This window comes from Corynebacterium sp. HMSC077G07 (assembly GCF_001809225.1).
GTDB lineage: Bacteria > Actinomycetota > Actinomycetes > Mycobacteriales > Mycobacteriaceae > Corynebacterium > Corynebacterium jeikeium_D.
Genome location: NZ_KV796539.1, coordinates 1 through 44,532 on the forward strand (window position 1 = coordinate 1; position 44,532 = coordinate 44,532).

Sequence of the window (44,532 nt, forward strand, 5' to 3'; positions counted from 1 at the left end):
TTGTGTGGGGTTGGGTGCTGCGGCCCACTTTTTGTTACCCACGAGTAAACGGGATTAAATAGGGGTTGGTCTGCTCGGTAGCGGAAGGCGGGCTTACCGGTGTCTTGAGGCTTAAGGGGGCAAAGGGTGTCCGGGTTAATGGACACAGGCGTGTCCGCTTAGAGGATCGCCCGGTTGGCACCTTTCGCTGCTTACCTCAATGTGAGTTACTGACTGCCTTTATGGCTGTCATTGGCGGGTGAATGCGGGGTTAGTTCCTGGGTCTATGGCAGCGGCTGTGGGCTAATTAAAGTTACTGACTGCGTTTATGGCAGAAATAGCGCGAAAGATCGCTTGAAAGTGTCATAAACTCATACAGTTTCACGTTTGCAGCCCGTATTTATGCCTGCAGCCTGTACTCACACGTATAGCCTCCAATCGCGTGTACAGCCCGTATTCAAGCGCAGCCCATTCTCGCAAGCAAAGCTCGCAAGCTCATTGTCAACTAGGCCCAACTAGGCCCAACTAGGCCCAACTACGCCCAGCGAGACCCAAACATACGTCGATAGTGCACATGTTACCTTCCGTAGGGCACAAGTTACCCCCGTTAGCGAACGCTGCAATTGTGCCTTTACCAGCACAAATTAGCCAACGCTAAGCCAAGTTCGAAATATGCCCTAAATATTGCGTAATTTCATAACGTATTTACTTGTTAAATAGGGAACCCTAAGCTAATGTTTCACAGGTAATGATTACCTAAGTAAGTGATTGGGTAACGGCGTCTAAGTGGCGTTTGTTTAACAATCCTACTGTGACCGAAGGGATGCCTTTAAGTGGCGCGTTCTAACTCCGGCCGTATTCGCAATATCGTAGTTGCATCTGTTGCGAGCCTTGGACTTGTTCTTGGTGCTTGTTCTACTGATGCCGGTAACGAGGATAAGTCTGCAGCTGCAGGCAACGAGTCTACTATTACCGTTACTGATAATCATGGTGAGCAGACCGTACCTGCCGAGATTGACTCTGTTGTGGCCACGGATAACCGTTCCTTCGAGATGCTCGATCAGTGGGGTATTAAGCTGGCTGCAGCTCCTAAACCGATTATCCCGTTCACGGTTTCCGACTACAAGGACAATCCTGACGTTCAGGACATCGGCAATCACCGCGAGCCGAATCTCGAAATTGTTGCTGCTGCTGACCCGGACCTGATTGTGAACGGTCAGCGTTTCGGCAAGTACTACGATGACCTGAAGAAGCTCGCTCCGAACTCCGCGATTGTGGAGTTTGAGCCGCGCGAGGGCAAGCCGCTGGACGAGGAGCTCAAGCGGCACGCTAAGGGCCTGGGCGCCATCTTCGGTAAGGAGAAGGAAGCCGATCAGCTCATCGCAGACTTTGACAAGGCTCTGGAGCGCGCTCGCAAGGCTTACAACCCGGACGTGAAGGTCATGGCGCTGAACTCGTCGGGCGGCACCCTCGGTTACATTGCTCCGACTGTTGGTCGTACCTTCGGCCCGCTGTTCGACCTGATTGGCATGAAGCCGGCGCTGGAGGTCGACAAGGCCAGCGATGACCACCAGGGTGATGAGATTTCCGCCGAGTCCATCGCTGAGGCAAACCCGGACTTCATCATGGTGCTTGACCGCGATGCTGGCACCTCTGTCCGCGGTACCGATGAGTACCGTTCGGCACAGTCTGTGGTCGAGGAGGCTGCTCCGCTGAAGAACGTGAAGGCAGTCAAGGAGGGCAAGATCTACTACGCCCCAGAGGACACCTACACCAACGAGTCCATTATCACGTACACGGAGATTCTGAACGGGCTTGCCGACGCCTTCGAGCAGGCCTAATAGTTCTCTGACCAGTCACAGGAGTACCTCACCAACTCTATGCAGAAGTTACTGGATTCCCGACTAGCCATCGGGATTGCCTTTGTGGCAGTCCTGGTGGCTATGTCGCTGTTTGTAGGCCAATACGACATCCTGGGCGCCGACGACGGCTGGGAGATGTTCGCCACTACGCGTATACCGCGCACCATTGCACTAGTGCTCTCGGGTGCCGCGATGGCGATGTGTGGCTTGGTCATGCAGCTACTTACGCGCAACAAGTTCGTCGAACCCACCACCACGGGAACCACGGAGTGGGCTGGTCTCGGCCTGATTTTCGTGATGTATTTCTTTCCTTCGGCCTCGATGCTTGGTCGGATGGGCGGGGCAATCATCTTCGCTTTCATCGGCACGGCAGTGTTCTTCCTGTTCTTGCGCCGTGTCGCTTTGAAGTCAAGTCTGGTTGTGCCCATCGTGGGCATCATGTTGGGTGCGGTAGTCAGTTCGATTTCGACTTTCTTTGCGTTGCAGACGGACATGCTGCAGTCGCTAGGCGTGTGGTTCGCAGGCTCCTTTACTGCCATTTATAAAGGGCAGTACGAATTCCTGTGGCTGGTCGTCATCGTGGTTGCAATCGTCTTCGTATTCAGCGATCGGTTAACGGTTGCGGGGCTTGGTGAGGACATTGCCACCAACGTCGGTCTGAACTACAAGCGAATCGTGTTCCTGGGAACGGGGCTGATTGCAATCGCAACAGGTTTGGTCACCGTCGTGGTGGGCAACCTCCCATTCCTGGGGCTCATCGTCCCGAATATCGTCTCCATGTTCCGTGGAGATGATCTGCGCTCCAACCTGCCGTGGGTGTGCCTGGTGGGAATTGGCACCGTGACGATTGCGGACCTGATTGGCCGCGTCATTATCGCCCCGTTCGAGATCCCGGTATCGGTGATTCTCGGCATCCTGGGAGCTGCCATCTTCGTCTATCTGATTGTGGAGCGGCGTCGTGCTTAATCTCAGTTCAACTCACACGGTGGCCGACCAGGCCGGGCCGCAAACGACGTCGTTTAGCACGGCCGCCGCGGCGCGCAGGTACTGGATTATCATTGCTGCGCTGGTGGGCCTGGCGGTGTTGTTTACGGCGGGCCTGCTCGCGTGGGATAACCCGTTGCCGTTCGGTACGGATGGTTTTTGGCTGATTGCGCGCCGGCGTCTTGATGCCGTAATTGCCATGATCGTGGTTGCCTGCTGCCATGCCGTCGCGACGGTGGCGTTCCAGTCGATTGCGAATAACCGAATTATTACGCCGTCGATTATGGGTTTTGAGGCGCTGTACGTGGCTATCAGTACCACTGCGGTGTACTTCTTCGGTGCGACCGGCCTGATGAAAGCTGGCTCGGTTGGCGCGTTTGTGCTGCAGCTCGCGCTGATGGTGGGGCTGTCGCTGGTGCTGTATGCGTGGCTGCTGACCGGGCAGGGCGCGGATATGCACAGCATGCTGCTGGTGGGCATTGTCATCGGTGGCGGACTGGCTTCGCTGTCGACGTTCATGCAGCGCATGCTGACGCCTTCGGATTTTGACCTGCTGACGGCGCGGCTGTTCGGCTCTGTCAACAACGCGGACCCGGAGTTTTTCCCGGTGGCGATCCCGCTGGTGATCGCGGCAATCGTGGTGATTGCGCTGCATTCGCGGGCCCTCAATGTCATGTCGTTGGGGCGTGAAGTCGCGACGAATCTGGGCGTGAATTACCAGGTTCGGTCCATCACCGTGCTGGTTGCGGTGTCCGTGCTGATGGCAGTATCGACGGCTATGGTCGGCCCGATGACATTCCTCGGCTTCCTGGTCGCGACCATTGCGTACCAGGCTGCGGATACCTATGACCACCGCTTTGTGCTGCCGATGGCGGCGCTGATTGGCTACGTCACGCTGGCCAGTGCGTATTTCATCCTCAATCACGTTTTCTATGCCCAGGGCGTGGTGTCCATCATTATCGAGCTGGTTGGCGGTTCGATCTTCCTCTACGTCGTTTTGAAGAAGGGACGGCTATGATTCTCCTCGACAGTGTAAGCAAGAGCTATACCAGCGAGGTGTCAATTGGCCCCGTTGACCTGGAAATTCCAACCAACGCAATCACGGCTCTGATCGGCCCGAACGGCGCGGGCAAGTCCACGCTCTTGACTATGATTGGCCGCCTCCTTGCCGTCGATTCCGGTGACATCAACGTCGGTCCATACAACGTGGGGAAGACCAAGTCGAAGGATCTGGCGAAGGTGCTGTCGATTCTGCGCCAGGACAACCACTTCGTCACGCGTCTCACCGTGCGCCAGCTGGTCAGTTTCGGCCGCTTCCCGCACAGCCAGGGGCGCCTGACCGCTGAGGACGAGCGCATCATCTCCCAGTACATCGAGTTCCTCAATCTTGAGGAACTCCAGGGCCGCTACCTCGACGAGCTCTCCGGTGGGCAGCGTCAGCGCGCGTATGTCGCAATGGTGCTCTGCCAGGAGACGGATTACGTGCTTCTCGACGAGCCGTTGAACAACCTGGATATTTCTCATTCGGTCGACATCATGTCGTACCTGCGCACTGCAGTGCGCGATTTGGGTCGAACCATGGTGGTGGTGTTGCATGACATCAATTTCGCGGCTCGCTACGCCGACTACATCTGTGCGGTCAAGGATGGCCAGATTGTAGAGCACGGCCTTACCGCAGAGCTGATGCGTTCGGAGGTTCTGAGCCCAATCTTCAACACTCAGATTGACATCGTCCAGGGCCCGCACGGCCCGGTCGCCTGCTACGGCTCTTAAGGCAATTCCTGGCCGGACCCACGCAGCCGATACAATCTAGCCTCATGACTATTACTGCTGCCGTTGACGGTTCCGCCCTGCACAACCCCGGACCTGCCGGGTGGTGCTGGTATATCGACGACAGCTGCTGGGCCGCCGGCGGATGGAAAGAGGGAACCAACAACCGCGGGGAGCTCACCGCTCTTGCCGAGCTGCTCCGCGCCACCGCTCACATCCCCGATGAGCCACTGTTCGTCCTGTGCGATTCGCAGTACGTGATTAACTCCGTTACCAAGTGGATGCCGGGATGGAAGCGCAAGGGCTGGAAGAAGCGCGACGGCAAACCCGTCCTCAACGTGGACATCTTGCAGGACATCGACAAGCTGCTCATTGGTCGCAACATTCATCTCGAATGGGTCAAGGGCCACTCTGGCCACGACATGAACGAAGCTGCAGATCAGCGCGCCCGAGCCGCCGCCACCGCGTATCAGAAGGGCACCGCAGTGCCCGAGGGGCCAGGTTTCGCTGGTGCGGGGAGTCGCGGGCAGACGAATGCAGCACAGACGAATGCAGCGCCGACAAAAACCACGCCCGCCACGCCTTCTTCCGACTCCAAGGCACCCAAGACCGCAACCTTCGAGCAAGAAGGCCTCTTTGACCTCGCTGCCGACACCACCGTGACACCCGAGGACGCAGCCAAGGAAGCGCTCACTGTTTTCCGCCGGGCCGCACATCGCGCTGAGCAGGGTAATGCCCGCGCCCTCAAGGCATTGCTTAACGACGCCCTGGGCGCCAACCTCGCCGTGCCAGACGGGCTTTCGGATGCCGAGCATGAGCTCCGCGTCGAGGGAACCACCGCTACTGCGCAGTTCACTACAGACGACTGGGTTGGCCTGGCTGTCTGGGATTTGTCCCAGGCAGTGGGGAAAGCCACAGGTTCTGCGCGTTTGTTGGGCTGGAATGTAGGCAGGTCTTAGCAGTAGTATGAAAGTTTGGTCTTTTAGGTAGACCACCAGGCAATCCGGGGTTACTGGTAGCCTAAAAACACATAAATTCTTTTACTCATTACATATAAGGAGCTCCGACTTCATGGCTGAGCACGAAGGTCCTCGTTCCGGCGAAGGCCGAGGAAATCGCGGAAACCGCGGGTCTAACCGTTCCCATGGTCGTGGCGAGGGCGGCTTTAACGGGCGCAACCGCAACGATCGTCGTGGACAGGGCGGTGGCCCAGGTGGTCGTGGCCGTGGTGGTCACGGTGGTCATGGCGGTAACCGCGATTCCCGTGGTTCGCGGGGCTTCCGTCGTGATGATCGCGACGATCGTGACTTTAACCGCGGTGACCGCAATGAGCGCGGTGGTCGTGGCGGTCGTGGTTACAACCGCAACAATCGCGATGATCGTAATGAGCGTTTTAACCGCGATGACCGTGGTGGTCGCGGTGGCCGCGGTTACGACCGCAATGATCGTAACGAGCGCAACGACCGGGGCGAGCGCAATGATCGTCGCGGCCCGGGCGGACGTGGCGGCCAGGGAGGTCGCAACTTCGACCGTCGTGGTGGCAAGCCACGTCGCTCTAACCGTGGTGGCCGCTTCCAGGATGAGAAGCGTACGCACCGCACCGGCCCGCAGCGCCCAGGTTTCCGCGAGGAGCGCATTGAGGCCCGCAAGAACGAGCCGAAGCTGCCAGATGACATTCGCGCAGACGAGCTCGACCCGAGCGTCCGCCAGGATCTGAAGAGCCTGGCTAAGGACAACGCCGACAAGGTTGCTCGTCACATGATTATGGCCGCAATCCTGATGGCTGAAGACCCGCAGCGTGCCCTGGAGCACGCCCGCGCAGCGAAGGACCGCGCAGGCCGCGTCGGTGTCGTTCGTGAGACAGCTGGTGTCGCCGCTTACCACGCAGGTGAGTGGAAGGAAGCCCTGGCTGAGTTGCGTGCTGCTCGTCGCATCTCCGGTGGTCCGGGCATGCTCGCAGTGATGGCGGACTGTGAGCGCGGCCTCGGCCGTCCGGAGAAGGCCATCGAGCTGGCTCGATCCGAGGAAGCCAAGCAGCTGGATAACGAGTCCAAGACTGAGCTGGCTATCGTCGCCGCAGGTGCTCGCCGCGATATGGGCCAGATTGATGAGGCTCTGGTTGAGCTGGAGACCCAGGATCTGAACCCGGACCGTGAGGATTTCGAAGCAGCTCGTCTGTTCTACGCCTACGCCGATGCGCTGGTGGAGGCCGGCCGTAAAGACGATGCCAAGGTGTGGTTTACCCGCTGCGCCAAGATCGATGTCGACCAGATGCTCGATGCTCGCGAGCGCATCGAAGAGCTGAGCAAGTAAACAGCCCAGCTGCCCGACTCGCAAAACCATCCACCGCTGGCGCGATGCGGCTGCGCATCTACAATTCGTCGTAAAGCGTTCCTATTTTCGTAAAAGGAGAAATGCACCTCATGGCTTCTGTCGCTTCTTCCTATGATGCCGCTCTGTTGGATCTGGATGGCACGATTTACGAAGGTGGCGCGGCGATTCCGAACGCGCTGGAGGGGCTGACCGAGGCGGCGCTGCCGATGGTGTTTATTACGAACAACGCCTCGCGTGCGCCGCAGACGGTGGCGGATCAGCTCAATGAGCTGGGCTATGACGTTCACGCGGACGATGTGATGACGTCGGCGCAGGCGGCCATCGAGATGGCGGCGGAGGTCATTGAGCCGGGCTCGAACGTCTTCGTATTGGGTGCGGAGTCGTTTAAGCAGTTGGCTCGTGAGGCGGGGTACAACCTCGTGGATTCCGCTGATGACTACCCCGCGGCGGTGTTCCAGGGGCTCAACCGTGAGATGACATGGAAGCAGATGTCGGAGGCGTCGCTGGCGGTGTCGCGAGGTGCGCGCTACCTGGTGTCGAATTTGGATACGACGCTGCCGTCGGAGCGCGGTTTTCTGGTCGGCAATGGCTCGGTTGCTGCGGCGATTTCGACGACGACGGGCGTGGCGCCGCTGTCGGCGGGCAAGCCGAAGCCGCCGATGTTCATTAAGGCGGCGGAGCGCCTGGGCGCGAAGAGTCCGCTGGCGATTGGTGACCGCCTGGATACCGACATCGCGGGTGGAAAAGCTGCGAAGATGGACACGTTTATGGTGGTCACGGGTGTTTCCACGCATATGGATGTCGTCGCGGCGCCACCTGAGCACCGCCCGACGCTTATCGGCGCTGATATGACCGCGCTGAACCGTGAGCTGGATCAGGCACGCCCGACGCCGCAGGCTGGTTTCACCGCGCGTTACGACGACGCGGAGGCCGGTGTCATCGTTCTTTCTGGCGGTGACACGGAAGATCCTCGGTTGGCGAACTCGGCGGAGGCTGCGGTGGCGGCGCTGCTGACGGTCGTGGATGTGGTGTGGAACTCTGAGGCTGGTCGTGCTGGCGCAGTGGAGGTCGCGCAGGTCCGCGCGGATGGCCCGGCTGCTGCGGCGGCGCTTGCTGCCTGGCGGATGTGATAGCCGATGAGTGAGGTCGCACCGAAGCCGGGGCAGGGGAAGGGGGCTGGTCCTGTGCCGGGACCAAAACCGGGTCTTGCACCTGCAACTAAGCCTGGCCCCTCTGCCGTACCCAGCCCGGCGGCAATGCCCGGTGCGCGCGAGGTAACCCCGGAGGATGTCCGGGAGCAGGTTGCGGCCGCGCTGTCCGCGCCAGCCCCGACTCCGCAGGAGAGAGTCGCGCAGTTCGAGCAGGCGCATGAGATTTTGTATGAGGCCCTGGGCTCGTCACGCAGGGAAGGAAAGTGAACGCGGTGGCAAAGAAAGCTCCTAAGCGCAGGCTCGATGCGGAGCTGGTGCGAAGGAAGATTGCTCGCTCCCGTGAAGCAGCAGTGGACATGATTAAAGCCGGTCGAGTCGAGGTCGGTGGTTTTGTCGCCTCTAAGCCCGCGACTGCGGTGACAGGGGATGTGTCCATTCGCGTCAGTGGCCTGGAAGAGGACGAGAACTGGGCGTCGCGCGGGGCGCACAAGCTGCTCGGGGCGCTGGAAGCTTTCGAGCCGCAGGGCTTGGATCTGAAGGGCCGGAAAGTACTGGATGCCGGTGCCTCCACGGGAGGTTTTACCGATGTGTGTCTGCGCCGCGATGTCGACACCGTATACGCCGTCGATGTCGGTTATGGTCAGCTGATTTGGCGCTTGCAGGATGACCCGCGGGTGGTTGTGCTCGACCGAACTAATGTCCGCACGCTGACCCCGGAGATTCTCGGCGGCACAGCGGATGTCATGGTCGGCGACCTGTCCTTTATTTCTTTGAAGCTGGTTCTGCCAGCGATTGTTTCCTGCCTCGACGATGGTGCTGACATGTTGCCGATGGTCAAGCCTCAGTTCGAGGTGGGCAAGGAGCGCCTTGGTTCCGGTGGCGTTGTGCGTAGCGATGCGCTGCGCCAGGAAGTTGTCCAAGAAGTCGCCGAATACGCCCGCACGCTGGGACTATCCTTCCGTGCGGCCGTGGCCAGCCCGCTGCCGGGCCCGAGCGGCAATGTGGAGTTTTTCCTGTGGCTGGTGAAAGACGGCGGTGCCAGCGATATTGGTGATGAGGCTATGGCTGCGGCCATCGCTAAGGCCGTTGAGGAGGGGCCGCACAATGACTAGCGCGAAGACTAGCTCACCGACTAGCGCGAAGACTAGCTCACGGACTGATAGCTCCAAGACCAGCGCCGGCAAGCGCGAAATCCTGCTGGTCCCGCACACCGGCCGTAGCGCCAACCTGGAAATGGCCGCCGAGGCCGCCGAGCTGCTTGAGGCCGCGGGTATCGATATCCGCGTGCTGGCCGGTAAAAACCCGGAGGCACTGGCCGCGCACCCAACGCTCGGTAAGTACCCGCGCTACTGGCACTCCCCGCAGGCGGCGTCGGGATGCGAACTCGTCCTCGTCCTCGGCGGCGACGGCACCTTCCTGCGCGCTGCAGATATCGCGCATTCGGCTGACCTGCCGGTGCTCGGCATCAACATGGGACACGTGGGCTTCCTCGCCGAGTGGGAGCAGGAGTCCATGACGGAGGCGATTAGCCGCGTCATCAAGCGTTCCTGGCGTATCGAAGACCGCATGACCATCCGCGCCACCGTCCGTGACACCACCGGCCGCGTAATTGGCTCCGGTTGGGCGCTGAACGAAGTAAGCATCGAAAACGTCAACCGCCGTGGCGTGCTGGACGTCATCCTAGAGGTCGATCGCCGCCCGGTGAGTTCCTACGGCTGCGATGGCGTGCTGATTTCCACCCCGACCGGCTCCACCGCCTACGCCTTTTCCGCAGGTGGGCCTGTGCTGTGGCCGGAGCTCGACGCCATGCTGGTCGTTCCTAACAACGCCCATGCGCTGTTCTCCCGCCCGCTGGTGATCTCCCCGTACTCGACCATCGCCATTGAGACCAACCACGACACCGCCGAGGCGGTCGCGGTGCTCGATGGCTTCCGCAACATCACCATGCCGCCGGGCAGCCGCATCGAAATCGAGCGCGGCGCGCAGCCGGTGCGCTGGGTGCGTCTGGACGATCAGCCGTTCGCCGATCGTCTGGTGCACAAGTTCCGCTTGCCGACGTCCGGGTGGCGCGGCCCCGCCGAGGCGCAATAGCCCCTAAACACGGCAGACGAGACCCCATACTTCAAGGGAAGGACTGATTGCAGGCGCCATGCTGACTGAGATTTCCATCCGCGACCTCGGCGTTATCCCCGACGCGACGCTTGAATTCAGCCCAGGCCTGACCGTGCTCACAGGTGAAACCGGTGCGGGTAAGACGATGGTGGTCACCAGCCTCAAGTTGCTCTGTGGCGCGCGGGCCGACGCCGGCCGCGTGCGCACCGGCGCTGACAAGGCCTTGGTGGAAGGCCGCGTTTGCACCGAGCACCTCTCGGAGGAAGAGTCAGCCACCATCGATGCTGTGGTTTCTGAGCTCGGTGGCGAGCGCGATGAAAATGATGAGTATCTGCTTGCTCGACAGGTCTCCGCGAAGGGGCGCTCCCGGGCGTGGGTTGGTGGCCGCAGTGCCTCGGCTGCGGCATTGGCGGATGTCTCCACGCGCCTGATTGCAATTCATGGCCAGAATGATCAGCTGCGCCTGCAAAGCGCTGATGAGCAGCGTGTGGCCATCGACCGTATGGATGCCGACACAATCGCGCCAACCCTAGAAACTTATCGCCAGCAGCGCGCACACTGGCGCACCCTGGTCAAAGAACTGGAAGAGAAGACTTCGAAGCGCCGTGAGCTGGCCATGCGTGCTGATCAGCTCAGCTTCGCTATCGAAGAAATCGACGCAGTCTCGCCCGAACCAGATGAGGACCAGGACCTGGCCTCGCAGATCCGCCGCATGCAGGATCTGGACGGCCTGCGCGACGCTGCTGCCGTGGCACTTGCCGCCATCGATGGTGCCGCCGCGATGGGCGCGAACAGCCTGGATGCCGCCGCTGAAGACTCCGGTGCCGCCGAACTCCTCGGCGCTGCCGCAAACGAGCTTGCCGCCGCAGACGACGAGGAACTCACCGAGTTTTCCAACCAGCTCAATGAACTGACCAGCCAGCTCTCCGAGATTTCCGCTGGTCTCGGCGCGTTTCTCTCTGGCTTGCCGGAGGAAACCGAGTCCCTGGACAAGCTCATGCAGCGCCAGGTGGAGATTAAGAATCTCACCCGCAAGTACGCCCCGGACATCGCGGGCGTGTTAGCCTGGCGAGATAAGGCGGAGCGCAAGCTCGCCACGCTGGATGTTTCCGGCGAAGCTCTGGACAAGCTCACCGCGGAAATCAACACCGCGGAGAAGAAGCTCGGCACCACCGCACGGAAGCTCTCCAAGGCCCGTGCAAAGTCCGCGAAGCACCTGGAACAGGCCGTGACCAAGGAGCTCAAGGGCTTGGCCATGCCGCACACTTCGCTGGTGGTGGAGATCGTCAAGGCAGACACCTTTGGCCCCGCAGGCGTGGACAACATTGAGTTCAAGCTCCGGGCCCACAAAGGTGCCGAGCCGCGCCCACTGGCCTCATCCGCATCCGGCGGTGAGCTTTCCCGCATCATGCTGGCATTGGAAGTTGTCCTCGCCGAAGGACAGGCCGGGCACACGATGGTTTTCGATGAGGTCGATGCCGGCGTTGGTGGGCGCGCGGCTGTGGAGATTGGCAAGCGCCTGAAGCAGTTGGCGGTGAATAACCAGGTGATCGTCGTCACGCACTTGCCTCAGGTGGCGGCGTTTGCGGATACCCACTTGGTGGTCAGTAAGGATGCCCGTTCGGGCGCGGTGTCGTCGAAGGTGACGAGCCTGGGCGACGAGGAGCGTATTGACGAGCTCGCGCGGATGATGGCGGGCCTGGACGATTCGGACTCCGGACGCGCGCACGCGCAAGATCTTCTGGATCAAGCTCGGCGCGCCTTCTCAGCCAAGTAGCTGCACTTATGTTTCACTAAGTGCCATGAGTCTGTTCTCTCGGAACGAAAAAGATCTTCCTGGCATTTCGGGGACCGTGCGGGACGGTTCCCGCCTGGAGCGTGCGCTCAAGCGCATGGGCGAAGGCGACATCGTGGTGATTGATGCGCCGGATATCTCGCGTCCACTGGCACAGCAGTTGATTGATGCCAAGGTCGCCGCAGTGGTGAACACCGGCGCGTTTACCACGGGTTTTGTGCCGAATTACGGCCCGCAGATGATGCGCGACGCCGACATTGCGATGGTGCAGAACGTCGGCGACGAGGTCTTTGAGAAGCTCAAGGACGGCAAGAACGGCAGGCTTGACGACGGCAAGCTCTACCACGGTGACCGCCTGATTGGGCAGGGCGACGAGGTCGACCAGGACGAGCTGGAGCGCGCCTTCGACGAGGGCCGCACCAGCATGGTCGACCGCCTGGAGGCACTCTCCGGCAACTTGGTGGAATTCGCCAAGACCGAGTCCCCGCTCTACATCGATGGCCTGGGCATTCCGGACGAGACGGAGCCGCTGCGTGGCCGCAAGGTCGTTGTGGTCAGCCCTGGTGAGGGACACCGCAAGACGCTGGAAGACTTAAAGAACTTCATCCGCGAGTACGAGCCGCTGCTCATCGGTGTCGACACCGGTGCCGACACGCTCTTCGATCTGAAGTACGAGCCGGACTACATCATCGGTGATCCGGAGAACATCAACTCTGAGGCACTGCGGTCTGCCGGTTGCGTGATTCTGCCCGCCGACCCGGACGGTCACGCGGTAGGCCTTGAGCGCATTCAGGACCTCGGTATTGGCGCCATGACGTTCCCGGCGCTGTCCGATTCCGCCACTGACCTGGCGCTGGTCTTCGCCGCGCATCACGACGCCGACATGGTCGTCTCCGTCGGTGCTCCACAGAACATCGACAGCATCTACCACGCTGAGGATCAAAGCGGTGTGCCGTCGGCGTTGCTGTCGCGTTTGAAGGTCGGGGAAAAGCTTGTCGACGGTCGCATGGTCGCCGACCTCTACCAGGTCAATAGCCGTGGTTTTGGTGTGGCCTGGGCAATCCTGGCTATCTTCGTGGCCGTTGCGGTGATCTTCGCTATCGCTGGTACCTCCGGCGATGGTTCTGTCAGCGAGAATTTGATTGATACTTGGAACTCCATTGCACTGTGGTTCCAGGGGCTGTTTAAGTAGTTATAGCGGTATCTTGAGCATTGTGAGCGCCTGAGTTTTCAGCTGTCAGTGCTGATTGAGGCGTCGGCGAAAGGAATGAGGGACAGGCGATGGCGAAGAAGCGCAGGAGCGGGAAGTTTACAGCCGGTGTGACAGGTGCTGCCCTCGGTGTTGCGGCAGGTGCTGCGCTGGGTGCTTATGTGTTGAACCCTGCCGGTGCTGGCATTGATTTCGGCACTGGCGCCGCCTCTGAGCGCGATGCCGCTGTTGCACGCGCTGATGCGCAGCAAGCGCGTGCCGATGAAGCCAACCGCATCATCGAACCCATCGTCGGGGAGATCGTCAAGGACTCTTTGAAGGATGTGCCCGTTCTGGTTATCGCCACGCCTGATGCCACCGATGAGCAGCTTGCAGGGGTTTCCGAGACCCTGCGCGCTGCTGGTGCCCCAGATGCGGGTGTGCTGAAACTTACCGATAAGTTTCTTTCCTCCGCTGGCGCGGATGAGTTGAAGGATACGGTTTCTACCTCGCTGCCGGCTGATGTGCAGCTGGATCCGGAGCGCCGCGAGCCGGGTCGACAGGCCGGCCAGGCGCTGGCTCCTGTGTTGGAGTTGGATAAGGATGGGGGAGAGCGGGCTTCCGCTGCGGACCGAAAGCTGCTGCTGGAGGCCCTGAAGGGCGGCGGTTTTGTTGAGTATGAGGAGGGGACGCTGCGACCGGCTGCTGGCATTGTGATTGTTGGTAATCACGGCACTGTGTCAAAGGCTGCGATTGATAAGGGCGAGGACCCGGAGTTCGGTGCTGGCTTGGTTGCGGATTTAGCTGTGGCACTGGCTGAGGGGTTTGGTGCTGGTGAGGATGCTGCTGGTCACGTTGTGGTGGGGACTGATGGCTTCGGCCGCGAAGGTGTCAGCGCCCTGCCAGACGAGCGCTGGGGTGTCGACCCTGCAGTGAAGCGTGTGGACGCTGTGTCAGATTCGGCGGGCCGGGTTGGGGTTGTTGGGGATTTGAAGAAGTAAGGAACGAACAGTGCCAAGCAAGCGGGAACAATCAATTAAGCGTTTCGAGCGTCGCATGGAACGACAGGCTACGAGAACGTCATGGCGAGACGACTACGCCATTATCGGTGAAGATTCCTGGGGTAATGACTACCTAGGTAACGAAGGTGGAGAGCGTTCCGTCCGCGCGAGCCGTGGTGGCCGGGCGGACGGGAACCGTCGGCGGTAGCGGGGCATTCCTACATAGGAAGCCAGATGGCCAGATGAGGAAAAGTCCAATCCATGACTGGTGGAACATAAGATTTTCGTGTTGGGTTTTCTATGCTGATTCCTGGCAGGATTAATTCAAAACCTCGGAAAGAGGGAATACTCCAGCATATTTTCGATTGGATTGGCGATACGACCAGCACCTCCAGGTAGTGATGTGCTCTATTGGGTAACTACGTCAGTATCCGAGTATGGCGAGTCTTTTCAATCGCGTCTGGCCGTTGTAGCGGATTGGTAAGTCCAGTACCTGGTTACGGTGCCTCCGCTTTTTAACTGTCGCCGAGTGCCCTGTTGCTGGGTGTAACCCCCGGATTATTGAAATAGCAAAGTGGTTAGACAATATATGTGGGTAAAGACATCTTCAAGTTAGTCAGGATATTTTGAAATGGTTGGCACTTCCGAGATTCTTGATTCAATCACTCCAAAGCAGACCGCAAAGGTCAGCAGTCTCAACGCGGCCATCTGGCAAACCGCTGACGATTACTTACGTTTGATTGTCCCGGCTGAAAACTACGGTGACTACATCATCCCGTTTACTGTTCTGCGCCGATTAGAAGCGCGCTTGGCTCCCACCAAGAAGCAGGTACTCGAACTCATTCGTCGTGAAAATAAGCGCGGTACCGATCCTTCGATAATTGGACTCATGATCGAGAATCAGTTCCAACTCCGTTTCTGGAACTCCCATGAGCTTTCACTAGAACGCCTGGCAATTTCCGATGACGCGCTTAAACCAGGACTCAAGCAATACCTCAACGCGTTTTCCCCAAACATCCTAAAGATCTGGGATGCGTTCGAGTTCGACAAACTCATTGACTTTTTGGACCGCAACAACCAACTGTGGAACGTGGTCAACCACTTCGCATCCATCGACATGTCTGATAAAGCGCTCCAAGATCAGACGATGGGCGATATTTTTGAAAACCTGATGTATCGCTCATTTGCGCGCAAAGCGAAAGATGCCGGTGAATTCTATACCCCGCGCGACGCTATTCGCCTGATGACTTCCATCCTGTTTACCTCCGATGACACCGAGTTAGAAGAGGACGGCATTATCCGTTCGGTGTATGACCCAACGGCTGGTACCTGTGGCATGTTGATTGCTGCCCGTGATGCATTGCGTGCAATCAATCCAGGCATTGAGGTTGTTGTAGCTGGGCAGGAGTTGAAGGAATCGTCCTTCGCGATGGGCAAGTCCGATTTGCTCATGCAGGGTTTCAAGGACCCGGAAGTACTCAAGTTTGGTAACTCGCTAATCAACGATCAATACGCTAATGACACCTTCGACTACATCATGGCCAATCCACCGTATGGCTCTTCCTGGAAGGCGTTTCAAGAGAAGGTGAATAATCTCCGTGACCAGGGGGACCCGCGTTTCTCTGAGGGACTTCCAGCTGTAAGCGATGGGCAGATGCTCTTTCTGATGCACATTGCTCATAAGCTTGCACCGGCCAGTGGTGCCACTAAGGGCGGAAGAGCGGCCGTGGTCACGAACGGGTCTCCGCTTTTTACTGGCGACGCTGAAAGCGGCCCGGACAGCATCCGCAAATACCTCATTGGTGCGCAGGGCGGCACCGAAGTCTTGGATGCGATTATCGCGCTGCCGAATGACATGTTCTACAACACTGGCATCGCCACCTACATTTGGATTCTTGATCGCAACAAGGAACCACGCAGGCGAGGCAAGATTCAGTTCATCGACGCGACCGATATTTGCACCCCGATGCGCAAGAACATGGGCCAAAAGCGCGTCGAATTCACGGATGATAATATCCGCGAAATCACGAAGATTTACAAGGATTTCGAGGAGAACGACCGCTCCATCATCGTTACCGCTGACGATCTGACTTACCGCGATGTGCCAATGTTCAAATTGGCGCACTACGCCGTGAGCGTCACCGATGAAACTGTGGCAAAAGCGATGAAGCACAAGTCTGCTTTCCCGGAGCACGAAGCAGTCATCTGCGAGATGGAGGGACGCGCCTACAACGATCTTCCTAAGGCATTGAAGGCATTAGCTAAAGCCCACGGCGTGAAGATGGGCGCTCCGCTTCTCCGACACATCATGAAGTCGCTTGCTGTTGAGGATGAAAATGCTCCGGCTTCTCTGGATGAGAAGGGCAACCCTGTTGTGGACGCTTCGACCAAGGTAATCGAGCGCGTGCCGTACCTGGAGGATGTGGCCGAGCACATGGAGCGTGAAGTGCTCCCATTTGTCCCTGACATGCAGTGGGATGAGTCGCTGGCGAAGGTTGGAACGGAACTTCCATTGACCCGCCTGTTCTATAAGCCAGAAGAGTCCCGCTCTTTGGAGGAACTAGACGCAGATATTGCGGCTTCACTCGATCGCATTTATTCCATGTTCCGGGAGGTGCGTTCTGATGACTGATCTAAAAGATAGTGGAGTCTACTGGCTAGGAGAAGTCGCTTCTGACTTCGATATTGTGCCTTCTACCATAATATTTAGGGAACGCAGCGAGAAGAATCTGAAAGATGACATTCATTTAACGCCATCCCAAAAATACGGTGTTCTTCCCCAAGATAAGTATCAGGAAATCACGGGCGGGAAAGTCATGCAGAAACTGTCCGATTCTGACATGAAGCACGTCGAACCCAATGATTTTGTGATTCATCTCCGTAGTTTCCAGGGTGGGATTGAACGGAGCCAAATCAGAGGAAAAGTCAGTACCGCCTACACGGTTCTAGAACCTCGTGACGGTGTATTTACTGGCTACTGGCGATATTTTCTGAAGTCAGCGCCATTTATCGAAGGAATGGCATCGTCTACTGACCAACTTCGCGACGGACAAACGATCAATTACGCACGTTTCTCTCGGCTAAAACTTTTGCGTCCTCCACTCGAAACCCAGCGTCGTATCGCTGATTATCTCGATAAGGAAATCAGCGAGATGGACACGCTAATCGAAGAGTTTGATGGACTGGCAACAAACTTAACAAACCGTAGAAGCCTGCTGATTACTAAGAAACTTTATGACCATCTTAACGGCTGTGAACGTAGCGTTGTGGGTTTGTGGAACTACGCAAGCACAAACCCACTCACTCCCGAGTTCAGAGATCTCCCTGAAGGCGAAAAGATTGATTTTCTGCCACTTGAGAACGTTTGGTCCCACGGGAAGGCTGACTATTCCGAAAAGATCGCTTGGGATGGAGGAAAGAGTTCATACACGCAGTTCAGACGTGGCGACATCCTTGTGCCTAAGGTGACTCCCACCGTTTTTCACGGTCGCACGATGGTAGCGGAAACAGAGTCGCCCATTGGGCTGGCTACTTCTGAGGTGCATACTCTTCGAGCACATCTGAATGCTGATCCACGGTGGATCGTCTACAACATGCTATCAAGCAAGTTCCTGGACGAAGCGCGAGGACAGATATATGGTGTTGCGGGACTACAGCGAATCTCCACTCAGTACCTCTCAACTTTCAAAGTCCCCCTCACACCACTCGAAAAGCAGGTTGAAATCGCTGACGAACTAGACCGCGAGTTTGAGCGCATGGACACTCTCATTGAAGAATCCACGCGACTCATCGAAAACCTGAAAGCGCGAAAGACAGCGCTGATTACCGAAGTCGTAACCGGGCGGAAAGAGGTCTAGTCATGGTCAACCCAATTCTCGAAGAAGCAATGGAACTGACCATCTGTCGGTCTCTTAACTCCCAAGGCTGGATCTGGAACGAGGGGGACAACGACAAAGGATTTGACCCCGAACTCGGGTTGTTTCCCGAGGACGTACTCCACTGGCTCAAAACCCAACACCCGAAAGAATACGAGCGCGCGATTCCGCCGACCGCAAATGACACCGACCGCAGGTCCCGCGAGCGCCGCCTGCTTAATCGCCTGACGAAAGAACTTGACTACACGCCGATTCTCGACGGCATCACCAAGAAGGTCAATGGCGGGCTATTAGGTACGCTGCGCGATGGCTTCTCGTTCACCCAGGCAGATCTTGGCACCGTGAACTTCCCGGATATGGCGGGATTCTTCCCGTATGACCCGGCGAAAACCGAAGTAACCAAAAAGGCAAAAGAAAACCGCCTACGCGTGCTGCAACAAGTCCACTTTGAAAAAGGTGATGGAAGCCGGATCGACCTCGTGCTGCTTGTCAACGGTATTCCCGTTGTCACGATGGAGCTGAAAACAGATAACACGCAGTCGATTGATGATGCAGTTGCCCAGTACAAGCACGACCGCAAGCCCAATCGTTCGAAGCGCCCACTGCTGAATCCTGGGCGATGCTTAGTCCACTTCGCTGTGTCTTCCCGCGAAGTCATGATGACTACGGAACTCAACGGAGCCGATACTGTCTTCCTGCCGTTTAACCAGGGAACTGATGAAGGGCGCGCCGGCAATCCAGATAACCCCAACGGTTATAGGGTTTCCTACCTGTGGGAATGGGTATGTTCGCCGGACCTGCTCCTGCGCATTCTGAAAGACTATGCCCTGTGGGAACCGTCCACCAAGGGCAACGAGGGGCGTCTCATTTTCCCTCGTTTCCACCAATTGCGTTCCGTCGAACGAGTCACCAACGACGTGGCGGTCAACGGCACCGGCAGACGTTATCTCATTCAGCATTCAGCGGGCTCGGGAAAGACCAAGACCATTGCGTGGATGGCGCACCGAGCCAACAAGATGATTCATGAAGACGGCACGAAACTGTTTGATTGCGTCATTGTCGTAACCGACCGCACCGTGCTGGACAAGAATGTGGCGGATGGGCTGTCGTTGCTTCAGGCCTCTGAAGGCATGGTCATCAATATCACTAATGATGACACCTCCAAGTCAGAGAAACTGAATCACTATCTGACCCAGGGAAAACGCATCCTGTCCTGTACGCTGCAGACTTTCCCTGCATTGGCGCAGACAATTGATCGGTCGCCGAAACTGCGGAATCGTCGCTGGCTCGTCATTATTGATGAGGCGCACTCGTCTCAGCACGGCAAGGCTTCGCGCACTCTGTTGGAGACGCTGTCGGACACGCCCAATGAAATCTCTGAAGCGGCCTCTCGCGCTGCAGCTGAGGTGGAAGAGGCGGCTGAGGGCGACACATCGCAGGATGTCTCGGTTACCCCAGTCGTACCCACCACACTCACCCGTAAGGAAAAGGACCGTCTCCAGCAGCAACGAGACTCAGCGGTCGCGCGCTCGTCGAACGTCACTATCGTGGCGTTGACCGCTACGCCGAAGGCCAAGACCCTCGCTGTTTTTGGTGAGCCCGCGCCGGACGAGCCGGAAAAGCGCGTGGCGTTTGATCTCTACTCGATGGCCCAGGCAATCGACGAGAACTTCATTCTGGACGTGTTGCAGAACTACTTTTCTCTTTCTCTCTACGCCAAGATCGTAGATCGCCTAGGACGCGAGGACGAAGTGGTGCTCGGTGAAGCGAAATCCGCATTAAAGAAGTTTGTGCGCTCGCACGAACAGACCATTCACTCCAAGGCGGAAGTGGCGGTAGAGCACTTCAATAACAACGTGCGCCATTTGCTTGGCTCTACGGCGAAAGCGATGGTGGTCTGTGATGACCGCATGAGTGCTTATACCTGGTTTAGGGCAGTCCAAGACGTCATCAAAGCCACCCCGAAATATCAGGGACTTGAAGCACTCGTTGCATTCTCCGGCTCCCTCGATGTGTCCAAGGATGAGGATGCCGAGGAAATCGTTACAGAATCCTCGTTGAATAACGAGAATTCTCCTGAAGGCAAACGCCGGATGGAAACGACAAAGATGTTCGACGGTGCGGCCTACAAGTTCCTCATCGTGGCGAATAAATACCAAACGGGATTCGACGAGCCACGGCTATCATCTATGTACGTCGATAAGCCTCTCGCAGGCGTGATGGCAGTGCAGACCCTCTCGCGGCTGAACAGGACGATGCCGTCGAAGAACAAATCCAAGACATTCGTGGTGGACTTCGTCAATGACCCCGAAGCAATCCTTAAAGCCTTCCAGCCGTACTACTCGCAGGCCTCCATTGACACCGAGGTCGACCCAAACGTGCTGACAGACCTCGCGCGTGTGCTCGACACATCCCAGTTCTATGGGACCGAAGAGATGGAAACGCTCGCCAACGTGGTCATGGATCCGGACTTGGATGCGAAGAAGAAAGACAGGCTGATTCGCGCGGGCATCGACCCGATTGTTACCCGGTGGACAGACTTCTACGTCGATGCCGTTGTTGCAGGAGCTAAGGACAAGGAAACCGTGGCAACGGATTTCCGCGCCAACCTGGTGAAGTACGTCCACGCCTGGGATTTTATGAGCCAGTTCATTGATTTCCAGGACGTGAGACTGCATAAGCGGGCAATCTTTGCTGACTTGCTTGTGCGTAATCTGAAGCTGGGGAAGAAGGAACGAAATGAGGATTACGTCACCGGTGTGGATGTGGTGAAAACTGCTGTTACAGGTGACGTGGACAAAGGCAGAAATCTTGAGCTGCGCATTGACGATGCTCGCGCTCCACTTGCTGTTCCCGGTTTTGATGGTCGTGTGTCTACCGGTGGGGCTGCGGATCCGCTGCAAGGTGCTTTCCGTGAGGCAGTGGAGCAGGTCAATGAGTTGTTCTCTGCCGCTGGAATCGACATGTCGAAGTCGGCAAATGCCCGCATGGTTCATGCAGTGTGGGAAGCCCTGGCTAGCGATAAGGATGTGGAGGTTCTTGCCACGAAGAATCCGCAAGATGTGCTTGCTAAGTCGTCGGTTCTGCGTGGCAAGGTCCTCGCCGCAATCCTGGCTGCGGCTACTGAACACAAGCAGTTCACTGACCTGGTGCTCGGTGGTGAAGATGCGCTCGATATGTTTACCGCTGCAATGTCGCGTCTTGCTGTGGCTGCGATAGAAGATAAGGTGCGCGGGATAGATCTTCCTGCCGATGCGCTTGTTGGCAAACCCCAGACTGATTCAGTTGAATCGGAGGCTGAGCGTCGCGTGCAGGAGCTCTACGATGTGATGCTCATGCATGCAGGTGAGAATCCAGTTGAAGAGGACCTAGCGCGGGCACTGGACCAGGCGCTTGTCAACCGTGAAGATACTAACGTGTTCGAAGTGGTGCGCAAACAGTTTATTCAGCGTTCGCTTCCTGTCGCTGGCCAATTCTTTGAAGGGGTGGCTATGTACGCCGTCCAACAGTATTAGGCGGTGATGTTTCGCGTGAAGTGTGCAGGTTCAGAGTGCGGATAAACTGACTGGATTTGAAACCTCCTGCCCGGTCACTCCTGCTGGTTACAGTGCCCGAGCGGGGGCGGTGTTTTTAGAAGCAAAGGGTCGAATAGTTTTAGCCCACTCGTCCGTCCCCGTGCGAAGCCGAGGGGTTTCTTCAGCTAAAACGGTTAAAGACGTGTGGCTTTTTCCTATTCATTTGAGTTAAGAAGTCACTTGATCAGCAACGTTGTAGGAGGTGCCGGTTCGGTTTAGCTCCCTGATCGGTTTAGTGGCAGATAACCACGCGTTACTGAACATCAAAGGTTTTCGACTGTTCCTCGTCATCTTCGACCCAGTGAACGGTTAGTTTTGTGCCAGAAGTTCCCATTGAATAGATGACTGGAATTTCCCAGCTGACACCAGGTTCAAGCGTAATCGGGTGCTGCTCCGTATTGAGACGCATCAAACCATACGCCGCTTGCCCCTCAAACGTGACCGAATGTGCAGCGAGATCACCGGTGTTGGTAACTTCGCACCACCGCTTGGTTTCATATTTCATTTTGCCGTTCTTGTCGAGGCCCTTCGGCAATTGCTCTCGCTTGGAATTGACACGGAACCTAACACCTATTGTTGCTCCTTGACTTTCCCGAGTGGAAAGATCCATCTTCGCCAGGTCGTGCTCGATGGCAGCCCAGATTTTGCTTTCAAGTTCGCTTGCATCAGCGAACTCTCCGAGTAGACCCCGTTCACTTATTTCCTGTTTAAACTGACGAAGGCCGTCCAGCTGAGAAGTATCTATATCATGCGGCAATCGCGCGGTTGAGAAATACGGATGGACTGGCTTGCCGCTATTTACTGCACGATCAATCTCTTCAACGGTTCCCGAAACCGCTTCGCGAGTGGGAGAACCGATACGGCTGCCAAACAACGCGATGACGATATCAGCTTCGTCAACTCCTTGCTCGTTAATGATTGACTGTGGATGGTCACCTAAGAGCGGGACTGACGAGCTTTCCCAAAGCCATGGGATTAGTACGATATTTCTCGCAGCTGCGTGGCGGCTATTCCATGAATGAATTGCGTTCTTAACGGCATCGCGGGCCTCAGGAACATCACTAGGCGAAGCAATCAGTATGTGTAAGGCCGTTGCAGGGAAACTCATATCCAAATCCTAATCGAAAGTGTGTTCCTCGCAATAGCGCGAGCTTTTAGGGTGGCTATGGGTTTATGCACGGTCTGACGCTTGACGGCATTTACCTGGGCACTGCTGCGGTGAAAATTAATAGTAATGCCGGGAGAAAGCTGATCGAATGCATCAGAAGTGTTCCCGCGTGCCGGGGCTTCGGAGTTGCGGTCATGAAGCTCAAGCGGCCGTTACAAAGCTTTAGTAATCGAAAGGGGATACCTGTATTGGAGGAGCGCTAGGTCGCTATAGTTTTCATATGGCACCAGACAGCATTCCGACTACAGATCAGTTCCGTCCAGCAGTACTGCGTGTGCTATCAGATGGGCGAGAACGACGGCTCACAGAGATTGGCGACGATGTAGTTAAACATCTGGGGCTTTCGCATGAGGTTTTGGAGGAAACTATTCCGTCCGGGCAGCCAAGATACAGAAATCGAATTGCTTGGGCCTGCTCGTCGTTTGCGCAATCTGGTTTAGTGATTCGACCAAAGCGCGGGCGATACGTGATCTCGGATGATGGGCGTCAAGTAGATGCAAGGAACCTTGAGGAATACACCGAAAAGGACATGCTGGAGTGGCCCAAGTGGCGGCAGTACCAAGATGAGATTAGGGAGCGCAAAAGCTCTGGCAATGCAGCGGCTGACTTGCCAGCATCCTCAGGCGTGCGTAACGAAGGGGCTTTAGCTGAATGGGAAGAAGCTTCGGCTAGTCCGACGAAATCTCCATTAGAGATGGTGGAGGATGCGCAAGCTGATTGGAACGCGAAGGTTTCCACCGATCTGCGGCAGCGCCTGCAGGACTCGACCCCTGAGTTCTTTGAACGCGCTGTCATCGAACTGCTGTGGGCAATGGGATACGGCGGTGTCCACGGGCAGAAGCAGCATCTGGGACGGTCAAATGACGGTGGCGTCGACGGAGTGATTCGTGAAGATGCCCTTGGGCTTGGCAAAGTTTATGTGCAGGCCAAGCGCTATGCTGACTCAAATTCCGTTGGGAATGGAGAAATAAGAAACTTCATTGGTGCGCTAGATTCTCGCGGTGCGAATAAAGGCGTATTCATCACAACTTCTCGCTTTACCAACGGGGCAGTAGAAGCTGCAGCGAACTATAGGCACGGAACAATCGTCCTGATTGATGGCGTGAAACTATCCGCACTCATGCTTGACTATGGCGTCGCGGTCCAAAAAGCACATGAGATTACCCTTTACGAACTGGATGAAGACTTTTTCGAAGAGGACCAGTAGGGCGTCTCATGGCGGGTGTGACCTGTCATTGCGAGGTTACTTGAGTGGGCTTCAAATCTTATACAATCGGGAGACCGTTTTTACGTAAATAGGAAGCCCGATGCGGACACTCAGTTTCTTCAACAACAAGGGAGGAGTGGGGAAGACCACTCTTTCCACCAATGTCGCCCATTATTTTGCTCGTCAGGGTAAACGAGTGCTCTATGTGGATTGCGATCCGCAGTGCAATGCCACACAACTCATGCTGACTGAAGACCAACACGAGGAAATCTACCTGAGCAGTAAGAATGATGAGCAGGCCGAGCGAGATTCGCTGGCTAATACCGTCTACTCGCTGTTCATCCCGCTACGGGAAGGCGAGACCGATATCGAGCCCGATATCCGGACGGTGCGCTCGGAGAGGTTTGGAGTCGATGTCCTGCCAGGGCACCCGGCTCTTTCCAACATTGAAGATGTCATGAGTGACGCATGGCAGTCATCGCTAGCCAAGAAGACCGGCGACTTTCGTCGAATCCACTGGGCCGGACAGTTGGCCGTGGCGATGGAGGATGAAGATCGATACGACTACATCTTCTACGATGTGGGACCGTCGTTAGGCCCTTTCAATCGAACCGTACTCTTGGGCTGCGACGCCTTCGTTACTCCTACGTCAACCGACTTGTTCAGCTTCCACGCCTTTGGAAACCTCGCCAAGTGGTTCAACGACTGGGTCACTGAATACAGCGAAATATCCGAGGGGAACCTTTCCCAGTGGAGGAACTACTCGCCAGATATTTCGAAGAAAACTCGAAAGCTTCGGCTGCTCGGGCATGACGGACGTGGGCTTCAGTACCTTGGCTACACAACGCTGGAATACGTGAAGCGGCGCTCGAACGGTAAAGAACAGCTTGTCGGAGCCTTTGAACGATTCCGCGGCAAGTTTGACGACGAAGCAAAGCGGATTGGCGAAAGCCTCGGACATTCGTGTGACCAGTACCTGATTGGGCATGTGCCGCACATGTACTCCATGCCGGCGACCGCACAGGATAGTCATTCACCAATTGCAGACCTGCAAGCAACCGATGGCGTGCGGGGAACTCAGCTGAACCAACGTACAGGCTATGCAGAGAAGATTGATGAAGTCGCTGCGCTGGTTCTGGAGCGGTTGGAAAGCTAGGCGCTGTTGCGACGCGCACGATCGACGCGGTTCCGGCCAATGAAGAAGATGCTGCACTGCTGAAGATCCAGGTCGGCGCGCCTTTGCTGCGTGTCCGGCGCCGTGCATTCACGCTGGACGGAGTGCCGATTGAGGTCTCCGGTGGACGCTACCTAGCAAGTAAAACGAACTTCTCGGTGACGACGGCGCGGGGCAATGCGTCACCGATCTCGCTGCAGGCTGGGGAGGGCGTGCGGGAGAGGGCTGACCTGGACGAGCGTATTAGCCCCTTCCCGTTCAGATCGGCAGAGACGTCAAAATCTAGCTAGTGCGCAGTTTGCTTTCAAATGCGTTTCGCAAGTTTACTGGCAATGACTGTCTTATTGAAAAAGGGGTTATCTCGATAAGCTGGTCGTAAGCAGGCGGGTTCGTAAACTCATTCTGAACAATATTTTGGAGAGCCTTAATTTCGGCATTAGTTGAGTCACTTGCCCAGTAGGTGGCTAAGCGCTCATCTAGTGGAACGCCCATCATCTTGCTGAAAAGCTCAGACGCTTCCATTGCTGCGCGTGAATTATCTGCAATATATTTTCGGTTTATACCTTCTACGGTATTTTCCCACTCTGCTTGGACTGTCATAGCGGAGCTCAGATTTAGGGAATGGTATTCGTTGTTTTTAACAGCCTCCTTAATCTCAGCATTTCTCTTTGATCGAAGATAGAGCGGGGCGGCAATCGGCGCCATAAAAATTAGCAGTACGAGGAGTAGGCTAAAAAGCCCGCCTAGGAGGTTGGGAAAAATATCTGCTAGCACTGCAAGGAAGCCAACGCCAAAGAGGGCCGCTAGGGCCACGCTAATCAATTTTGTAATGCTATATTTCTCTGGAACTTCCTTATATGAGGAGTTCAACGTAATTTCAGGATTTGGTGGGTACTGAGGTGCCGGTAGGAAAATTCCGCTAATAAGGGCGTCATTATTCCATTCGGGTTTTTTCCAGCTTGGGAATTGTCGAATAATCTCATCAGCGCGATTTGCAACTACAGTTTGCCAAATTGTGCTTACGTCTTGGTGCTTTTGAATGTGTTCAAGAGCCTTCGGGCGGTATTCATAATAATATTTACTACCTACACCATCGCGCCATTGCGCATATGTGATATTTTTCATATGCGTCATGTCTTCATGGTTCTGTACGCGAAATTGAGTTAGCTCGCTGTGTATATCCTGAATTGCAGATAACGTTTCGGAATGATGGCGCTCGGACTGGCGCATTTGTTGGTCGAGCTTGTTGATAGTTTCTTGCTGAAGTCTTTGGGTTTTTTGAGCATCTCGGTGGGCTGAGGCAAATCCCGCAGCCATAATGATGTTTCCCGCATAGGTTGCGTGTAACTGCTGTTTCGCCGTTCGTGCTGCTTCTTCTTGGACAGCTGTGTTGTGTCGAACGGCAGACGTCATGTCTGTGTACTTTGAATTCATGTTTTGTGCCATGGCTGATATTCTCCGGTATGTCTTGTGCTGGAAAGCACTTTGTGGTGCTGGGAACAAGGGAAATTGTATTCCCCCTTTAGTTACTAGTCGATTGCAGTGTTGAGAGTTGCTAGCTTGGGCGACGTTTCTACAGCTGCTTCAACAAGTGTCAGCTAATTCAACATTGCGCGGCACTCTTCCTCGGAATGGCCGGAGTTCAGGCAATCGGCCCAGTCGATCTGGCCTTGAACCCACGGGGATGGCTCGTTGTTCTGAGGTGCCGGGGCGATGTTCGTGGATGGGTCGTCATAGAAATTGTTGGCACAGTACTGTGTCCAGCCGGAGGTGCCGTCGGTAAAACCAGGTAGTGCCCTGCTCGTAGAGTCTCTGCGAGGATTTCGCGCAATACGAAATCGTTTTGTTTTGGCCTGTGGTCGCTATCACTTTAAAAGCCTGCAGAGCTGGAGGTGGATAGTATTATAGTTATATTTAGTTCACATTTTATTAACCCTATTTAGGGGCTTTGATTGGTCGCCTTTCGGGGTACGATAACGATTCATAGCCTGTTTTTTGCACTTGCCCATGCCGTAGTTCTTATTGGAACCGTTTTACTATTCACTTCTCTATGCAAGGAGTAATCATGGGCACTCATCAAGCATTTTCGAATCTGGCACGGTCAGCTACGGCACTGGTAGCTGCAGCGGGTGTCGCTATGGCAGCGGCTCCTATCGCGGCTGCTGACCCAACTACGACAACAGGTAATAATCAGGTCCTGTCTTGGACGGAAATGGGCGAGTGGGGCCCAAGGGCGAATGATTTCCCCACCGTCATGGTCAATCAGGGGATGACGGAAAACATCAGTCCAGAGGGCACGAATGTGCAGTGTGTTCCTGCTCCTGGTGAGAATCCGGTGGTCATGATCCACGGGATGAACTCGAACTCGTATCAGACCTATGCCCGCATGGCACCAGAGCTAAAGGCAATGGGGAAGTGTCTGTACGCATTTAACGTCGGCAAGCTGGGCCCTGACGAGTTTTCGGTGCTGGGCTCCATTCCAACCATGCGCAACATGACCCCGCTCGACACCGCTTTGGCTGAGCTGACTGCAAAGATTGACACGCTCAAGGCTGAAACTGGTGCTACCGCCGTCGATATTGTTGGTCACTCTGCTGGTGGCACCTTGGCTGCCGCTTACGCCAGGCAGGAGCAGGGCCGGGGTATAGGCACGGTAGTGTCCCTGGCGGGCGTCCTGCACGGCACATCGCTGCTCGGTATCTCCTATGGTTTGGAGCAGCTCGACCAGTTCGACAACGCTGGCAATAAGGCTGCGGGGTACATTGTCAGCCCGAGCCTGGTGGATCTGCTGCAGCATAGCGAGTTCATGGCCAAGATGAATGAGGGCGGCTTGGAGCAGTCGGGTGTCAACTATGTTGCTATCTCTACCCAGGTTGATGAAGCCGTCACTCCAATGGCTGCAAGCCAGTGGAAGGCACCGAGCGCCAACAACATTCTTCTGCAGGACGGTTGCTCGGCGGACCTGTCGGGCCACATTGGTCTAACTTTCTCGCCGCGGGCAATTGCGCTGGTAGCTAATGCGCTGGGGCGCAATGTTGAGGTTCCATGTGTACCGGTAACCGCCGTTGTGGAAGGCGGCATCAATGACAATGCCGGTGTTCGCCCTGAACATGTCAATGCCGTTTCTGATGGCATCACGGAAATCGACGGACGCATTGCTCAGGCTGCGGAATCGCGGTAGCGATAGTCGCGAGCGCGACAGTAACCGGCAGTAAAACCGGACAAGGGATAGGGCGCGTTGTCGGCAGTAGCTACTAGCTGTCGGGACGCGCCTTTTTCGCCATCAAATCCAGGGCAATGGCCGCGCCAATAATGGCAGCGCGTAGCTGTGGCGGCAAATCATCCTTGAGCTGGAGCACATAGCGCTCATTGCCGGTTAGCATATTTGTAAAACCCGACCACTTGCGTGACATCTGTGCAACTTCGATGTCATTGATCTTGAAGGTTGCGTCGTAATGCCAAACGTCGCCGTCGACCTCGCAATTGGCAAAACCGGGGATGGAAATTTCCAGCCGCCGCTTAAAGAACGCAAATTTCTGCTGAATAGTTGCCAGTAGACGCGAAGCCTCTGCTCCAGTCTGCTGCTTGCCTTCAGAGGATGTCGCCTGCGGGTCGGGGTAGTAGACCTCGTAGCTGTCAAGGGCGAAATCGGTTGGATCGGTAATAACGAACACAGGAGTGCCGTCTGGTTCGGACACTGTCAGACGACGAGAGCCCATAAACATGCGGCTCAGCGTGCCGCCAGTAGTTTCAATCTTGCCGACGCAATTGCCCTCGGTGTCCAGGATGTCGAAATCATCCGCCATGAAATTTCGAATCTGCTGGATAACGATGCTGTTGTGCGAGAGCAGTCCCCGATAACGTCCTTGCTGTGGCGGAAGCTGTTCAGGTGTGGGAGGTTGCTCAGGAGCGGAGGGCTGCTCAGCCGCGGAAGGCTGCTCAGCCGCGGACGGCTGCTGCTCGGAAGCCTCTTCCGCATCATTTTGTGGAATCTGATCCCACAGTGACTTTGGGTTATCCCAATACGAAGTCATGGCAACAGCCTTCCTTGATGAGTCTTGGGGCAGGCGAGTGGGTTAGAAGTTCTCTACGAGCGCCTTGTTGAAAGCCTCAAGGTCAGCCGGGGTGCGGGAGGAAATCAGGTTGCCGTCAACGACAACTTCCTCATCGACCCAGTTGGCGCCAGCGTTAATCAGGTCAGTCTTGACGCTGATGTAGGAGGTAATAGTGCGGCCCTTCAGCACATCCGCATCGGTGAGAATCCAACCGCCGTGGCAAATCACGCCGATTGGCTTGTTAGCTGCGGCGAATCCCTTCACCAAAGCCACGGCATCCTTATCGATGCGAATCTGGTCTGCATTCACGGTGCCGCCAGGCAGAATCAGGGCATCGTAATCATCGGCAGAAACGCTGCTGGTGAGCTTATCGACATCGACCTTCGTGCCATTCTTGCCCTCAATGGAGCCTTCCTCCGTGGAGATAACGTGCACGGTCGCACCGGCATCCTTCACGGCCTCAGTCGGGCTAGTCAGCTCGGAGTCCTCGAATCCGTCAGTGGCCAAAACTGCAATGGTCTTATTCGTTAAATCAGTCATAGCCCCGAGGGTAACGACGTGATCGCGTTTATGCATCCAGGCGACCATGATCTTCGAGAGTCTTACCTAGTTGCGTAAGTAGTATCCGCCATTATGAAAAGTCGCTTGCGTTCACACCCGCGCAAGCGATATTCTGAAGTCCCGTGGTTACGAAATACATCATCGTTACGGGAGGCGTAGCCTCCTCCCTCGGCAAAGGCTTAACTGCGGCTTCGCTCGGCCGCCTGCTCACCTCGCGTGGTCTCAAAGTGACTATGCAAAAGCTCGATCCCTACCTCAACGTGGATCCGGGCACCATGAACCCCTTCCAGCACGGCGAGGTCTTCGTCACTGAAGATGGCGCAGAAACTGACCTGGACCTCGGTCACTACGAGCGCTTCCTCGATCGCAACCTCTCCGCCGGCGGTAACGTCACCACCGGCAAGGTCTATTCCTCAGTCATCGCCAAGGAGCGCCGCGGCGAATTCCTCGGCCAGACCGTGCAGGTCATCCCGCACATCACCGACGAGATCAAATCCCGCATCGTCGCTATGGGCAATGCCGACGCAAACGGCGAAAAGCCCGACGTGGTCATCACCGAGATCGGCGGCACCGTCGGCGATATTGAATCGCAGCCCTTCCTGGAAGCCGCACGGCAAGTGCGTCACGACGTCGGCCGCGAGAACGTCTTCTACCTGCACGTGTCACTGGTTCCGTACCTCGGCCCCTCCAAGGAACTGAAGACCAAGCCTACCCAGCACTCGGTGGCCGAACTTCGCTCGATTGGCCTGGTTCCCGATGCGGTCGTTTTGCGATGCGACCGCGACGTCCCCGACTCCCTCAAAAACAAGATTGCGCTGATGTGCGACATCGACCGCGAGGGCGTGGTGTCCTGCCCGGATGCTCCGAGCATCTACGACATCCCGAAGGTCCTCTATGAAGAGCACCTGGACACCTTCATCATCCGCCGCCTGAACCTGCCGTTCCGCGACATGGATTGGGCCGTGTGGGGAGACCTGCTCGAACGCGTCCACAACCCGAAGGGCGAGGTCACGGTGGCGCTCGTCGGCAAGTACATTGACCTGCCGGACGCCTACCTGTCCGTCGCGGAAGCTGTGCGTGCCGCAGGTTTCGCCCACCGCGTGAAGGCGAATATCCGCTGGGTCGCTTCCGATGACTGCGAAACCCCGGAGGGGCTGAAGAAGAACATGGCCGGCGTTGACGCGATTGTCATCCCCGGCGGCTTCGGCGGTCGCGGCATTGAAGGCAAGATCGCGACCATCCGCTACGCCAAGCAAACCGGCACGCCACTGCTGGGAATCTGCCTGGGTATGCAGTGTGTCGTCATCGAGGCGGCGCGTACTGCGGGTGTTGAGGGCGCGTCCTCGACCGAGTTCGATGAGAATGCGGCCGAGCCGGTCATCGCCACGATGGAGGAACAGCTGCAGGCCGTCTCCGGTGAGGCTGACCTGGGTGGATCCATGCGCCTGGGTTCCTACCCGGCAAAGCTCGCCGAAGATTCCGTCGTCGCTCGCCTCTACGGCACCACCGATGTCGCCGAGCGCCACCGCCACCGCTACGAGGTCAACAACGCCTACCGCAACCAGCTGTCAGAAGCCGGACTGGTCATCTCGGGCACCTCGCCGGACGGCAAGCTCGTCGAATTCGTCGAGTACCCCACGGACGTGCACCCATACCTCGTGGCCACGCAGGCGCACCCGGAGCTGAAGTCACGCCCCACCAACGCCCATCCGCTTTTCGACGGACTCATCGCCGCAGCCCTCAAGCGCAACTAGCTTCGGCTCCGCGAGGGCGAATCCGGCCTACCTATTAGAGTGAATCTCATGGCGCACCAATTTGACGTTGTTGATTCCGAGATTGTTCTCGAGGCACCTATCATCGCGGTCCGCCGCGACCAGGTGCGGATGCCGGGTGGAAACATTTCCGCCCGCGAGATTGTGGAGCATTTCGGCGCTGTCGCGGTCGTTGCCGCAGATGAGGATAACCGCCTCTACCTGCTGAGTCAGTGGCGGCAGGCGGCAGGGGAGCGTCTGGTGGAGTTGCCGGCAGGTCTTCTCGATGTCGCGGACGAGGACCCGCTGGAGGCCGCCAAGCGGGAGCTGGTGGAGGAAGCTGGGCTGGAGGCCGAGTCCTGGTCCCTGCTTACCGATATGTTCAGCTCGCCCGGCTTCGCAGAGGAAGCGGTTCGGATTTATCTGGCCCGGGGTCTCCGTGCCGTCGATAAGCCGGAAGCTCACGATGAGGAAGCGGACATGACTGCGTCATGGGTTCCGGTCGAGGATGCGGTGGCGATGGCGCTGCGCGGAGAGATTCTCAACGGCATCGCGCTGTCTGGCATTCTGCTGGCGGCGGAGGTGTTGCTGAGGGGTGCCACGCCGCGCTCGGTCGCGGAGCCGTTCGACATTCGACCGACGACTCTGGCTCAGCGTCGGACGGAGCAGCTCGGCGCCGGCGCGGACCTGAAACGCATCCGATGAGTTCGATCGATCCGCTTGTCGACGCCTTCGTCACCTACCTCGCGGTGGAAAAGGGCCTGTCGGCGAATACGCTCGCCAGTTATAAGCGCGACTTGGAGAAGTACCGCACCTATCTGCGGGAGATTGGCCGCGCGGAATTGGCGCAGGTCACCGAGCAGGATGTGTCAGAGTTCCTGGCGTACCTCGCGCGGGGAGACAAGTCGGCGGGCAGGCCGGCACTGGCCCCGACCTCGGTGACGCGTTCGCTGTCCGCAGTGCGGAGCTTCCATAAGTTCGCGGTGGGTGAGGGCGCGTTGGATGTGGATGTCGCCAAGCGGGTGTCGCCGCCGAAGCAGCCCTCGCGGTATCCGAAGGCACTCAGCATTGATGAGGTCACCCGGCTTATCGAGTCCATCCCCGACGATGAGACCGCCGACGTGACGGATTTGCGCAACCGTGCACTGGTGGAGTTTCTGTACTCGACAGGAGCTCGCGTCTCCGAGGTCACCGGCCTGGATATCGATGACGTGGACCGCGAAACCAACCTCGTGCTGCTGCGCGGCAAGGGCGGCAAGGAGCGCATCGTGCCCGTGGGATTGCCGGCTATGGCGGCGCTGGATGCGTGGCTGACACGCGGGCGGCCAAGCTGGGTGCGGGCGAACTCCGGGCCGGCACTGTTTATTAACTCGCTGGGGCGCAGGCTGTCTCGGCAGTCGGCGGGAAATACACTGACGGAGCTAGGCGAGCGCGCCGGGCTGAGCGTGAAAATCTCCCCGCACACCCTGCGCCACAGTTTCGGCACACACCTCATTGAGGGCGGTGCCGATGTGCGCGTGGTCCAGGAGCTGCTTGGGCACGCCTCGGTGACGACGACTCAGATTTACACCATGATTACCGCGGAGAATATGCGACGAGTCTGGGCGGGGGCTCACCCACGGGCTGAATACTCGCGGTAATATATCGCGCAGTAGAATTGATGAGAAATCTTCAAGGAAGAGGGATTGACTGTGGCTGAAGAAGGGTTGTTTGAGGCCGATCGAGTTGAACTCGGTCTCACCGGTCGTCCGGCACGTGAGCTGCCGGAACCCGCACCTCTGAACAGTCACGGCCCCGCAGTCATCCTGGCAATGTGTAACCAGAAGGGCGGCGTGGGTAAGACCACCTCGACCATTAACCTGGGTGCGGCGCTGGCAGAGTTCGGTCGTAAAGTCCTGCTCGTTGACTTAGACCCACAAGGCGCACTATCCGCCGGTCTTGGTGTCCCGCATGAGGAGCTCGACCTGACCGTCTACAACCTCATCGTCGATGACACCACCGACGTTCGCGATGCCATCCACCACACCAAGGTCTCCGGCCTGGACCTCGTTCCGGCCAACATCGACCTGTCGGCTGCGGAGATTCAGCTTGTCAACGAAGTCGGCCGCGAGCAGGCCCTCGGACGCGCGCTGCGCCCAGTGATGAATGACTACGACTTCATCATCATTGACTGCCAGCCGTCGCTAGGCCTGTTGACTGTCAATGCGCTGACCATCTCCGAGGGCGTCATCATCCCAATGGTGGCGGAGTACTTCTCCCTGCGCGGTCTGGCACTACTCACCGACACGGTGGCCAAGGTCCGCGACCGCCTGAACTTCAACCTGGAAGTCTCGGGCATTTTGGTCACCATGTTTGACCGCCGGACCCGCCACGCCAAAGAAGTCATGGAACGCCTCATCGAGGTCTTCGGTGACAAGGTCTTCGACACGGTCATCACCCGTACCGTCCGCTTCCCGGAAACCTCCGTCGCCGGCGAGCCCATCACCACCTGGGCACCGAACACCCCAGCTGCGGCACAGTACCGCAACCTGGCCCGCGAGGTCATCGAGCGCAAAGGCCGCAAATAATAGGTGACTTCCCCGGATAGTTACACTCCCGAACCGTCGTCAAGCGAGGGCGTGCAGGAAGAGATCACCGGCTTCCGCGTCGCGCTCGCGAACTTCAACGGGCCTTTCGACCTGCTGCTGCAGCTCATCAGCAGCAAAAAGATGGACGTCACCGAGGTCGCGCTGGCGGCGGTGACGGACGAGTTCATCTCGTACACGCGCAGCCTCGACGCAGTCAGCGATCTCGACGAAATCACCGAATTCCTCGTCGTGGCAGCGACGCTGCTCGACCTCAAGACCGCACGACTTCTGCCGCGTGGCGACGTCGACAGCGAAGAAGACCTCGAACTGCTAGAAGCGCGCGACCTGCTGTTCGCCCGACTGCTGCAGTACCAGGCGTACGGCAAGGTGGCCGACCAATTCGAGGAGTGGCAGAAGACCGCGCCGCGGCGCTATCCGCGAGCTGTGGGGCCGGACACGCAGTTCGAGGAGCTGCTGCCGCCCGTGCGCCTGGGCATGACGCTTGGGGAGTTCGCCGAGTTTGCGGCCGTCGTGATGCGGCCGAAGCCGCCTGAGGAAGTCGGTGTCGGGCACATCCACGGCGTGCCCGTGTCCGTGCCGGAGCAGGCGGGCAAGATTCTGGACTCGCTGCGGCTGGCCGGCGAGGGGACCTGGTTGACGTTTACGCAGCTGACCTCGGAGTGCCGCGTATCCATGGAAGTTGTCGGACGGTTCCTGGCGCTGCTGGAGCTCTACCGAGCCAAGGCGATTGGTGTGGAGCAGGAGGAGGCGCTGGAGGAAATCCACGTGGCCTGGACAGGGCTGGACGTGGACCCGGCTGTCGTAGCGGCGGCGAACTGGGAGTAGGTGGCTGTTGGTCTGTGCTGGCTGTTGGGCTCGGGTGGGCGGGGGCTGGGTTGGGCTTGGTCGGGTTGGGGTTGGGCTGGCCTGACTGATTAGTGGCCACTAATTAGCGCCCGGCGCGGGAGGTTGCGTAATCTGACGCGCATGAGCGAAACCAGTTCCGCACCATCTGAGCAGGCCACGGAGTCTGCGTCTGCTTCTCCGGCGCAGTTGCCACCCATTGACCCGTTGCGAGCAGGCGTGGAGTCGATTCTGCTTGTGGTCGATACGCCGGTGGCGGCGGAGGATATGGCGCGGGCGCTGGATGTTTCCGCAAGCGATATCCGTGACGTGCTTCGCGAGATCGAGTACGAATACCGTGCGCGCCGCAGCGGCATTGAGCTGCGTGAAACGGATGAGGGCTGGCGCTTCTACACAGCTCCCGCGCACGCCAGCGCGGTCGAGCGATTCTTGCTGGATGGCTCGCAGTCGAAGCTCTCACGTGCAGCTATGGAGACGCTGGCAGTAGTGGCTTACCGACAGCCGGCCACGCGTGCGCAGGTCTCCGGTGTGCGTGGTGTCAATGTCGATGGGGTGATGCGCACGCTGGTCGCGCGCGGTCTGATTGCGGAATCCGGAGAGGACCCGGCAACCGGCGCGCATTTGTACGTTACGACGACGCTGTTCCTGGAGCTTTTGGGGATTGATTCGCTGGACCAGCTGCCTGATTTGGCTCCGCTGCTGCCTGAGGTCGACTTGATCGACGAGCCGTTGGACTAGGTGGGGTTCTGGGGCGGTTGGACAGGGGGCCTAGCTGGGCCGCGGGGCTGCGGGGCTGCGGGGCTCGCTCCATCGGCTAACCCACTTCACGACACGCGTGTCACCTCATGCCACCTCCACAGCTGCCACGAGGTGACGTGGGTGTCGTGAAGTCGCATTCCGGGCTGGGTATGCTGCTCGCTACAGCTCACTGCGAGCCTTTGCACCCACCACACCCACACCGCACACCACACCCACCACACGCATTGTGGATAACTCCCGAAAACTGCAAACTATCCACAGTCGATGCCAAATCGATGCCTCCTGAGTCTCCGTGTGAGCCCAAAAATGAGAACGTAGCACTCACCAACACTCGCAAACACTCACAAACACACAAACCCACAAACACTCACACCCCGCCACCCACCCACCAGCAGTTGCCTGGACCTCAGGAGCGCAATCCGATGCCGCAGTGGAACTACGACGCCGACGACATCATCCGTACCGGCCAGCAGCGCGAATGCGCCCGCCCCAGCACATTCGCAATCTCCCGAATCGGCCAGCACTCCGACCGAGATCTCCTCCGGCGGGCCAAAAGCGGCAGCCTCCTGTGGCTCGCACACGGCGCGTACGTGCCTGTCGACAGGTGGCTCACCCTAAACAGCACCGAACGCTACGTCCTGGAAATCAAAGCGCTCGTCCATCGCGACACCGCCACCGTAGTCACCCGCGATGCCGCCGCTGCTCTCCACGGTTTACCTCTGCTCACACACAACACTCCCATCGCGATAGCCAACTCCGGCCGCACGCGCGGGCAATCGCGAAGCACGCCGAATGGCCCGTACCAGCCGCACAAACGCCTCATCCGCGTCTCCGGCCGGATTCTCCCCGAGGACATCGTAGAAATCGATGGCCGCCTCGTCACCGATGTCCCAAAGTCCGTCATCGACGTCTGCCGTTCCCGCACCCCGCACAATGCACTAGTGCTTGCCGACGCCGCCCTCCAGCGCCACACCGACACCGAGGAACTGTCGGCTACGTTGGCTGCATATCCGCGTGCTCCGGGAAATGCACAGGCCAGGAGATTGTTGGGGCAAGCGACAGCGTCGTCGGAAAGCATTGGGGAATCGCTCACTAAAGAAGCAATTGTCCAGGCGGGGCTAGCTGCTGTCGACGATTCTCGGGCTCCGTTGCTTCAGCAGGTTTCCTTTCGGGATGATCGTGGCTTCATCGCACGCGTGGACTTCTACCTGCCCGAACTTGGGCTGGTCGTCGAGTTCGACGGCCGTATGAAATACACCGATGGCGGGGTCGCGGACACGCAGGTGGCAATCGCAAAGGAGCTGGAGCGCGAAAAGCGCCTGAAGAATCTTGGACTGAATGTCATCCGGATCGTCTGGTCACAGCTTTTCGACGGCACCGCCGTAGCCACCTTGCGGCAAGCGGCCGCAGAAATCCGACGTCACCTGGCAAATGGTGGCAGTTGCTATCGCGGAAACTACGCCTTCGCGCGGCAGCCCATCACAATCACAGGTAAGGCGGCCGAGTTGGCCATGCGTCGCCGACGAGTGTGGAGCCAGGCGGGGCGGCTGTACTAGCTGGCTGGCTCATCGGGCCACCCCAACCTCACTTCACGACACAGGTGTCACCTCATGCCCCCTCCACAGCTGCCACGAGGTGACATGGGTGTCGTAAAGTCGCTGAGACTGTCTGTAATCCTTGCGAGAAGCTCCACCACCAACCCCGAACGGCGTTCAAGTCTGGCGCTGTACAGGTATTATGCTTGAGTATCATGACAGCCTCGGAAACCGCCCAGCCGCACACCCCGCCGCCCGCCCAACCACCCGCCCAACCACACACCCGGCCAGCCATCGCCGACCTCGCCCAATTCGACGCCGACCACATCTGGCACCCATACGGCCCCATCCCGTCGCCGGTTGCGCCCAAGCTGGTCGAGTCCGCCGAGGGTGTGAACCTCCACCTCGCCGACGGCCGCACCCTCATCGACGGCATGAGCAGCTGGTGGGCCGCCTGTCACGGCCACTCGCACCCGAAGCTGGTCGCAGCCGCGAAGAAGCAGGTCACCACGATGTCGCATGTCATGTTCGGCGGACTCACACACCGTCCGGCCATTGAGCTGGCGGAAAAGCTCCTAAAGCTCGCGGGCCCCGGCTTCGATGCCATCTTCTACTCGGACTCTGGCTCGGTTTCCGTCGAGGTTGCTATCAAAATGGCGCTGCAGTACCAGCAGGCCAAAGGCCATCCCGAGCGCACCCGCCTGGCCACTTGGCGCGGCGGCTATCACGGCGACACTCGCGCGCCCATGACCGTCTGCGACCCCGAGGGCGGCATGCATTCGCTGTGGACGGGGCAGTGGACTCCGCAGGTCTTCGCCGACAAACCACCCGCCCGCGGCGCAACCGAGGAGGAGCGCGCACGCTATCTCGCGCACTTCGATTCGCTTATCGACGACTCCGTCGCCGGCATCATTATTGAACCGGTGGTCCAAGGCGCTGGTGGCATGCGGTTCCATGACCACGAGCTGCTTGTGGGGCTCCGGAAGCTGTGTGACAAGCACGGGATTCTGCTCATCGCGGATGAGATCGCCACCGGCTTCGGCCGGGCCGGTGACCTGTTCACGACGCAGGCGGCCGGGATTGTGCCGGATATTATGTGTGTCGGCAAGGCGCTGACCGGCGGCTTTATGAGCTTCGCAGCCACCCTCACCACCGCCGACGTGGCTCGCACCATTTCCAGTGGCGCAGGCGGAGGCATCATGCACGGCCCGACCTTCATGGGCAACCCGTTGGCCTGTGCCGTGGCCTGCGCGCAGCTCGACCTGATTGCAGAAGGGCAGTGGCGTGAGGATGTCCCGCGCATCGAATCCCGACTTCGCAACCAGCTCCAGCCCTTAGCCAGCAGCGATGCCGTGGCCGATGTGCGGGTTCTTGGCGCAATCGGGGTCGTGGAGATGCAGCGCCCGGTGGACATGGGCTTGGCCACGGCAGCGGCTGTCGATGCCGGGGTGTGGCTGCGGCCATTCGGCAAATTGGTGTACACCATGCCGCCGTACATCAGCACCAATGACGAGGTCGACCGTATCTGCGAGGCCATCGCCGCCATCGTCGCCGCCGAGGAAGAACGCAAGTAGCGCAACCAAAAGGAGCACCAACCACCATGAGCATCGTCCTTGTCACAGGCACCGGTACCGATATTGGAAAGACCATCGGCACGGCAGCACTGGCGGCGGCACTTCGCGAGGAGGGTAAGGAGGTGCACGTCGTCAAGCCAATTCAGACCGGTTTTCCGGGCCCAAATGGCGGTGATTTGGACACTGTCGCGGAGCTGACGGGGATCGACAACCTGCATGGCTTCGAGCGTTACCCCGAGCCGATGGCGCCGGTGGCGGCGGCTCAGCGCGCGGGCATGCGCCTGCCGAACGCCACGGAGATCGCGGAGAAGATTAAGCTTATCGACGGTCCGAACCGCGTTGTCCTCGTGGAGGGCGCGGGCGGACTGCTGGTGCGACTCGGCGAGGACTGGGCGCTGCCGGAGCTGGCGGGGTTGTTGCCGGGTAGTCAGATGGTGGTCGTGACGCGGTTGGACCTGGGTTGCCTGAACGAGGCGGAGCTCACCGTCGAGGTGGCGCGGGGCCGCGGAGTCAATGTCACGGCGCTGGTCGGCGGTTCGTTGCCAGCGGAGGTCGACCCGATCATTGAGACGAACCTGGACGAACTGCCGCGCATCACCGGGGTGCCGCTGCTGGGGTCGGTGCAGGCGGGAGCGGGCGCGCTGGACCGGCAGGAGTTTGTGGCGAAAGCTACGCAGTGGCTGCCGGGCGTGCGAGAGTGGGCCGCAGCGCTGTAAAAGACGTTGTAGGTGGAGGCCGCGCGGGACGTCGTTAAGCTGGCGTTTTGCGAAAAACGTGCTAAGGTGGCTACACGACAAGGCGCGAGGCTTTCTCTGTAATTCTCTTTATTAACCTGCTTCCACCGGCCATTTTGGGCCCACGGGGGAGAGAACAGCGTCGCCTGGCGCTGACGTTCTAACAAACAGAACATTCTCCAACGCTTGAAAAGGATGTAGGTCAAGTGGCTAAACCCGCTCGCCGAGAAGGCACACCGGCACACAAGAACCGTAAGAATCAATCCAACCGCGGCTCCACTAACGCCCAGCGCAACCGCAGCCGTCGCGACAGCGGCGCGAAGATGGAGACCTCCAACGTCCACGCGAAGGACATCTACGTATCCAACGCTCGCCCGGCGCGCCACCAGCACGTGGACTCCGACCGCCGCGGCTCGGGCAAGCGCGTGCACAGCGAAGCAGGTGAAGGCGTACGTCTGCAGAAGGTCCTGGCACAGGCAGGCGTGGCGTCGCGTCGTATGGCGGAAAAGCTTATCGACGAAGGCCGCGTCGAGGTCGACGGCAAGATTGTGACGCGGCAGGGCGTGCGGGTGGACCCGAACACGTCTGTGATTCGCGTTGATGGTTCCCGCGTCATCGTCAATGAGGACATGCAGTACTTCGTCCTGAACAAGCCGCGTGGCGTGCAGTCGACCATGCACGATGACATGGGCCGCCCGTGTGTGGGCGACATCATCGGTGAGAAGATCAGCGCTGGTCAGCGACTCTTCCACGTGGGGCGCCTGGATGCGCCCACCGAGGGTCTGCTGCTGCTCACCAACGATGGTGAGCTGGCCAACCGCCTGATGCACCCGAGTTACGAGGTCACCAAGACCTACATGGCCACCGTTGTCGGTGAGGTCGATGCCAAGGTCATGCGTGAGCTGGAAAAGGGCATTGAGCTCGATGATGGCATCGCTAAGGCGGACATGGCGCAGATTATTGACATCTGGCAGGGCCGCTCTATCGTCCGCATCGAGCTGCATGAGGGCCGCAAGCACATCGTGCGCCGAATGCTCAAGACTGCGGGCTTCCCGGTCGAGCGCCTGGTGCGCACTAAGATTCACACTGTCCAGCTGGGCGAGCAGACCCCGGGCGCTCTCCGCGCACTCAACCGCGCTGAGCTGACCTCCCTCTACAACGCGGTGGGGCTGTAAATGGCACTAGTGAAGAAGAACGAAGAAAACCAAGGAGCTGAAGGAGCCCACATGAGCGAGCAGAACACTGACGACATGCTGTTGGTTGCCATCGACGGCCCTTCCGGCACTGGCAAGTCGACTGTCTCCCGGATGGTCGCAACCGAGCTGGGTGCAAAGTACCTGGACACCGGCGCTATGTACCGCGTTGCCACCCTGTGGGTGCTGCGCCAGGGCATCGACCCGACCGACGAGGAAGCCGTGGCCAAGGCGACGGCCGCCCTGCCGCTGGAAGTCTCCGATGACCCGAACTCCACCGCCGTCCTCCTCGACGGCGAGGATGTTTCCGGCGAGATTCGCGGCCCGGAGGTCACCCGCAACGTGTCGGCGGTCTCCGCGATTCCGGCTGTGCGCACCAACCTGGTCGCACTCCAGCGTTCGCTGGCCGCATCGGCTGTGCGCTGTGTGGTGGAAGGCCGCGACATCGGCACGGTCGTTCTCCCGGACGTCCCTGCGAAGATCTTCATGACCGCCTCCGCAGAGGTCCGCGCTCGCCGCCGCTACGACCAGGACATCGCTGCTGGTCGTGAGGCCGACTTCGACACCGTGCTTGCCGACGTCATCCGCCGCGACGAACTCGACAGCAACCGTGCGACCTCTCCGCTGAAGCCAGCCGAGGACGCATTCATTCTGGACACCTCTGAGATGGACATTGAAGAGGTCGTGGAAAACGTCCTCGATGTCGTTGAGGCCGGCTACCCGGGGTCCACCATGGACTGGGACGATGTCGACAACGAGGAGTTCGAGGAATCTTACGAGGGCTCTTACGACGATTCCGAGGACGACACCGCCGGACACCTGGTCGCAAACGTGGAGAGCGAAAACGCGCCGGGCACCGCAGGCAGCCACACCAGCGCAGACGAGTTCATCGACCGCACGATTGCCGACCACGAGACGATCATCTCCGAAGCCATCGAGCGCGCCGAAACCGGCCAGATCGATGACGATGCCGACTGGGAAGAGCTGGAGAACGCTTTCGCAGCGCTTGGCGTGAGCGACGAGGAGGAAGAAGCTCTTCCGACCGTGGCCATTGTGGGACGACCGAATGTTGGTAAGTCCACCATGGTTAACAGGTTCATTGGCCGTCGTGAAGCAGTTGTCGAAGACTTCCCGGGCGTGACCCGCGACCGCATCTCCTACCTGGGTGAATGGGGCGGACGTCGCTTCTGGGTGCAGGACACCGGCGGCTGGGACCCGGACGCCAAGGGTATGCATGCGGCGATTGCTCGTCAGGCGGAGACCGCCATGGAGACCGCCGATGTGATTGTCATGGTCGTCGACACCACCGTCGGCATCACCGCCACGGAAGAGGTCATGGCCCGCCGCCTGCAGCGCGCGGAGCAGCCGGTTATTCTCGCCGCCAACAAGTTTGAGTCGGATTCGCAGCTTGGCGACGTCGCGGAGTTCTGGGCCCTCGGGCTCGGCGAGCCGCACCCAACCTCGGCCCTTCACGGTCGTGGCAATGCCGACGTAATGGACGAAGTGGTGTCCTCCTTCCCGGAGGTGCCGCGTGCGAAGTCGCTGCCGACCGGGCCGCGCCGCGTGGCGCTGGTGGGCAAGCCGAATGTGGGCAAGTCTTCGCTGCTGAACAAGCTCTCCGGTGAAGATCGCGCAGTGGTCAGCGACGTGGCCGGTACCACGGTTGACCCGGTGGACTCGCTGGTGCAGATGGACGAGGCGCTGTGGCGCTTCGTCGATACCGCTGGTATTCGCAAGAAGACCAAGACCGCCAAGGGCCACGAGTTCTACGCCTCGCTGCGTACTCGTTCGACGATTGACAACGCCGAGGTCGTGATTTTCCTGGTCGATGCCTCCGAGCAGATTACCGAGCAGGACCAGCGCGTGCTGCGCATGATTCTCGACTCTGGTCGCGCACTTGTGGTCGCCTACAACAAGTGGGACCTCATGGATGAGGACCGCCGCGATCTGCTCGAGCGCGAAATTGAAGAGCAGCTAGCACACGTGCCGTGGGCTCGTCGGGTGAACATCTCCGCCAAGACTGGTCGCGCTGTGCAGAAGCTGGAACCGGCAATGTTGGAGGCCGTGGAGTCGTGGGATAAGCGCATCTCTACTGGTCGCCTGAACACTTGGTTGCGTGCGATCATGCAGCAGAACCCGCCACCGCTGCGTGGTGGCCGCCAGCCGCGCGTGCTGTTTGCCACCCAGGCATCCTCGCGCCCGCCGGTAATTGTGCTGTTCACAACTGGGTTCCTGGAGCATGGCTACCGTCGCTTCCTGGAGCGCAAGCTGCGTGAAGAGTTCGGTTTCGAGGGGTCGCCGGTGCGCATCGCGGTGCGTGTCCGCGAGAAGAAGAAGCGCCGCTAGGACCTGCTGTTAAGCACCGTCAGGTAGTTCCGTTCAGGCCTGCTAGTCGCTCGAATTGAGCTGAGAAAAGCCCAAAATGTGATTTAGGCAATTGCATTTTGGGCTTTTCGTTGGCATTTTGGAGTTTTAGGAAATTAGCGATAAGGAGAACTGACAATGGTCAGGCGCGGCAATAACCGTGACGGCTCTCAGCACGATGGCCGAGACAACAGCTACGGACGCGATTCCTCAAGCGCATACGGCGATGACTCCGCGACTCGCTACATTCCGCGGGACGAGGGATACCGCGGATACAACCCAGATGCCGACTTCGCGGGCGAGCAGCCGACCGAATACTTCGGTGGCGACTCCTCTGAGACACAATTCCTGCAGCGTGGCGATGAAACACGTTTTGAGAACTCGCGAGGTGCCGGAGCCGGTGCAGGTGCTGGTGCCGCCGGTGCACAAGGCAGTGGCGCACAGGGTAGCGGCCAGTACTGGGCCCCGCTTTCTGAAGAAGAACGCGGCTATGGTCAGGCGGGCCAGCAGGCAGGTGCAACCCAGCAGTACTCCGCAGGCGGCGCAGGCGGTTACGGCGACATGAATAACGGCAACAACCGCGGTAATAACCGTGGCAACAGTGGCAATGATGACTCTAAGAAGGGCTGGGGCAAGCCTGTCGCCATTGTGGCCATCGCCGCCATGGTGGCCGTAGTCGCGCTGGTAGCCCTGGTCTTGTCCTTTACTTCCGGAACCGAGGACAAAAACGACAATACGGCGGAGCCGACGCAGGAGACGTCGTCAAGCCCGACGCCGACGACAACCTCGCCGGAAGAAACCACGACAAGCCCAACCGATCGTTTGGACCCGTCGGGCACGATTAACGACACCCGTGAGCGCCTCGAGCAGGAGCTGGACCAACTTCGCGAGTCGCCGCCAGCTATCCCTGGCCCCGGTGAGCGCAGCAGCGGTTGGGGCACCATCCCGCAGGGCGTGGTGGGCAAGAGTCCGGCATCGGTCGAGGTGGAATTGCGTACCAACGGCTACCAGAATGTGACCGTCGTCGACGCCGAGGGCAATCCGACCAACTCTGTGGCTGCGATTATGGGCAAGGTCGCCTCGATCGATCCGCCGGAGGGACAGATGGCGGAGACATCCACTCCAGTGACCATCTACCTGCAGTAATGCGGTAGGCAGGGCAGGGGTCTGGGGCGATTTTCGCCTTCAAACTCCAATGATGTAACCTATAGCTCGTTGCACTTTCGTGCACGCGGGCTGTAGCGCAGTTTGGTAGCGCACCTCACTGGGGGTGAGGGGGTCGTCGGTTCAAATCCGGTCAGCCCGACAAAAATAGCCGCCGTCTTCTGGAAGATTCCGGGAGGCGGCGGCTTTTGTTTACGGCTATTGCGGGTTAAGTAGCAAAAAGTGTGTCTGACTT

At 58.5% G+C, this 44,532-nt stretch carries 36 protein-coding genes and 1 tRNA gene; 33 read left to right on the forward strand and 4 right to left on the reverse strand.

Features of this window, described 5'->3' with window-relative positions:
- Positions 1-812: 812 nt before the first annotated feature.
- The 16 genes from HMPREF2562_RS07780 (at position 813) to HMPREF2562_RS07855 (ending at position 21,567) form a co-directional block, all read left to right on the forward strand.
- Positions 813-1,820, forward strand: coding sequence for a siderophore ABC transporter substrate-binding protein (locus HMPREF2562_RS07780; RefSeq protein WP_070549823.1), 1,008 nt, complete (start codon positions 813-815; stop codon positions 1,818-1,820).
- 39 nt (positions 1,821-1,859) lie between these two features.
- Entirely contained in the window at positions 1,860-2,807 is a 948-nt protein-coding gene (locus HMPREF2562_RS07785) for an ABC transporter permease (protein WP_070437363.1), read from the forward strand.
- A complete protein-coding gene (locus HMPREF2562_RS07790) occupies positions 2,800-3,843 on the forward strand; it encodes an iron chelate uptake ABC transporter family permease subunit (protein ID WP_070549824.1) in 1,044 nt (347 codons plus the stop codon). Before HMPREF2562_RS07785 ends, HMPREF2562_RS07790 begins: the two co-directional genes overlap by 8 nt.
- Complete coding sequence (locus HMPREF2562_RS07795) at positions 3,840-4,598, forward strand: iron ABC transporter ATP-binding protein (protein WP_070549825.1); 759 nt, start codon at positions 3,840-3,842, stop codon at positions 4,596-4,598. Before HMPREF2562_RS07790 ends, HMPREF2562_RS07795 begins: the two co-directional genes overlap by 4 nt.
- Positions 4,599-4,642: 44 nt before the next feature.
- The gene (locus HMPREF2562_RS07800) at positions 4,643-5,554 is read left to right on the forward strand and encodes an RNase H family protein (RefSeq protein WP_070546196.1); all 912 of its coding nucleotides are present in this window, start codon (positions 4,643-4,645) and stop codon (positions 5,552-5,554) included.
- A 112-nt stretch (positions 5,555-5,666) separates the two neighbouring features.
- The gene (locus HMPREF2562_RS07805) at positions 5,667-6,908 is read left to right on the forward strand and encodes a hypothetical protein (RefSeq protein ID WP_070546195.1); all 1,242 of its coding nucleotides are present in this window, start codon (positions 5,667-5,669) and stop codon (positions 6,906-6,908) included.
- A gap of 110 nt (positions 6,909-7,018) precedes the next feature.
- Positions 7,019-8,059, forward strand: a complete 1,041-nt coding sequence (locus HMPREF2562_RS07810; RefSeq protein ID WP_070549845.1) for an HAD-IIA family hydrolase — start codon at positions 7,019-7,021, stop codon at positions 8,057-8,059.
- 6 nt (positions 8,060-8,065) lie between these two features.
- Complete coding sequence (locus HMPREF2562_RS07815; protein ID WP_070549826.1) at positions 8,066-8,347, forward strand: hypothetical protein; 282 nt, start codon at positions 8,066-8,068, stop codon at positions 8,345-8,347.
- Between the two features lie 5 nt (positions 8,348-8,352).
- Entirely contained in the window at positions 8,353-9,192 is an 840-nt protein-coding gene (locus HMPREF2562_RS07820) for a TlyA family RNA methyltransferase (protein WP_070549846.1), read from the forward strand.
- Positions 9,185-10,171 (forward strand): NAD kinase, encoded by a 987-nt coding sequence (locus HMPREF2562_RS07825; RefSeq protein WP_070549827.1) that lies wholly within the window; start codon positions 9,185-9,187, stop codon positions 10,169-10,171. The genes HMPREF2562_RS07820 and HMPREF2562_RS07825 overlap by 8 nt, the downstream gene beginning before the upstream one ends.
- A 58-nt stretch (positions 10,172-10,229) precedes the next feature.
- A complete protein-coding gene (recN, locus tag HMPREF2562_RS07830) occupies positions 10,230-11,969 on the forward strand; it encodes a DNA repair protein RecN (RefSeq protein WP_070549828.1) in 1,740 nt (579 codons plus the stop codon).
- Positions 11,970-11,994: 25 nt separating this feature from the next.
- Positions 11,995-13,179 carry a putative cytokinetic ring protein SteA gene (gene steA / locus HMPREF2562_RS07835; RefSeq protein ID WP_070549829.1) on the forward strand — a complete coding sequence of 395 codons (1,185 nt, stop codon included), beginning with the start codon at positions 11,995-11,997 and terminating at the stop codon, positions 13,177-13,179.
- A gap of 89 nt (positions 13,180-13,268) precedes the next feature.
- Positions 13,269-14,177, forward strand: a complete 909-nt coding sequence (locus HMPREF2562_RS07840; protein ID WP_070549830.1) for a copper transporter — start codon at positions 13,269-13,271, stop codon at positions 14,175-14,177.
- Positions 14,178-14,808: 631 nt separating this feature from the next.
- Entirely contained in the window at positions 14,809-16,809 is a 2,001-nt protein-coding gene (locus tag HMPREF2562_RS07845) for a type I restriction-modification system subunit M (RefSeq protein WP_070549831.1), read from the forward strand.
- The gene (locus HMPREF2562_RS07850; RefSeq protein WP_070549832.1) at positions 16,802-18,034 is read left to right on the forward strand and encodes a restriction endonuclease subunit S; all 1,233 of its coding nucleotides are present in this window, start codon (positions 16,802-16,804) and stop codon (positions 18,032-18,034) included. The genes HMPREF2562_RS07845 and HMPREF2562_RS07850 overlap by 8 nt, the downstream gene beginning before the upstream one ends.
- A gap of 2 nt (positions 18,035-18,036) precedes the next feature.
- Positions 18,037-21,567: a type I restriction endonuclease gene (locus HMPREF2562_RS07855; protein ID WP_070549833.1), complete on the forward strand. Its 3,531-nt coding sequence runs from the start codon at positions 18,037-18,039 to the stop codon at positions 21,565-21,567.
- Positions 21,568-21,880: 313 nt separating this feature from the next.
- Here HMPREF2562_RS07855 and HMPREF2562_RS07860 read toward each other — a convergent pair whose 3' ends face one another.
- Positions 21,881-22,735, reverse strand: a complete 855-nt coding sequence (locus tag HMPREF2562_RS07860; protein WP_070549834.1) for a DUF4062 domain-containing protein — start codon at positions 22,733-22,735, stop codon at positions 21,881-21,883.
- Between the two features lie 280 nt (positions 22,736-23,015).
- Here HMPREF2562_RS07860 and HMPREF2562_RS07865 point away from each other — a divergent pair, with 280 nt between their 5' ends.
- The 3 genes from HMPREF2562_RS07865 (at position 23,016) to HMPREF2562_RS10785 (ending at position 25,466) form a co-directional block, all read left to right on the forward strand.
- Complete coding sequence (locus HMPREF2562_RS07865) at positions 23,016-24,002, forward strand: restriction endonuclease (RefSeq protein ID WP_070549835.1); 987 nt, start codon at positions 23,016-23,018, stop codon at positions 24,000-24,002.
- A gap of 100 nt (positions 24,003-24,102) precedes the next feature.
- The gene (locus HMPREF2562_RS07870; protein ID WP_070549836.1) at positions 24,103-25,158 is read left to right on the forward strand and encodes a ParA family protein; all 1,056 of its coding nucleotides are present in this window, start codon (positions 24,103-24,105) and stop codon (positions 25,156-25,158) included.
- 20 nt (positions 25,159-25,178) lie between these two features.
- Positions 25,179-25,466, forward strand: coding sequence for a UTRA domain-containing protein (locus HMPREF2562_RS10785; protein ID WP_338149068.1), 288 nt, complete (start codon positions 25,179-25,181; stop codon positions 25,464-25,466).
- Here HMPREF2562_RS10785 and HMPREF2562_RS07875 read toward each other — a convergent pair.
- The gene (locus HMPREF2562_RS07875; protein ID WP_070549837.1) at positions 25,459-26,622 is read right to left on the reverse strand and encodes a hypothetical protein; all 1,164 of its coding nucleotides are present in this window, start codon (positions 26,620-26,622) and stop codon (positions 25,459-25,461) included. The genes HMPREF2562_RS10785 and HMPREF2562_RS07875 overlap by 8 nt on opposite strands.
- A 619-nt stretch (positions 26,623-27,241) precedes the next feature.
- Here HMPREF2562_RS07875 and HMPREF2562_RS07880 point away from each other — a divergent pair.
- Positions 27,242-28,357 carry an esterase/lipase family protein gene (locus HMPREF2562_RS07880; protein ID WP_070549838.1) on the forward strand — a complete coding sequence of 372 codons (1,116 nt, stop codon included), beginning with the start codon at positions 27,242-27,244 and terminating at the stop codon, positions 28,355-28,357.
- Positions 28,358-28,430: 73 nt separating this feature from the next.
- Here HMPREF2562_RS07880 and HMPREF2562_RS07885 read toward each other — a convergent pair whose 3' ends face one another.
- Positions 28,431-29,210: an LURP-one-related/scramblase family protein gene (locus HMPREF2562_RS07885; RefSeq protein ID WP_070549839.1), complete on the reverse strand. Its 780-nt coding sequence runs from the start codon at positions 29,208-29,210 to the stop codon at positions 28,431-28,433.
- 42 nt (positions 29,211-29,252) lie between these two features.
- Positions 29,253-29,771: a type 1 glutamine amidotransferase domain-containing protein gene (locus tag HMPREF2562_RS07890; RefSeq protein WP_049193590.1), complete on the reverse strand. Its 519-nt coding sequence runs from the start codon at positions 29,769-29,771 to the stop codon at positions 29,253-29,255.
- A gap of 143 nt (positions 29,772-29,914) precedes the next feature.
- Between HMPREF2562_RS07890 and HMPREF2562_RS07895 the strand changes: the two genes are divergently transcribed.
- The 13 genes from HMPREF2562_RS07895 to HMPREF2562_RS07955 all read left to right on the forward strand — a co-directional run bounded on the left by HMPREF2562_RS07895 (position 29,915) and on the right by HMPREF2562_RS07955 (position 44,439).
- The gene (locus tag HMPREF2562_RS07895; protein WP_070549840.1) at positions 29,915-31,546 is read left to right on the forward strand and encodes a CTP synthase; all 1,632 of its coding nucleotides are present in this window, start codon (positions 29,915-29,917) and stop codon (positions 31,544-31,546) included.
- Between the two features lie 48 nt (positions 31,547-31,594).
- Positions 31,595-32,248 carry an NUDIX domain-containing protein gene (locus HMPREF2562_RS07900; RefSeq protein WP_070549841.1) on the forward strand — a complete coding sequence of 218 codons (654 nt, stop codon included), beginning with the start codon at positions 31,595-31,597 and terminating at the stop codon, positions 32,246-32,248.
- Entirely contained in the window at positions 32,245-33,183 is a 939-nt protein-coding gene (locus HMPREF2562_RS07905; RefSeq protein WP_070549842.1) for a site-specific tyrosine recombinase XerD, read from the forward strand. Before HMPREF2562_RS07900 ends, HMPREF2562_RS07905 begins: the two co-directional genes overlap by 4 nt.
- Positions 33,184-33,234: 51 nt before the next feature.
- Positions 33,235-34,110, forward strand: a complete 876-nt coding sequence (locus HMPREF2562_RS07910) for a ParA family protein (RefSeq protein WP_049189940.1) — start codon at positions 33,235-33,237, stop codon at positions 34,108-34,110.
- 3 nt (positions 34,111-34,113) lie between these two features.
- Positions 34,114-34,956, forward strand: coding sequence for a segregation and condensation protein A (locus HMPREF2562_RS07915; RefSeq protein ID WP_210384452.1), 843 nt, complete (start codon positions 34,114-34,116; stop codon positions 34,954-34,956).
- 141 nt (positions 34,957-35,097) lie between these two features.
- Complete coding sequence (gene scpB, locus HMPREF2562_RS07920) at positions 35,098-35,712, forward strand: SMC-Scp complex subunit ScpB (RefSeq protein ID WP_038625570.1); 615 nt, start codon at positions 35,098-35,100, stop codon at positions 35,710-35,712.
- A 416-nt stretch (positions 35,713-36,128) separates the two neighbouring features.
- Positions 36,129-37,289, forward strand: coding sequence for a PDDEXK family nuclease (locus HMPREF2562_RS07925; protein WP_141750512.1), 1,161 nt, complete (start codon positions 36,129-36,131; stop codon positions 37,287-37,289).
- A 194-nt stretch (positions 37,290-37,483) separates the two neighbouring features.
- Entirely contained in the window at positions 37,484-38,842 is a 1,359-nt protein-coding gene (locus tag HMPREF2562_RS07930) for an adenosylmethionine--8-amino-7-oxononanoate transaminase (protein WP_246816299.1), read from the forward strand.
- Between the two features lie 26 nt (positions 38,843-38,868).
- Entirely contained in the window at positions 38,869-39,558 is a 690-nt protein-coding gene (bioD, locus tag HMPREF2562_RS07935) for a dethiobiotin synthase (protein ID WP_070549844.1), read from the forward strand.
- Positions 39,559-39,899: 341 nt separating this feature from the next.
- Positions 39,900-40,751, forward strand: coding sequence for a pseudouridine synthase (locus tag HMPREF2562_RS07940; RefSeq protein WP_049189972.1), 852 nt, complete (start codon positions 39,900-39,902; stop codon positions 40,749-40,751).
- 51 nt (positions 40,752-40,802) lie between these two features.
- On the forward strand, positions 40,803-43,115 hold the full coding sequence (gene der / locus HMPREF2562_RS07945) for a bifunctional cytidylate kinase/GTPase Der (protein ID WP_070549848.1): 2,313 nt from the start codon (positions 40,803-40,805) through the stop codon (positions 43,113-43,115).
- A 156-nt stretch (positions 43,116-43,271) separates the two neighbouring features.
- Positions 43,272-44,279 carry a PASTA domain-containing protein gene (locus tag HMPREF2562_RS07950; RefSeq protein ID WP_070546174.1) on the forward strand — a complete coding sequence of 336 codons (1,008 nt, stop codon included), beginning with the start codon at positions 43,272-43,274 and terminating at the stop codon, positions 44,277-44,279.
- Positions 44,280-44,365: 86 nt separating this feature from the next.
- Positions 44,366-44,439: transfer RNA gene (locus HMPREF2562_RS07955), tRNA-Pro, on the forward strand.
- Positions 44,440-44,532: the final 93 nt, after the last annotated feature.

Coding starts and splice junctions, on each gene's coding strand:
- HMPREF2562_RS07845 (WP_070549831.1), top strand. CDS start 14,809: ATGGTTGGCACTTCCGAGATTCTTGATTCAATCACTCCAAAGCAGACC.
- HMPREF2562_RS07905 (WP_070549842.1), top strand. CDS start 32,245: ATGAGTTCGATCGATCCGCTTGTCGACGCCTTCGTCACCTACCTCGCG.
- recN (WP_070549828.1), top strand. CDS start 10,230: ATGCTGACTGAGATTTCCATCCGCGACCTCGGCGTTATCCCCGACGCG.
- HMPREF2562_RS07885 (WP_070549839.1), bottom strand. CDS start 29,210: ATGACTTCGTATTGGGATAACCCAAAGTCACTGTGGGATCAGATTCCA.
- HMPREF2562_RS07795 (WP_070549825.1), top strand. CDS start 3,840: ATGATTCTCCTCGACAGTGTAAGCAAGAGCTATACCAGCGAGGTGTCA.
- HMPREF2562_RS07940 (WP_049189972.1), top strand. CDS start 39,900: ATGGAGACCTCCAACGTCCACGCGAAGGACATCTACGTATCCAACGCT.
- HMPREF2562_RS07785 (WP_070437363.1), top strand. CDS start 1,860: ATGCAGAAGTTACTGGATTCCCGACTAGCCATCGGGATTGCCTTTGTG.
- HMPREF2562_RS07880 (WP_070549838.1), top strand. CDS start 27,242: ATGGGCACTCATCAAGCATTTTCGAATCTGGCACGGTCAGCTACGGCA.
- HMPREF2562_RS07930 (WP_246816299.1), top strand. CDS start 37,484: ATGACAGCCTCGGAAACCGCCCAGCCGCACACCCCGCCGCCCGCCCAA.
- steA (WP_070549829.1), top strand. CDS start 11,995: ATGAGTCTGTTCTCTCGGAACGAAAAAGATCTTCCTGGCATTTCGGGG.
- HMPREF2562_RS07815 (WP_070549826.1), top strand. CDS start 8,066: ATGAGTGAGGTCGCACCGAAGCCGGGGCAGGGGAAGGGGGCTGGTCCT.
- HMPREF2562_RS07810 (WP_070549845.1), top strand. CDS start 7,019: ATGGCTTCTGTCGCTTCTTCCTATGATGCCGCTCTGTTGGATCTGGAT.
- HMPREF2562_RS07875 (WP_070549837.1), bottom strand. CDS start 26,622: ATGGCACAAAACATGAATTCAAAGTACACAGACATGACGTCTGCCGTT.
- HMPREF2562_RS07805 (WP_070546195.1), top strand. CDS start 5,667: ATGGCTGAGCACGAAGGTCCTCGTTCCGGCGAAGGCCGAGGAAATCGC.
- bioD (WP_070549844.1), top strand. CDS start 38,869: ATGAGCATCGTCCTTGTCACAGGCACCGGTACCGATATTGGAAAGACC.
- HMPREF2562_RS07825 (WP_070549827.1), top strand. CDS start 9,185: ATGACTAGCGCGAAGACTAGCTCACCGACTAGCGCGAAGACTAGCTCA.
- HMPREF2562_RS07850 (WP_070549832.1), top strand. CDS start 16,802: ATGACTGATCTAAAAGATAGTGGAGTCTACTGGCTAGGAGAAGTCGCT.
- der (WP_070549848.1), top strand. CDS start 40,803: ATGAGCGAGCAGAACACTGACGACATGCTGTTGGTTGCCATCGACGGC.
- HMPREF2562_RS07860 (WP_070549834.1), bottom strand. CDS start 22,735: ATGAGTTTCCCTGCAACGGCCTTACACATACTGATTGCTTCGCCTAGT.
- scpB (WP_038625570.1), top strand. CDS start 35,098: ATGAGCGAAACCAGTTCCGCACCATCTGAGCAGGCCACGGAGTCTGCG.
- HMPREF2562_RS07865 (WP_070549835.1), top strand. CDS start 23,016: ATGGCACCAGACAGCATTCCGACTACAGATCAGTTCCGTCCAGCAGTA.
- HMPREF2562_RS07800 (WP_070546196.1), top strand. CDS start 4,643: ATGACTATTACTGCTGCCGTTGACGGTTCCGCCCTGCACAACCCCGGA.
- HMPREF2562_RS07855 (WP_070549833.1), top strand. CDS start 18,037: ATGGTCAACCCAATTCTCGAAGAAGCAATGGAACTGACCATCTGTCGG.
- HMPREF2562_RS07900 (WP_070549841.1), top strand. CDS start 31,595: ATGGCGCACCAATTTGACGTTGTTGATTCCGAGATTGTTCTCGAGGCA.
- HMPREF2562_RS07950 (WP_070546174.1), top strand. CDS start 43,272: ATGGTCAGGCGCGGCAATAACCGTGACGGCTCTCAGCACGATGGCCGA.
- HMPREF2562_RS07890 (WP_049193590.1), bottom strand. CDS start 29,771: ATGACTGATTTAACGAATAAGACCATTGCAGTTTTGGCCACTGACGGA.
- HMPREF2562_RS07870 (WP_070549836.1), top strand. CDS start 24,103: ATGCGGACACTCAGTTTCTTCAACAACAAGGGAGGAGTGGGGAAGACC.
- HMPREF2562_RS07840 (WP_070549830.1), top strand. CDS start 13,269: ATGGCGAAGAAGCGCAGGAGCGGGAAGTTTACAGCCGGTGTGACAGGT.